The 57,671-nt window shown below is 71.9% G+C and carries 47 protein-coding genes and 1 tRNA gene (1 of these 48 running past the window's edge); 29 read left to right on the forward strand and 19 right to left on the reverse strand.

Going from position 1 to position 57,671, the window contains the following annotated elements; all coding sequences use genetic code 11:
• Positions 1–281: 281 nt before the first annotated feature.
• Positions 282–357: transfer RNA gene (locus ACH4ZA_RS21640), tRNA-Thr, on the forward strand.
• Positions 358–413: 56 nt separating this feature from the next.
• On the opposite strand, the gene ACH4ZA_RS21645 is transcribed toward ACH4ZA_RS21640, so the two are convergent.
• Positions 414–3,155 (reverse strand): SpoIIE family protein phosphatase, encoded by a 2,742-nt coding sequence (locus ACH4ZA_RS21645; protein WP_319277744.1) that lies wholly within the window; start codon positions 3,153–3,155, stop codon positions 414–416.
• Positions 3,156–3,530: 375 nt separating this feature from the next.
• Between ACH4ZA_RS21645 and ACH4ZA_RS21650 the strand changes: the two genes are divergently transcribed.
• The 9 genes from ACH4ZA_RS21650 (at position 3,531) to ACH4ZA_RS21690 (ending at position 18,053) form a co-directional block, all read left to right on the forward strand.
• Complete coding sequence (locus ACH4ZA_RS21650; RefSeq protein ID WP_319277742.1) at positions 3,531–8,993, forward strand: HAMP domain-containing protein; 5,463 nt, start codon at positions 3,531–3,533, stop codon at positions 8,991–8,993.
• 280 nt (positions 8,994–9,273) lie between these two features.
• Positions 9,274–9,960, forward strand: coding sequence for a response regulator (locus ACH4ZA_RS21655; protein WP_319277740.1), 687 nt, complete (start codon positions 9,274–9,276; stop codon positions 9,958–9,960).
• Between the two features lie 164 nt (positions 9,961–10,124).
• Positions 10,125–12,899, forward strand: a complete 2,775-nt coding sequence (locus ACH4ZA_RS21660) for a DNA translocase FtsK (RefSeq protein ID WP_398431001.1) — start codon at positions 10,125–10,127, stop codon at positions 12,897–12,899.
• 257 nt (positions 12,900–13,156) lie between these two features.
• Positions 13,157–13,993 (forward strand): RodZ domain-containing protein, encoded by an 837-nt coding sequence (locus tag ACH4ZA_RS21665; RefSeq protein ID WP_319277737.1) that lies wholly within the window; start codon positions 13,157–13,159, stop codon positions 13,991–13,993.
• Between the two features lie 100 nt (positions 13,994–14,093).
• A complete protein-coding gene (gene rimO, locus ACH4ZA_RS21670) occupies positions 14,094–15,563 on the forward strand; it encodes a 30S ribosomal protein S12 methylthiotransferase RimO (RefSeq protein ID WP_319277736.1) in 1,470 nt (489 codons plus the stop codon).
• Positions 15,560–16,348: a CDP-diacylglycerol--glycerol-3-phosphate 3-phosphatidyltransferase gene (pgsA, locus tag ACH4ZA_RS21675; protein ID WP_319277735.1), complete on the forward strand. Its 789-nt coding sequence runs from the start codon at positions 15,560–15,562 to the stop codon at positions 16,346–16,348. The genes rimO and pgsA overlap by 4 nt, the downstream gene beginning before the upstream one ends.
• Positions 16,345–16,890, forward strand: coding sequence for a CinA family protein (locus tag ACH4ZA_RS21680; RefSeq protein ID WP_398431004.1), 546 nt, complete (start codon positions 16,345–16,347; stop codon positions 16,888–16,890). The genes pgsA and ACH4ZA_RS21680 overlap by 4 nt, the downstream gene beginning before the upstream one ends.
• Before the next feature lie 109 nt (positions 16,891–16,999).
• The gene (locus ACH4ZA_RS21685; protein ID WP_057575292.1) at positions 17,000–17,380 is read left to right on the forward strand and encodes a helix-turn-helix domain-containing protein; all 381 of its coding nucleotides are present in this window, start codon (positions 17,000–17,002) and stop codon (positions 17,378–17,380) included.
• A gap of 202 nt (positions 17,381–17,582) precedes the next feature.
• Positions 17,583–18,053: a DNA starvation/stationary phase protection protein gene (locus ACH4ZA_RS21690; RefSeq protein WP_319277731.1), complete on the forward strand. Its 471-nt coding sequence runs from the start codon at positions 17,583–17,585 to the stop codon at positions 18,051–18,053.
• 967 nt (positions 18,054–19,020) lie between these two features.
• On the opposite strand, the gene ACH4ZA_RS21695 is transcribed toward ACH4ZA_RS21690, so the two are convergent.
• The 3 genes from ACH4ZA_RS21695 to ACH4ZA_RS21705 form a co-directional block, all read right to left on the reverse strand.
• Positions 19,021–19,785 (reverse strand): SDR family NAD(P)-dependent oxidoreductase, encoded by a 765-nt coding sequence (locus ACH4ZA_RS21695; RefSeq protein WP_398431007.1) that lies wholly within the window; start codon positions 19,783–19,785, stop codon positions 19,021–19,023.
• A gap of 58 nt (positions 19,786–19,843) precedes the next feature.
• Positions 19,844–20,692, reverse strand: a complete 849-nt coding sequence (locus ACH4ZA_RS21700) for a DNA-formamidopyrimidine glycosylase family protein (RefSeq protein WP_319277728.1) — start codon at positions 20,690–20,692, stop codon at positions 19,844–19,846.
• Positions 20,693–20,759: 67 nt separating this feature from the next.
• A complete protein-coding gene (locus tag ACH4ZA_RS21705; protein ID WP_398431009.1) occupies positions 20,760–25,679 on the reverse strand; it encodes an ATP-dependent helicase in 4,920 nt (1,639 codons plus the stop codon).
• 138 nt (positions 25,680–25,817) lie between these two features.
• Between ACH4ZA_RS21705 and ACH4ZA_RS21710 the strand changes: the two genes are divergently transcribed.
• From ACH4ZA_RS21710 to ACH4ZA_RS21720, 3 genes are read left to right on the forward strand one after another with little or no spacing between them, the layout of a single operon-like run.
• Positions 25,818–26,786, forward strand: a complete 969-nt coding sequence (locus ACH4ZA_RS21710) for an AraC family transcriptional regulator (protein WP_398431010.1) — start codon at positions 25,818–25,820, stop codon at positions 26,784–26,786.
• The gene (locus ACH4ZA_RS21715) at positions 26,687–27,430 is read left to right on the forward strand and encodes an AzlC family ABC transporter permease (RefSeq protein WP_398431013.1); all 744 of its coding nucleotides are present in this window, start codon (positions 26,687–26,689) and stop codon (positions 27,428–27,430) included. The genes ACH4ZA_RS21710 and ACH4ZA_RS21715 overlap by 100 nt, the downstream gene beginning before the upstream one ends.
• Entirely contained in the window at positions 27,427–27,735 is a 309-nt protein-coding gene (locus tag ACH4ZA_RS21720; RefSeq protein ID WP_319277720.1) for an AzlD domain-containing protein, read from the forward strand. The genes ACH4ZA_RS21715 and ACH4ZA_RS21720 overlap by 4 nt, the downstream gene beginning before the upstream one ends.
• A 164-nt stretch (positions 27,736–27,899) precedes the next feature.
• Here ACH4ZA_RS21720 and ACH4ZA_RS21725 read toward each other — a convergent pair whose 3' ends face one another.
• A complete protein-coding gene (locus ACH4ZA_RS21725) occupies positions 27,900–28,844 on the reverse strand; it encodes a hypothetical protein (RefSeq protein ID WP_319277718.1) in 945 nt (314 codons plus the stop codon).
• A gap of 79 nt (positions 28,845–28,923) precedes the next feature.
• Between ACH4ZA_RS21725 and ACH4ZA_RS21730 the strand changes: the two genes are divergently transcribed.
• Both ACH4ZA_RS21730 and ACH4ZA_RS21735 read left to right on the forward strand, forming a co-directional pair.
• On the forward strand, positions 28,924–29,118 hold the full coding sequence (locus ACH4ZA_RS21730; RefSeq protein WP_319277716.1) for a DUF3046 domain-containing protein: 195 nt from the start codon (positions 28,924–28,926) through the stop codon (positions 29,116–29,118).
• A 76-nt stretch (positions 29,119–29,194) separates the two neighbouring features.
• Positions 29,195–30,454, forward strand: coding sequence for an AI-2E family transporter (locus tag ACH4ZA_RS21735; protein ID WP_319277715.1), 1,260 nt, complete (start codon positions 29,195–29,197; stop codon positions 30,452–30,454).
• Between the two features lie 100 nt (positions 30,455–30,554).
• Here ACH4ZA_RS21735 and ACH4ZA_RS21740 read toward each other — a convergent pair whose 3' ends face one another.
• Complete coding sequence (locus ACH4ZA_RS21740) at positions 30,555–31,295, reverse strand: hypothetical protein (protein ID WP_398431143.1); 741 nt, start codon at positions 31,293–31,295, stop codon at positions 30,555–30,557.
• 605 nt (positions 31,296–31,900) lie between these two features.
• Here ACH4ZA_RS21740 and recA point away from each other — a divergent pair.
• Positions 31,901–33,028: a recombinase RecA gene (gene recA, locus ACH4ZA_RS21745; protein ID WP_319277713.1), complete on the forward strand. Its 1,128-nt coding sequence runs from the start codon at positions 31,901–31,903 to the stop codon at positions 33,026–33,028.
• 3 nt (positions 33,029–33,031) lie between these two features.
• Positions 33,032–33,778 carry a recombination regulator RecX gene (gene recX / locus ACH4ZA_RS21750; RefSeq protein ID WP_319277712.1) on the forward strand — a complete coding sequence of 249 codons (747 nt, stop codon included), beginning with the start codon at positions 33,032–33,034 and terminating at the stop codon, positions 33,776–33,778.
• A 211-nt stretch (positions 33,779–33,989) separates the two neighbouring features.
• Here recX and ACH4ZA_RS21755 read toward each other — a convergent pair whose 3' ends face one another.
• From ACH4ZA_RS21755 to ACH4ZA_RS21790, 8 genes are all read right to left on the reverse strand, one after another.
• Positions 33,990–34,418, reverse strand: a complete 429-nt coding sequence (locus ACH4ZA_RS21755) for a rhodanese-like domain-containing protein (protein ID WP_398431145.1) — start codon at positions 34,416–34,418, stop codon at positions 33,990–33,992.
• Between the two features lie 8 nt (positions 34,419–34,426).
• Positions 34,427–35,023, reverse strand: a complete 597-nt coding sequence (locus ACH4ZA_RS21760) for a cysteine dioxygenase (protein WP_398431018.1) — start codon at positions 35,021–35,023, stop codon at positions 34,427–34,429.
• Between the two features lie 93 nt (positions 35,024–35,116).
• The gene (locus ACH4ZA_RS21765; protein WP_398431020.1) at positions 35,117–35,335 is read right to left on the reverse strand and encodes a putative leader peptide; all 219 of its coding nucleotides are present in this window, start codon (positions 35,333–35,335) and stop codon (positions 35,117–35,119) included.
• A 129-nt stretch (positions 35,336–35,464) separates the two neighbouring features.
• Positions 35,465–37,090, reverse strand: a complete 1,626-nt coding sequence (locus ACH4ZA_RS21770; RefSeq protein WP_398431146.1) for an FAD-dependent monooxygenase — start codon at positions 37,088–37,090, stop codon at positions 35,465–35,467.
• 177 nt (positions 37,091–37,267) lie between these two features.
• On the reverse strand, positions 37,268–38,176 hold the full coding sequence (locus ACH4ZA_RS21775; RefSeq protein WP_319277708.1) for an amino acid ABC transporter permease: 909 nt from the start codon (positions 38,174–38,176) through the stop codon (positions 37,268–37,270).
• The gene (locus ACH4ZA_RS21780; protein ID WP_319277707.1) at positions 38,173–38,838 is read right to left on the reverse strand and encodes an amino acid ABC transporter permease; all 666 of its coding nucleotides are present in this window, start codon (positions 38,836–38,838) and stop codon (positions 38,173–38,175) included. The genes ACH4ZA_RS21775 and ACH4ZA_RS21780 overlap by 4 nt, the downstream gene beginning before the upstream one ends.
• A 111-nt stretch (positions 38,839–38,949) precedes the next feature.
• Complete coding sequence (locus ACH4ZA_RS21785) at positions 38,950–39,816, reverse strand: glutamate ABC transporter substrate-binding protein (RefSeq protein ID WP_398431022.1); 867 nt, start codon at positions 39,814–39,816, stop codon at positions 38,950–38,952.
• A gap of 76 nt (positions 39,817–39,892) precedes the next feature.
• Positions 39,893–40,669, reverse strand: coding sequence for an amino acid ABC transporter ATP-binding protein (locus tag ACH4ZA_RS21790; protein WP_319277703.1), 777 nt, complete (start codon positions 40,667–40,669; stop codon positions 39,893–39,895).
• A gap of 315 nt (positions 40,670–40,984) precedes the next feature.
• Between ACH4ZA_RS21790 and ACH4ZA_RS21795 the strand changes: the two genes are divergently transcribed.
• Complete coding sequence (locus tag ACH4ZA_RS21795; protein ID WP_398431024.1) at positions 40,985–41,671, forward strand: response regulator transcription factor; 687 nt, start codon at positions 40,985–40,987, stop codon at positions 41,669–41,671.
• Positions 41,672–41,684: 13 nt separating this feature from the next.
• Positions 41,685–43,094, forward strand: coding sequence for a sensor histidine kinase (locus ACH4ZA_RS21800; protein ID WP_398431026.1), 1,410 nt, complete (start codon positions 41,685–41,687; stop codon positions 43,092–43,094).
• Between the two features lie 10 nt (positions 43,095–43,104).
• Here the strand turns inward: ACH4ZA_RS21800 and ACH4ZA_RS21805 are convergent, their stop codons facing one another.
• Positions 43,105–44,103, reverse strand: coding sequence for a TAXI family TRAP transporter solute-binding subunit (locus ACH4ZA_RS21805; RefSeq protein ID WP_319277700.1), 999 nt, complete (start codon positions 44,101–44,103; stop codon positions 43,105–43,107).
• A 177-nt stretch (positions 44,104–44,280) separates the two neighbouring features.
• Between ACH4ZA_RS21805 and ACH4ZA_RS21810 the strand changes: the two genes are divergently transcribed.
• Positions 44,281–44,685: a MazG nucleotide pyrophosphohydrolase domain-containing protein gene (locus ACH4ZA_RS21810; protein ID WP_398431028.1), complete on the forward strand. Its 405-nt coding sequence runs from the start codon at positions 44,281–44,283 to the stop codon at positions 44,683–44,685.
• A 132-nt stretch (positions 44,686–44,817) separates the two neighbouring features.
• Here ACH4ZA_RS21810 and ACH4ZA_RS21815 read toward each other — a convergent pair whose 3' ends face one another.
• Positions 44,818–46,041 (reverse strand): cation:proton antiporter, encoded by a 1,224-nt coding sequence (locus tag ACH4ZA_RS21815; RefSeq protein WP_398431030.1) that lies wholly within the window; start codon positions 46,039–46,041, stop codon positions 44,818–44,820.
• A 4-nt stretch (positions 46,042–46,045) separates the two neighbouring features.
• Complete coding sequence (locus ACH4ZA_RS21820) at positions 46,046–46,531, reverse strand: cation:proton antiporter regulatory subunit (protein ID WP_398431032.1); 486 nt, start codon at positions 46,529–46,531, stop codon at positions 46,046–46,048.
• A gap of 385 nt (positions 46,532–46,916) precedes the next feature.
• Here ACH4ZA_RS21820 and ACH4ZA_RS21825 point away from each other — a divergent pair, with 385 nt between their 5' ends.
• From ACH4ZA_RS21825 to ACH4ZA_RS21840, 4 genes are all read left to right on the forward strand, one after another.
• On the forward strand, positions 46,917–48,035 hold the full coding sequence (locus ACH4ZA_RS21825; protein WP_398431148.1) for a histidine kinase: 1,119 nt from the start codon (positions 46,917–46,919) through the stop codon (positions 48,033–48,035).
• Positions 48,032–48,742, forward strand: a complete 711-nt coding sequence (locus tag ACH4ZA_RS21830; RefSeq protein ID WP_398431034.1) for a response regulator — start codon at positions 48,032–48,034, stop codon at positions 48,740–48,742. Before ACH4ZA_RS21825 ends, ACH4ZA_RS21830 begins: the two co-directional genes overlap by 4 nt.
• A 66-nt stretch (positions 48,743–48,808) precedes the next feature.
• Positions 48,809–50,338, forward strand: a complete 1,530-nt coding sequence (gene miaB / locus ACH4ZA_RS21835) for a tRNA (N6-isopentenyl adenosine(37)-C2)-methylthiotransferase MiaB (RefSeq protein ID WP_319277693.1) — start codon at positions 48,809–48,811, stop codon at positions 50,336–50,338.
• Between the two features lie 260 nt (positions 50,339–50,598).
• Positions 50,599–51,315, forward strand: coding sequence for a class III extradiol dioxygenase subunit B-like domain-containing protein (locus tag ACH4ZA_RS21840; protein WP_398431036.1), 717 nt, complete (start codon positions 50,599–50,601; stop codon positions 51,313–51,315).
• A gap of 97 nt (positions 51,316–51,412) precedes the next feature.
• Here ACH4ZA_RS21840 and ACH4ZA_RS21845 read toward each other — a convergent pair whose 3' ends face one another.
• Together ACH4ZA_RS21845 and ACH4ZA_RS21850 are read right to left on the reverse strand one after the other, a co-directional pair.
• Positions 51,413–51,682: an antitoxin gene (locus ACH4ZA_RS21845; protein ID WP_319277689.1), complete on the reverse strand. Its 270-nt coding sequence runs from the start codon at positions 51,680–51,682 to the stop codon at positions 51,413–51,415.
• A 23-nt stretch (positions 51,683–51,705) separates the two neighbouring features.
• Positions 51,706–52,125 (reverse strand): hypothetical protein, encoded by a 420-nt coding sequence (locus tag ACH4ZA_RS21850; protein WP_398431038.1) that lies wholly within the window; start codon positions 52,123–52,125, stop codon positions 51,706–51,708.
• A 183-nt stretch (positions 52,126–52,308) separates the two neighbouring features.
• Between ACH4ZA_RS21850 and miaA the strand changes: the two genes are divergently transcribed.
• The 5 genes from miaA to ACH4ZA_RS21875 form a co-directional block, all read left to right on the forward strand.
• On the forward strand, positions 52,309–53,247 hold the full coding sequence (gene miaA, locus ACH4ZA_RS21855) for a tRNA (adenosine(37)-N6)-dimethylallyltransferase MiaA (RefSeq protein ID WP_319277685.1): 939 nt from the start codon (positions 52,309–52,311) through the stop codon (positions 53,245–53,247).
• A 108-nt stretch (positions 53,248–53,355) separates the two neighbouring features.
• A complete protein-coding gene (locus ACH4ZA_RS21860; protein WP_319277749.1) occupies positions 53,356–53,865 on the forward strand; it encodes a hypothetical protein in 510 nt (169 codons plus the stop codon).
• 32 nt (positions 53,866–53,897) lie between these two features.
• Positions 53,898–54,767: a diaminopimelate epimerase gene (dapF, locus tag ACH4ZA_RS21865; RefSeq protein WP_319277683.1), complete on the forward strand. Its 870-nt coding sequence runs from the start codon at positions 53,898–53,900 to the stop codon at positions 54,765–54,767.
• A 300-nt stretch (positions 54,768–55,067) separates the two neighbouring features.
• The gene (locus tag ACH4ZA_RS21870) at positions 55,068–57,245 is read left to right on the forward strand and encodes a RelA/SpoT family protein (protein ID WP_398431041.1); all 2,178 of its coding nucleotides are present in this window, start codon (positions 55,068–55,070) and stop codon (positions 57,243–57,245) included.
• A gap of 89 nt (positions 57,246–57,334) precedes the next feature.
• A protein-coding gene (locus ACH4ZA_RS21875; protein WP_319277680.1) for a M1 family metallopeptidase crosses the window boundary here: on the forward strand, positions 57,335–57,671 show its start. Its footprint extends 1,175 nt past the window's final position; only the first 337 of its 1,512 coding nucleotides appear in the window; it begins with the start codon at positions 57,335–57,337; the stop codon falls past the right edge of the window.

The raw sequence follows: 57,671 nt of genomic DNA on the forward strand, positions 1-57,671 counted from the left end.
GTACTGCAGGGGGGACCCTGTGGGAGAGTAGGACACCGCCGAACAATCATTGCGAAAACCCCCGTGCCATTCGGCACGGGGGTTTTCTGCGTTCAAAGCGTGTCGAATCGGTCGGCGGCCGGCGTTTCGGATCCGGTCAGGCGCGAGACGTAGTCGAGCGGGCCTGACCGGTGACGGTCGACGGATCGCTTCAGGTACGCCTGTGAGCGAGTTTGAGAACAGCGGGTCCTTCGGGGTATGCTCTATTTCGTTGCCGCGAGGGAAACCTCGAGAAGTGACCAGCCCCCTTAGCTCAGTCGGCAGAGCGTCTCCATGGTAAGGAGAAGGTCAACGGTTCGATTCCGTTAGGGGGCTCCACAAAGAGAACGCCTCCACCCGTTCGGGTGGGGGCTTTTCTCATTGGTGGTCTTCTCTCATGCCACGCGCATGGCCAGGATCGCCATGTCGTCCGACGGGGCGTCGGACGCGAAGCGTTCCACCGCGCGCATGATGCGGGCGGCGACCGCGCCGGCCGTGAGACCGGTGCAGGTGGTGAGAACGTCGGCGAGGCCGTCGTCCCCCAGCATGCGGGTGCCCTCGCGGCGCTCGGTGACTCCGTCGGTGACGCAGAGCAGGACGTCGCCCGGGTCGAGGATGACGGTCTGCTCGTAGAGCTCCAGGTCCTCCATGACGCCCAGCAGCGGCTGGGGTTCGGCGGCCGGTTCGACCGTGCCGTCCTGGCGGAGCCGGAGGGGGAGCGGGTGGCCCGCGCAGACGACCTTCAACTCCGCGCTGCCGTCGTCGTGCGGGCGCATCTCGCCGTACAGGAGGGTCAGGAAGCGGCTGCGGGTGCCCTCGTCGAGGATGGCGGAGTTGAGACGCTCGAGGACGGCCGGACCGCTGAGGCCCTCCCTGGCCAGCAGGCGAAGGGCGTGCCGGGCGAGGCCGGTGACCGCCGCCGCGTTCGGGCCCGTGCCGCAGACGTCGCCGATGGCGAAGCCGTAGACGCCCTCGCGGATGGGAAAGACGTCGTAGAAGTCGCCGCCGACCTCGTTGCCCTCTCCGGCGGCCCGGTAGATGACCTCCACCTCGACGCCGTCGATCTTGGGGGTCTCCGGGGGGAGAAGGCTGCGCTGGAGGGCCTGGCTGATGGCCGTGCGCTCCGAATACAGGCGCGCGTTGTCGAGGGCGAGGGCCGCTCGGCGGCTCAGGTCCTCGGCGAGCTCCAGGATTTCCTGACGGAAGTGCTCGTCGGTGGGCTTGCCGAGGGTCAGCATGCCGATGACGCGGTTGCGGGCGACCAGGGGAAGGACGACGGTCTCGCCGCCGACCGCGGAGGCCGTGGCGAGGGTGGGGCCGATGCCCGAGGCCACCTGGTGGGTCGGGCCGCCGGTCAGGCCGAGGCTGCGCATGGAACTGCGCAGGGCCGCGTCGTGCGCCGCGGCGGCGGGGGCTCCCCACACGCGGGCGCCGGGCGTGGGGACCGGGTCGGGCGGGGCGATCTTCGAGAGCAACGACTTGATGCCGTCGATCAGCTCCTCGTCCTCGTGCAGGACGTAGGAGAGATACGGGTCGGAGGCCTGGTCGGCGATCGTGTAGACCGCGCACCACGTCGCCAACGTGGGCACGGTCATCTGGGCCATCAGGGCGAGGGTCTGGTCGCGGTCCAGGGTGCCGGCGAGGAGGTCGGACGCCTCGACGAGGAAGCTGAGGGAGCCTCGGCGAAGGCGCTCCAGCTCGCCGAGCCGGGCCGACTCCACGGCCAGCGCGATGCGGTCGGCCGCGAACTGCAGGCGCAGGGCCTCCTCGTTGGAGTAGCGGCCCTGTGTCTCGGCCGCCACCCCGAGGGAACCGGTCAGGCGGCCCTCGACCTTCAGCGGGACCGTGACGACCGAGCGCATGCCCGTGCCGTTCAGGAGGGGGACCGCGCCGGGGACGGCCAGGAGATCCTCGTGGACGGCCGGCATCCGGGCCGAGCCGTAGCGCCCCGGGCCGGCCTCGACGGGCACGCGCGCGAAGCGCTGGCGGGCGGAGGGCAGACCCGTGGAGGCGCGGACCTCCAGCTCGGTCTCGTCGTCGGTGGCAAGGAGGAGGAAGGCGGAGTCGCCGTCGAGCATGTCACGGGCGCGTTCGACCGTGCGCTGGAGGAGGCCGTCGAGATCGTCGGGGGCCGGTGAGCCGATGAACACCTCGAAAGGGTCGGTGCTCTGGCCGTCGGAAGAGGTGGTGTTGTCCGTGGACGGGACGCGCGAGGGGGTCTGCAGGACGGCGCGCTCGTGGTCCCGGACGAGGAGGCAGACCGTGGAGGGCTCGCCGTCGGTGTCCCGGACGCGCAGGTGGGAGGCGTAGACCGGGGTGACCCGGCCGTCCGCGCCGCGGATGCCGTAGCTGCCCTCCCAGCGGGAGAGCTGAAGCGCCTCGGCGATGCCGGTGCTGGTGCCCGGGGTGTGCGGCCAGGCGGCGAGGTCGGTGAGGGGCTTTCCGGTGACCTGGTCGGCGGGGTAGCCGAACAGTTCCTCGGCGTCCTCGTTCCAGGCGGAGACGACTCCGACGCGGTCGATCTGGACGACGGCGACGCGTACCCGGCTGTCGGCGAGGGGCAGGAGGTCGGCGGGGAGCGACGGGCCGGCAGTGCGGGTGCCCACCGGGCGGTCGGGCAGATCGAGTTGGAACCAGACCTGCTTGCGGGTGGGGGTGTACTCGACGCCCCAACGGGCGGCGATGGCCGCGCACAGCTGGAGGCCGCGGCCGCCCTCGCGGTCGGGACTGCCCATGGTCGCGGGGGAGCCCTGGAGGGGGATCTCACGCTCCGGGTACCGGTCGGCCACCTCGATGCGGACACCGTCGTCGCTGCGCAGGCACAGGACATCCGCGTGGGTGCCGGCGTGGACGACCGCGTTGGTCACCAGTTCGCTGGTGAGGACCACCGCGTCGTCGACGATGTCCGCGAAGCCCCACCCCTGGAGGGTGTCGCGGACGAAGGCGCGGGCGGTCGCCACGGATCGCCCCACGGGCTCGAAGCTGGCAGCCGCGCGCGCGGTGATCACAGAACTCCTCGGCCGGTCGTCGACGTGCAGGGCTCCCCGGCCGGACAGGTCGCCTCGCTGGTGCGGCGGACGCGTGCCTGAGGACCGGGGGTCCGGGGTCTGTCCCCCCGGGATCAGTCCGGTGGTCATGTGTGCGGCCGCCCCTCCGATGCCCGCTCGTGCTCGTGCCACCGCCCAGGCCGGCGGGACCGGCGTGGCTGGGAGGCCGCATGCAAGGTTACTTACCATCCCGGTCCCCGCGGATGCCGGTCGGCGCAGTTCCGCCCAGGGGTGTGCGGACGATGTGCGAAGCTGCCGAACTGTTATGGCCTGGTTCGGCAAGGGTGAAACACTGGGCAGGCTTGTTGTGAAGGTCCGGGCAGACTGGGTGTCTTCTGAGCACAGGGGGCAGTAGCTCCCGGGTCCCGCCTGGTTTGATCGGGCGGGGATACCCAGAAGTAACGGGCATGGCGAAAAGTAGCACCCAGGCACAGCGGTAACGGTCGACCCCTGCGGGAGGGACAAGTGGAGTCTGGCGCAGCGACGCGGGGCACTAAGACGCGCGCGAAAGGCGGACAGTCTCTGAGCAGGCCGCGTACACCACGCGGCGGGACCACTGTCGTGGACACGGCAGCTCTGAACCGTTTGCTGGTCGCTCTGGTGTCCATGCGGGAGGGCAATTTCCGCAAGCGGCTCACGGTTTCCGGCGACGGCGTGATGTCGGAGATCGCCGCGGTGTTCAACGAGGTGGCGGATCGCAATCTGCATCTCACGGGCGAGCTGTCGCGGGTGCGACGCATGGTGGGGCGTGAGGGGAAGCTCACCGAGCGGCTGGAGACGGGAGCCTGCGAGGGGTCCTGGGCGACGGCCGTCGACAACTCGAACGCGCTGGTCGACGACCTGGTCAGGCCGGTCTCCGAGGTCGGGCGGGTGCTGTCGGCGGTGGCCGAGGGCGATCTGTCGCCCCGCATGGAGCTCAGGACGCAGACCCCGGACGGGGCGGCCGGGCAGCCGTTGCGCGGGGAGTTCCTGAAGGTCGGGCGGACCGTCAACAACCTCGTCGACCAGCTGTCGACGTTCACCGACGAGGTCACGCGCGTGGCCAGCGAGGTGGGCACCGAGGGCAAGCTGGGCGGGCAGGCACAGGTGCGCGGCATGTCCGGTTCGTGGAAGGACCTCACGGAGTCCGTCAACACCATGGCGTACCGGCTGACTGCGCAGGTGCGGGACATCGCGCTGGTGACGACGGCGGTGGCCAAGGGTGATCTGTCACGGAAGGTGACGGTTCACGTCGAGGGCGAGATGCTCGAGCTGAAGAACACCGTCAACACGATGGTGGATCAGCTCTCCGCGTTCTCGGTCGAGGTGACGCGGGTCGCCCGCGAGGTGGGCACCGAGGGCATCCTCGGCGGCCAGGCGCAGGTGTCCGGTGTCGACGGTGTGTGGAAGGAACTCACCGATTCGGTGAACACCATGGCCGGGAACCTGACGGCCCAGGTGCGCGGGATCGCGGAGGTGACGACGGCGGTCGCCAACGGCGACCTGTCGCAGAAGGTGACGGTGTCGGCGCGCGGCGAGGTCGCGCAGCTCGCCGACACGATCAACCAGATGACCGAGACGCTGCGCACCTTCGCCGACGAGGTCACGCGTGTCGCCAACGAGGTGGGCGCCGCGGGGCAGCTGGGCGGCCAGGCGAACGTGCCGGGCGCGGCCGGCACCTGGAAGGACCTGACGGACTCCGTCAACACGGTCTTCCGCAACCTCACGACGCAGGTGCGGGACATCGCGGCGGTGACGACGGCCGTGGCCAGCGGTGATCTGTCGCAGAAGGTCACGGTGGACGTGGCCGGCGAGATGCTGGAGCTGAAGAACACCGTCAACGGGATGGTCGACCAGCTGTCGGCCTTCGGTGCAGAGGTCACGCGCGTGGCGCGCGAGATCGGTGTCGAGGGCGAGCTGGGCGGTCAGGCGCAGGTGTCGGGCGCGGCCGGCACCTGGAAGGACCTGACGGACTCCGTCAACACGGCGTTCAGGAATCTCACCGGACAGGTGAGGAACATCGCGCAGGTCACCACGGCGGTGGCCAACGGCGACCTTTCGCAGAAGGTCACCGTGGACGTGTCCGGCGAGATGGCGCAGCTGAAGAACACCGTGAACACCATGGTGGACCAGCTGTCGTCGTTCGCCGACCAGGTGACGCGCATGGCGCGGGACGTGGGCACCGAGGGCCGGCTGGGCGGTCAGGCGCGGGTGGACGGCGTCTCGGGCACCTGGAAGGAGCTCACGGACTCCGTGAACTCCATGGCGGGGAACCTGACCTCGCAGGTGCGCAACATCGCGCAGGTGACGACGGCGGTGGCGCGGGGCGACCTGTCGCAGAAGATCGACGTGGACGCGCGCGGGGAGATCCTCGAGCTGAAGAACACCATCAACACGATGGTGGACCAGCTGTCCGCGTTCGCCGACCAGGTGACCCGGGTCGCGCGTGACGTGGGTACCGAGGGCCGGCTGGGCGGTCAGGCGCAGGTGCCCGGCGTGGCGGGCGTGTGGCGGGACCTGACGGACTCGGTGAACGGCATGGCCGGGAACCTCACCGCACAGGTGCGCAACATCGCACAGGTGGCTACGGCGGTGGCCCGCGGAGACCTCTCCCAGAAGATCACCGTGGACGCGCGCGGGGAGATCCTGGAGCTGAAGAACACCCTGAACACGATGGTCGACCAGCTGTCGTCGTTCGCCCAGGAGGTCACGCGGGTGGCCCGTGAGGTGGGTACGGAGGGGCAGCTCGGCGGACAGGCCGAGGTGCAGGGCGTCTCCGGCACCTGGAAGGACCTCACGCAGTCGGTGAACTTCATGGCGAACAACCTGACCATCCAGGTGCGCCAGATCGCCGATGTCACGACCGCGGTCGCCAAGGGAGATCTGTCGAAGAAGATCACCGTCGACGCCAAGGGCGAGATCCTCGAGCTCGTCACCACCGTGAACACGATGGTCGATCAGCTGTCCTCGTTCGCGGAGCAGGTGACCCGGGTGGCCCGTGAGGTGGGCACCGAGGGCATCCTGGGCGGTCAGGCGTACGCCTCGGGCGTCACGGGCATCTGGAAGGACCTCACCGACAACGTCAACCTGATGGCCAAGAACCTGACCATGCAGGTGCGCAACATCTCCCAGGTCGCGGCGGCCGTCGCCAACGGCGACCTGACCCGCACGGTGACGATCGAGGCGCGCGGCGAGGTCCAGCAGCTCGCCGACACCTTCAACACCATGGTGAAGACGCTGAGTTCGTTCGCCGAGCAGGTCACCAAGGTGGCCCGTGAGGTGGGCACGGACGGCATCCTGGGCGGGCAGGCGCATGTGCCGGGTGTGGCGGGCACCTGGAAGGACCTCACCGACTCGGTGAACGGCATGGCGTCCAACCTGACCGGTCAGGTGCGCAACATCGCCATGGTCACGACGGCCATCGCCAAGGGCGACCTGACGAAGAAGATCGACATCGACGCGCGCGGGGAGATCCTCGAGCTGAAGACGACCATCAACACGATGGTCGACCAGCTGTCGTCGTTCGCCGAGGAGGTCACCCGCGTCGCCCGCGAGGTGGGCACCGAGGGGCAGCTGGGCGGTCAGGCACGCGTGCGTGACGTCGACGGCACCTGGCGAGACCTGACCGAGTCGGTGAACGAGATGGCCGGGAACCTGACCCGGCAGGTGCGGGCCATCGCGCGCGTGGCGACGGCGGTGACGCGCGGCGACCTGAACCTGAAGATCGACGTGGACGCGTCCGGGGAGATCCAGGAGCTCCAGGACTACATCAACAAGATGATCGCCAACCTGCGTGACACCACGATCGCGAACAAGGAGCAGGACTGGCTCAAGGGCAACCTCGCGCGCGTGTCCGCCCTGATGCAGGGCCGGCGCGACCTCCAGGACGTGGCCTCGCTGATCATGAGCGAGCTGCCGCCCCTGGTGGCCGCGCAGCACGGCGCGTTCTTCCTGGCGATGCCGCCGGCGGACGGCGACGCCGACCTGTACGAGCTGCGGATGCTGGGCTCGTACGGCTACTCGATGGGATCGATGCCGTCGTCGTTCCGGCCGGGCGAGGCGCTGGTGGGGACGGCGGCCGAGGAGAAGCGCACGATCCTCGTCGCGAACGCCCCGAGCGGCTACCTGAAGATCTCCTCGGGGCTCGGCGAGGCGCCGCCCGCGCAGGTGATCGTGCTGCCGGTGCTGTTCGAGGGGCAGGTGCTCGGCGTGATCGAGCTGGCGTCGTTCACGCCGTTCACGCAGATCCAGAAGGACTTCCTCAACCAGCTCGCCGAGATGATCGCGACCAGCGTCAACACGATCTCCGTCAACACCAAGACGGAGCAGCTGCTGAAGCAGTCCCAGGAGCTGACCGAGCAACTGCGCGAGCGGTCGGCCGAGTTGGAACAGCGGCAGAAGGCGCTGCAGGCGTCCAACGCGGAACTGGAGGAGAAGGCCGAGTTGCTGGCCCGGCAGAACCGCGACATCGAGGTGAAGAACACCGAGATCGAGGAGGCGCGCCAGGTCCTGGAGGAGCGTGCCGAGCAGCTCGCGGTGTCGATGCGCTACAAGAGCGAGTTCCTGGCGAACATGTCGCACGAGCTGCGCACGCCGCTGAACTCGCTGCTGATCCTCGCCAAGCTGCTCGCCGACAACGCGGACACCAACCTCACGCCCAAGCAGGTCGAGTTCGCCGAGACGATCCACGGGGCCGGTTCGGACCTGCTGCAGCTGATCAACGACATCCTCGACCTGTCGAAGGTCGAGGCGGGCAAGATGGACGTCTCGCCGACGCGGATCGCGCTCGTCCAGCTGGTGGACTACGTGGAGGCCACCTTCCGTCCGCTGACCGCCGAGAAGGGGCTCGACCTGTCGGTGCGGGTGTCGCCGGAGCTGCCGGCCACGCTGCACACCGACGAGCAGCGGCTTCTGCAGGTGCTGCGCAACCTGCTGTCCAACGCGGTGAAGTTCACCGACTCGGGGTCGGTCGAGCTGGTCATCCGGCCGGCCGGGGCGGAGGTGCCGGTGGCGATCCGCGAGCAGCTGCTCGAAGCGGGTTCGCTGACCGACGCGGACGCGCCGCTGATCGCGTTCTCGGTGACCGACACCGGCATCGGGATCGCTGCCAGCAAGATGCGGGTGATCTTCGAGGCGTTCAAGCAGGCGGACGGCACCACCAGCCGCAAGTACGGCGGTACCGGCCTCGGGCTGTCGATCTCGCGGGAGATCGCGCAGCTGCTCGGCGGCGAGATTCACGCGCAGAGCGAGACGGGCCGCGGATCGACGTTCACGCTGTACCTGCCGCTGCATCCGAGCGAGCTGCCGCCGCAGGGCTACCAGCAGATCGTGCCCGCACTGGAGGCCGGCGACCTGGTGGCCTCCGAGAACGGGGCGGTCGAGCCGTCGGAGCTGTCCGGGACGGAGATCCGGATGCCGGCCGAGGTGAAGTCGTACCAGGACGCGCAGAACGGCCCGGCGGCCCTCTTCCGGCGTCGCCGCCGCATGGTGAGCGGTGAGCAGGTCGGCAGGCCGGAGCAGTGGCCCTCCCGCGGACAGCAGACGGGGACGCAGACGCGTCCGGGCATCCGGTTCGGCGGTGAGAAGGTGCTGATCGTCGACGACGACATCCGCAACGTGTTCGCGCTGACCAGCGTCCTGGAGCAGCACGGCCTGTCGGTGCTGTACGCGGAGAACGGACGGGAGGGCATCGAGGTCCTGGAACAGCACGACGACGTGGCGGTCGTCCTGATGGACATCATGATGCCCGAGATGGACGGCTATGCGACGACGAGTGCGATCCGTCGGATGCCCCAGTTCTCGGGTCTGCCGATCATCGCGCTGACGGCGAAGGCGATGAAGGGGGACCGGGAGAAGGCGATCGAGTCCGGCGCCTCCGACTACGTGACGAAGCCCGTCGACCCCGATCACCTGTTGACCGTGATGGAGCAGTGGATGCGGGGCGAGTGACGGGGGCGCCCGGCGTGATCGGCGCCTCCCGCGCGCCGGGAACTCTCGGGGGTCGTCCACCGTTGTTGACTCAGGGTGGCCGATGCCGTGTAGCGGGGCGGAATTCGGGGAACCTTCTGGTCTTCTGCTGCGTTCCTGCTACGTGCACAGTGACATCACGGTGACAGGGTGTGGCGACGGTCGGGGTGCGGCTACCATGACCGGCACAAGGAAGGGCGGCGCAACGGAGTCGTCCCCAGGGGCGGCGCCCGGTGCACTGCCGGGGCGAGGAGGGCGGGCCATGGTGCAGAAGGCCAAGATCCTCCTGGTCGATGACCGGCCGGAGAATCTGCTGGCGCTGGAGGCGATCCTCTCGGCGCTCGATCAGACGCTGGTGCGGGCATCGTCCGGGGAAGAAGCGCTCAAGGCACTGCTGACGGACGACTTCGCGGTCATTCTGCTGGACGTCCAGATGCCGGGAATGGACGGTTTCGAGACGGCCGCGCACATCAAGCGGCGGGAGCGGACCCGGGACATCCCGATCATCTTCCTCACCGCGATCAACCACGGGCCGCACCACACCTTCCGCGGTTACGCGGCGGGCGCGGTGGACTACATCTCCAAGCCGTTCGACCCGTGGGTGCTGCGCGCGAAGGTCTCGGTGTTCGTCGAGCTGTACATGAAGAACTGTCAGCTGCGTGAGCAGGCAGCTCTGCTGCGGCTGCAGTTGGAGGGCGGTGGCGGCAAGGCCGCCGCGGGCGGGGCCAAGGAGGCGGCCGGTCTGCTCGCCGAGCTGTCCGCGCGGCTCGCGGCCGTCGAGGAGCAGGCGGAGGCGCTGTCCAAGCAGCTCGACGACGAGTCGGCCGACGCGGCGGCGGTGGCCACGGCCGCCCATCTGGAGCGCAAACTCACGGGCCTGCGCCGGGCGCTGGACGCCCTGGAGCCGGGCGCCGGCAGCGGTACGGCCTCCGTGTCGTCGCAGAACTGAACGGAACTGACGCGTACGGCGCACGAAGTCGTGCATGACAACGCGTCAGTTCCCTCTTTCCGCACAGCGGGCGCGTCAGCTCGGGGTGTCGGCGAAGGCGACACGAACGGGTGAAGCAGTGGGCACGCGTGTCCCTTGCGGTCTCCACCGGTAACCTCACCTCCATGGCCCCACGTCCTTCCGCAGCCAAGAAGCAGCCCGCCAAGAAGGCGGCGGCTCCCGCGAAGGCTGTGGCGAAGCAGGCCGCCGCGAAGAAGGTCGCCGCGAAGAAGGTCGCCGCGAAGAAGACGCCGGCGAAGAAGCCGCCCGCCAGGAAGGCAGCGGCGAGGAAGCCCGCGCCCGCGCCGGCGCCCAATCCCACCGGGGGCGTCTACCGGCTCGTCCGCGCCGTCTGGCTCGGGCTGGCGCACGCCGTGGGCGCGGTGTTCCGCGGCATAGGGAACGGCGCGAAGAACCTCGACCCGGCCCACCGCAAGGACGGCGTCGCGCTGCTGCTGCTCGGCCTCGCCCTGATCGTCGCCGCGGGCACCTGGGCGGATCTGCGCGGCCCCGTCGGGGACCTCGTCGAGATCCTGGTGACCGGCTCGTTCGGCAGGCTCGACCTGCTCGTGCCGATACTGCTGGCGGTCATCGCCGTGCGCTTCATCCGGCACCCGGAGAAGCCGGAGGCCAACGGCCGCATCGTGATCGGGCTGTCCGCGCTCGTCGTCGGCGTGCTCGGGCAGGTCCACATCGCCTGCGGAGCGCCCGCGCGCAGCGCCGGCATGCAGGCCATAAGGGACGCGGGCGGTCTCATCGGCTGGGGCGCGGCGACGCCGCTGACCTATGCCATGGGCGAGGTGCTCGCCGTGCCGCTGCTGGTGCTGCTCACGGTCTTCGGGCTGCTCGTCGTCACAGCGACCCCCGTCAACGCGATCCCGCAGCGGCTGCGGCAGCTCGGGGTGCGGCTGGGCGTGCTGCACGATCCCGAGACGTACGAGTACGACGAGTTCTCGGACGACGAGCGCTACGACGAGCAGTGGCGCGAGGCGCTGCCGGGCCGCCCCCGGCGGCGCTCGGGCCCGCCCGAGGCGTACGACCCCGACAGCGCGGAGCAGGACGCCCTCGCGCAGCGGCGCGGCCGGCCCCGGCGCTCGGCGGTGCCGCAACCGGCCATGGACCGGCAGCCGGACGCCGTGGACATCGCGGCGGCCGCCGCGGCCGACCTGGACGGCGCCGTTCTGCACGGGATGCCGCCCTCGCGGATCGTCGCCGACCTCACCCAGGGCGTGAGTGTGGGCGACCGGGAGCCGACGACGCCGACACCCGTGCCGACGCCGGGCGCCGCGCCCGTCCCCGCGCCGGCGTCGCGCCCCAAGCAGGAGAAGCTCAAGACCGACGGGACCGTACCGGACCTCACCAAGTCGGCTCCCGAACACTCGCGCGAGCTGCCGCCGCGCGCCGAGCAGCTCCAGCTCTCCGGCGACATCACCTACGCCCTGCCCTCCCTCGACCTCCTGGAGCGCGGCGGCCCCGGCAAGGCCCGCAGCGCGGCCAACGACGCCGTCGTCGCATCGCTGACGAACGTCTTCACCGAGTTCAAGGTCGACGCCGCCGTCACCGGCTTCACCCGCGGCCCGACGGTCACCCGCTACGAGGTCGAGCTCGGCCCCGCCGTGAAGGTGGAGCGGATCACCGCCCTCGCCAAGAACATCGCCTACGCCGTCGCCAGCCCCGACGTGCGGATCATCAGCCCCATCCCCGGCAAGTCCGCGGTCGGCATCGAGATCCCGAACACCGACCGCGAGATGGTCAACCTGGGCGACGTGCTGCGCCTGGCCGAGTCCGCCGAGGACGACGACCCGATGCTGGTCGCCTTCGGAAAGGACGTCGAAGGCGGTTACGTCATGCACTCGCTGGCGAAGATGCCGCACATCCTGGTCGCCGGCGCCACCGGCTCCGGCAAGTCGTCATGCATCAACTGTCTGATCACCTCGGTCATGATGCGGGCGACCCCCGAGGACGTCCGGATGATCCTCGTCGACCCCAAGCGTGTGGAGCTGACGGCCTACGAGGGCATCCCGCACCTGATCACGCCGATCATCACCAACCCGAAGAGGGCCGCCGAGGCGCTGCAGTGGGTCGTCCGCGAGATGGACCTGCGCTACGACGACCTCGCCGCGTACGGCTACCGGCACATCGACGACTTCAACCGTGCCGTGCGCGAGGGGAGCGTCAAGTCGCCCGAGGGCAGTGAGCGCGAGCTCCAGCCGTACCCCTACCTGCTGGTGATCGTCGACGAGCTCGCCGACCTGATGATGGTCGCGCCGCGGGACGTGGAGGACTCCATCGTGCGCATCACGCAGCTCGCGCGCGCGGCGGGAATCCACCTCGTGCTGGCCACGCAGCGCCCGTCGGTCGACGTCGTCACCGGTCTGATCAAGGCGAACGTGCCGTCGCGGCTCGCGTTCGCCACGTCCTCGCTCGCCGACTCGCGGGTCATCCTCGACCAGCCGGGCGCCGAGAAGCTGATCGGCAAGGGCGACGGACTGTTCCTGCCGATGGGCGCGAACAAGCCCACCCGTATGCAGGGCGCCTTCGTGACCGAGGCCGAGGTCGCGACCGTCGTCCAGCACTGCAAGGACCAGATGGCCCCGGTCTTCCGGGACGACGTCACCGTGGGCACGAAACAGAAGAAGGAGATCGACGAGGACATCGGCGACGACCTGGACCTGCTGTGCCAGGCGGCCGAACTGGTCGTCTCCACCCAGTTCGGATCGACGTCCATGCTCCAGCGCAAGCTGCGGGTCGGCTTCGCCAAGGCGGGCCGGCTGATGGACCTCATGGAGTCGCGGAACATCGTCGGGCCGAGTGAGGGATCCAAGGCGCGTGACGTTCTGGTGAAGCCGGACGAGTTGGACGGCGTCCTCGCGGTGATCCGAGGGCAGTCTGAGGGGTAGACGTCAGTCGAGGGAACGGGCGCCGGCCGTGACTCACCCGTTAGAAAACGCTGAGCAACCGTTTCCCTTTGCCGTACGTCCAGTTGAGCGAGAGACAGGTTGCGGTACCCCGCCGGGGCCCGTGACCGGCCCGTTATCGATGTGTCCGGACCATACCGATGGCGTACAAAGTCCTACCGTCCGGTTGCCCCTCACTTCGGCACCCCCCCTAGACTGAACCTCCAGCACAGGTGGCTACACGCTCGAAAGGCGCCCCCGTGTCCATCGGCAACTCCCCTGAAGACGAGCGTCCGTTCGAAGACCCGTCCGAGGAAGCCCCCTTCTCCATCGGTCGTGCCCTGCAGCAGGCGCGCATCGCGGCCGGGCTGACCGTCGACGACGTCAGCACGGCCACCCGGGTGCGCATCGCCATCGTGCACGCCATCGAGGCCGACGACTTCACCCCCTGCGGCGGGGACGTCTACGCGCGCGGGCACATCCGGACCGTGGCCCGGGCCGTCCACCTGGATCCGGTCCCCCTGATCGACCGCTACGACGCCACCCACGGCGGCCGCCCCGCGCCTACCCCCGCCGCGCCCATGTTCGAAGCGGAACGCATCCGCCCCGAGCGCCGCGGACCCAACTGGACCGCTGCCATGGTCGCCGCGATCGTCGCGGTCGTCGGCTTCGTCGGCTTCACCGCCTTCCAGGGCGGCGACGAGGGGTCGCAGGACCAGGTCGCCGACGGCGCGACGCCCACGACCGGCAAGACCGCCTCGCCCACGCCGAAGACCGAGAAGCCCGTCGACGAGAAGCCGGAACCCTCCGACAGCGCCATCGCCGCGGCGCCGCAGGACAAGGTGACCGTCCAGGTCGTCGCCGCCGACGGACGCAGCTGGGTCTCCGTCAAGGACCACACGGGCCGTCTGCTCTTCGACGACCTGCTCAAGAAGGGCGCCTCCCGGACCTTCCAGGACAGCCAGAAGATCAATCTCATCCTCGGCGACGCCGGCGCCGTCGATCTGTACGTCAACGGCAAGAAGCTGAACGACGACTTCCAGCCGGGCGCGGTGGAGCGGCTGACGTACACCAAGGGCGACCCGCAGGTCGGATGAGCGGGCGTTTCCCGGTGCGGCGGGGGCGTACGACGGGGTCGGCGAAGATCGTCAACCCCGTCGACGTCCGCTGTCGGCAGGACAAAGTAGTCTTGAGCCCATGCCTGAACGCCGTACCGTCGCACTCGTCACTCTTGGCTGCGCCCGCAACGAGGTGGACTCGGAGGAGCTCGCAGGCCGTTTGGAGGCGGACGGCTGGCAGCTCGTAGAGGACGCCGAGGACGCGGACGTCGCCGTCGTCAACACCTGCGGCTTCGTCGACGCCGCCAAGAAGGACTCCGTCGACGCCCTCCTCGAGGCCAACGACCTCAAGGGGCACGGCAGAACCCGAGCCGTCGTGGCGGTGGGCTGCATGGCCGAGCGGTACGGCAAGGAGCTCGCCGAGGCCCTTCCCGAAGCCGACGGCGTGCTCGGTTTCGACGACTACACCGACATCTCCGACCGCCTCCAGACCATTCTGAACGGCGGCATCCACGCCTCCCACACCCCGCGTGACCGGCGCAAACTGCTGCCGATCAGCCCGGCCGAGCGCCAGTCGGCGACCGATGTCGCGCTGCCCGGCCACGGTGCGCCGACCGACCTGCCCGAGGGCCTCGCCCCGCAGTCCGGCCCCCGCGCCCCCCTGCGCCGACGGCTGGACGGCGCTCCGGTCGCCTCCGTCAAGCTCGCCTCCGGCTGCGACCGGCGCTGCTCCTTCTGCGCCATCCCGTCCTTCCGCGGCTCCTTCATCTCGCGCCGGCCGAGCGACGTGCTGAACGAGACGCGGTGGCTGGCCGAGCAGGGTGTGAAGGAGGTCATGCTGGTCTCCGAGAACAACACCTCCTACGGCAAGGACCTCGGCGACATCCGCCTGCTGGAGTCGTTGCTGCCCGAGCTCGCCGAGGTCGACGGCCTGGAGCGGGTGCGTGTCAGCTACCTCCAGCCCGCCGAGATGCGGCCCGGCCTGATCGACGTGCTGACCTCGACGCCGAAGATCGCGCCCTACTTCGACCTGTCCTTCCAGCACTCCGCGCCCGGCGTGCTGCGCGCGATGCGCCGCTTCGGCGACACCGACCGCTTCCTGGAGCTCCTGGACACCATCCGCGGCAAGGCGCCCCAGGCAGGCGTGCGCTCCAACTTCATCGTGGGCTTCCCCGGCGAGTCGGAGGCCGACCTGGCGGAGCTGGAGCGCTTCCTGGAGGGGGCACGGCTCGACGCGATCGGCGTCTTCGGCTACTCCGACGAGGACGGCACCGAGGCCGCGACGTACGACGGCAAGCTCGACGTGGACGTCGTCGCCGAGCGGCTCGCCCGGGTCTCCCGGCTGGCCGAGGAGCTCGTCTCCCAGCGCGCCGAGGAACGGCTCGGCGAGACCGTCCACGTGCTCGTGGAGTCGATCGACGACGAGGGCGTGCACGGCCGTGCCGAGCACCAGGCGCCGGAGACCGACGGCCAGGTGCGGCTCACGTCGGGCGAAGGCCTGGGCATCGGTCGTATGGTCGAGGCGAAGGTGATCGGCACGGAAGGCGTCGACCTGGTGGCCGAGCCCCTGCAGGGCTCGTTCGGGTGTAGTGAGGAGGCGGGCAGATGACGGGTGTTCCGGCATCGGCCGCAGGCGGCTCCTCGCACGCGTCGGCCGCCGCGCAGCCCGCCGCCGCGCCGGCCACGGAGAGCGAGCAGGCCACGGTGACGGCCCTGGGCCCCACCGCCGCGGACGTCGCCGCGCTCGCCGACCCGGAGGGCGACGCACGGCCGCCGCGGGGCGCGAAGCTCGCGGCAGCCGCCGTCAACCAGGCCAGCGTGTGGAACATCGCCAATCTCCTGACGATGCTCCGGCTGATCCTGGTGCCCGGCTTCGTCGCGCTGATGCTGGCCGACGGCGGCTACGACCCGGCGTGGCGCTCGTTCGCCTGGGCCGCCTTCGCCGTCGCCATGATCACCGATCTGTTCGACGGGCATCTGGCCCGCACGTACAACCTCGTCACCGACTTCGGGAAGATCGCCGACCCCATCGCCGACAAGGCGATCATGGGAGCGGCGCTGATCTGCCTCTCCTCGCTCGGCGACCTGCCGTGGTGGGTGACGATCGTGATCCTCGGCAGGGAACTCGGGATCACCCTGATGCGTTTCGTGGTCATCCGCTACGGCGTCATCCCGGCCAGCCGTGGCGGGAAGCTGAAGACGCTCGTCCAGGGCATCGCAGTCGGGATGTACGTCCTGGCGCTGACGGGATGGCTGGCGACCCTGAGGTGGTGGGTGATGGCCGCGGCGGTCGTCCTGACCGTGGTGACCGGGCTCGACTACGTGAGACAGGCCGTCGTGCTGCGCCGGGCGGGCATCGCCGAGCGCGCCGCGGCCAAGGAGACGCAGGAGTGAGTTCCCCGGCCGCCGAAGTGGTGCGACTACTCACAGCGACGGGCGGCACGCTCGCCGTGGCCGAGTCGCTGACCGGCGGCCTGGTCGCGGCGGAGGTCACATCGGTCCCCGGCGCGTCCCGGGTCTTCCGCGGCTCGGTGACGGCGTACGCCACCGAGCTCAAGCACCGGCTGCTCGGCGTCGACGCCGGCCTGCTGGCGGCGCGGGGAGCGGTGGACGCCCAGGTCGCGGCGCAGATGGCGGCCGGCGTGCGCAAGGCGCTGGGCGCCGACTGGGGTCTGGCGACCACCGGCGTGGCCGGCCCGGACGCCCAGGACGGACGGCCCGTGGGGACGGTCTTCGTGGCCGTGGACGGACCGTTCGGCCCGGAACCCGGTTCTGCCGCTGGCGGAAAAGTGGAGGCCCTGCGGTTGAACGGCGACCGGGCGGAAATTCGTAGAGAGAGTGTACGGAGCGTACTCGCACTGCTCCTGAGCGAGCTTGCGGGCGAACAGACCGGGAACGAGCGGGCACAGGATACGGAACAGAACGGGGGGTTTTGATGTTTGCAGCCCTGAGTGAACACGACATCGCTCCCCGCACGGCCGCAGCGCGAGGCGGTACGGTGGGGCGTGAAGGATGCGGCTACGCGGTCCGAGGAGGGAGCCACCGATGATTCTGCTCCGTCGCCTGCTGGGTGACGTGCTGCGTCGGCAGCGCCAGCGCCAGGGCCGTACTCTGCGCGAAGTCTCCTCGTCCGCCCGAGTCTCACTCGGCTATCTCTCCGAGGTGGAGCGGGGGCAGAAGGAGGCATCTTCCGAGCTGCTCTCCGCCATCTGCGACGCGCTGGACGTACGGATGTCCGAGCTCATGCGGGAAGTGAGCGACGAGCTCGCCCTCGCGGAGCTGGCACAGTCTGCAGCGGCCACCCCCAGTCAGCCTGTGCCCACGTCGGTTCGTCCGATGCTGGGTTCCGTGTCGGTGACCGGTGTGCCTCCGGAGCGGGTGACCATCAAGGCGCCCGCCGAGGCGGTGGACGTGGTCGCCGCGTGAGACGCACGTGCGTCGGCCTGTGAGCCGGCGCGGGCACGTGCGCAGGTACGTGCACTGGCAAGTGTGAGGCCCCGGCCGGGGCTTCTCCGGGAGATCCGGAGGAGGTGCGGTCGGGGTTTTCGCGTCCCGGGTCCGTTTGCCGGAGCCGGTGGTCGAGGTCATCGTGGAGGGGCACTGCGGGGGCCGATCACCGGAGGTACGGATGTACGTCGTGAAGAGTCCCCTGTCCGACGCCGACCTGAAAGTCGTCTCGCAGGCGCTCCAGGGCGCGCTGGTCGATCTGGTCGATCTGTCGCTGGTCGCGAAACAGGTCCACTGGAACGTCGTCGGGCCGCGTTTCCGGTCCGTGCACCTGCAGCTCGACGAGGTCGTGGACGTCGCCCGCGCCCACTCCGACACCGTGGCGGAGCGCGCGTCCGCGCTGGGCGTCTCGCCGGACGGACGCGCGGCGACCGTGGCCTCCGGCAGTGGGATCGACGCGGTGGCCGAGGGCTGGGTCAAGGACTCCGACGCGATCGGGACGCTGGTCGCCGCACTGGGGGCGGTGATCACCCGGATGCGGGAACGGGTGGCGGCCACCGGCGACGCCGACCCGGTGAGCCAGGACATCTTCATCGGGATCACCGCCGATCTCGAGAAGCATCACTGGATGTTCCAGGCGGAGAACGCGTGAGGCCGCGGCCCTGCCGGATCGTACGGCGGGGCCTGCGGGCCGGGCGGGCGGGCCGGGCGTGATGCCCCGGGGCGTTCGGCCGGGGTCGGGCGGTGGGCGGTCACGGGTGGGCGGTGGGCGGTCACGGGTGGTTCTGCCGGTTTCGGGCGGCGGACTTGCACGGGTGGTGCCGGCCGTCCGGCGGCGCGCGGCTGCGGGCCGTGCGAGCGGTCCGGTGGCGTGCTGCTCCGGGTGCCTCGCCCGGGTCACGGGGCGTGGATGCGGCGTGGCGGACTGCGTGGTGCGCCGGTGTGCCATGCGTGCGCCCTGCCCGGCGCGGGGACGCGCGGTTAGCGTCGTCGTCCCGGGGCGTGGCCGCGGCGTGGACGTCGGCGCGGTCCGCCCCTCTCACGGGCTGCGGCGGGGCGGGCATGGGCCGGGCGGCAAGGGGCCCGGGGGGAGGGAGGCGTTCCGTGTGCGGGAGCGCACCGGGTGGGACTCGGGCCGACGGGAGCTGATGGCGCTGTGACGAGGCGGATAGCCGGGGGCGGTCGGGGACGGGGAGGGGTGCGTGGGCGGGTGGCCGTCGCCGGCCTGGGTCTGGGTGCGGGGGCTCTGTGGTGGTGGGCTGTGGTGAGGCTCGCGGTGGCGCCGGACGCCGGTGTGCTGGAGGGCACGGTCGCGGCCGGCGGCTGGGGGCTGAGCCTGCTTCCCGTGCACTGTGCGGCCAAGGCGCGGGCCGTGGGCGTGGTCGCCGACGGGCGGTGGCGGAGCGCGTGGCGGGGGGCCGGACGCCCCTGCGCGCCCGGGGGCTGCGGGGATCCGGGACGGGCCGACGGGGGGGCGGGGCGACGAGGGAGGGGGTCCCGGGGAGGGGACCACGGGTGCGGGCGGCCGCGTGCGGAGGGACTGACGTGTAGGGGCCATGTCGGTCGGACGGCGGTGGGTACGGAGGTACGGCCCGGCGGTGGTCCGGCGACGCCGTCGGCTACCAGGGCATGGCCACGCCGCCGTTCGGGCGGAGGATCTGGCCCGTCGTGAACGCCGACGCGTCCGAGGCCAGATGCAGGACGGCGTGGGCGATGTCCTCCGGTTCACCGACCCGGCCCAGCGGTGACATCCGGGACATGAGCGCCTCCGTGTGCGCCTGTGCGCCGGTGTCGCGGCGATCGGTCATCGGGGTGCGGATCCAGCCCGGGGCGACGGCGTTGACGCGGATTCCGTGCCGGCCCACCTCGGTCGCCAGGGTCTTCGTCAGCTGGACGACGGCAGCCTTGGCGGCGCCGTAGCAGAGCAGTCCGGGGCCGCCGGTGTCGACGGCGCCGGACGCCATGGTGACGATGCTGCCGCCCGCACCGCCTGCCATCATCAGCCGGGCCGCCTCCTGGCACGCGTACAGCACGCCCTTGAAGTTGACGGCCAGAACGCGGTCGAGGTCCTCGTCGCGGGTCTCCAGGACCGGACTGCTGTGCATGATCCCGGCGACCGCCGCCATGACGTCGAGGCGTTCGCACGACTGAACGGCCTGCCGCACCTGGACCCGGTCCGTGACGTCGAGATGGTGGGTGTGGGCGGCGCCGCCCTGCGCCTTGATCAGCGTCGCCGTCTCGTGCAGGCCCTGGGCGTCCCGGTCCGCTCCGTGCACGGTGGCGCCCGCCTGGGCCAGCAGAACGGCACAGGCGCGGCCGATTCCGCTGGCGGCGCCGGTGACGAATGCGATGCGTCCGGTGAGGTCGTACGCCTTCACGGCCATGAAAGGACGGTACGAGGATTTCTGACGGTCCGTCAATCAGTCGTCGCCCACTCGACGTTCACCGCGTGGTGTGGGGACGGGGGCGGGTGTGCCGCGCCGGCGGGGACCCGGGAGCCGGGACCGGGCCCGTCTGGCAGACGGGGCACCAGTACGTGGGGCGCTCCCGGGAGCCGTCGCCCTGGTCGGCCACCCGGATCGGGGCGCCGCAGCGAAGACAGGGGCGGAAGGCGCGGCCGTAGACGAAGAGGTCCTGCCCGCGGCGACCTGTCGTGTTGCGGTTCGGGCGGTCGCGGTTGGCCTCCAGGAGCTTCTTCGCCAGGGCGGGGAGCTTCGCGGCGCGATCGGCGGGGAGTGTGCCGACCGGCAGCCACGGCGTGGCGCCGAGGAGGAAACAGAGCTCGCTTTTGAACACGTTCCCGATGCCGGCGAGATTGCGTTGGTCGAGGAGGGCTTCGCCGAGGGCGCGGGCCGGGTCGGCGAGGAGGTTGGCGAGGGCCTGGTCCGGGTCCCAGTCGGGGCCCAGCAGGTCGGGACCGAGGTGGCCGACGGCCCGCTCCTCCTCGCCGGTGCGCAGCAGCTCGAGAACGGGCAGGCGGTAGCCGACGGCCGTGCGGTCATGGGTGCCGAGAACGGCCCGGATCTGGTGCTCCGGGCCGCCGGTCCAGCGCCGGCCGTTCGGGTACACCTTCCACGAGCCGTCCATCCGCAGATGTGAGTGCAGTGTCAGGCCGCCTTCGACCCGGGTGAGGAGGTGTTTGCCGCGCGCGGTGACGCCGAGGACGGCGCGGCCGGTGAGGTCGGAGGTGGCGAACCTGGGGACGCGCAGATCGGACCGGGTCAGCACCTTGCCCGCGAGGGCGTCGTGCAGTCGCCTCGCGGTCTGCCGGACGGTGTCACCTTCGGGCATGCGTCAAGGGTGCCACGGGGGAGACGGGCGGGCCCGGGGGTGCGGGGCCGGTCGTGGACGGTCGTCGTCATGCGCGCAGCCGCAGGCCTCGTGGGGTCGCGATGAAGCCCGCCCCTTCCAGCAGGGCGCCGATGGGCGAGGTGAGGGCCGAGCCGCCGTTGACGCGCTCCACCGTGACCGTGCCGAGGGCGCCCGCGCGCGCGGCCTCGGCGAGCGCCTGCGCGGCGGCGTGCAGCCGAGGGTCGTCGGCGGGTGCCTCCGCACGGTCCGGGGCGGAGGGCCAGGCCAGCAGGGACTTGCCGCCGCGCTCCATGTACAGCGTCAGCTCACCGTCGACGAGGACCACCAGGGAGCCGGCCTTGCGGCCGGGCTTGTGTCCGGCGCCGTTCGGCGGCTCGGGCCAGCCGAGAGCGGCGCCGTAGGCGTTGGCCGGGTCGGCGGCGGCGAGGACGACGGCGCGGGAGGCGGGGGAGGTGTCGCGGCCGCCGTGGCCGGACCTGCCGGGGAAGTCCGCGGCGTTCGCGAACGCGCTGCCTCCGCGGGGTCCGCCCGTGCCGGGGGAGGCGAGGTCCCGGGGCGAGACGTACTCGTCCGTGGAGGCCGGGCCCCTGCGCGGGGTGCGGGGGGAGGAGAAGGAGGTGCGGTCGCCCGCCGTGTCCCACGCGTCGTCGGCCGGGAGGTCGTCGGGGAAGACGAAGTCGTCCTGGGCGTGCGCGGCCCGGTTCGGGCCGGTCAGGGGCTCGCCGCGGTCGCGGGCGCTGGCCACCGCGCGCAGGCGGTCCACGGCGCCGTCCATGGCGAACTGGGCGGCGCCGAGGCCTTCGACGACGTATCCGCGGCGGGCCTGGCCGCTCTCCTCGAAGACGGACAGGATGCGGTACGTCGCGGAGAAGCCGCCCTCGACGCCCTCGGCCGCGACCGCTCCGCGTGTCACCACGCCGTGCCGGTCGAGGAGCGTGCGGGCGAGTGCGTGGGCGCGGACCGTGGGGTCGGGCTCGTGGGCGGGCAGGAGGGACCAGCGGCCGGCGACGGTCGGGGGGCCGCCGCGGGAGGCGGGGCGGGCCCCGGCCGTCAGCGAGCCGTAGCGGCCGCGCGGGACCGCGCGCTTGGCGCGGTGGGCCGTGGACCCGGCCGTGCGGCCCGAGCCCAGCAGGGATCGCATCGGGGTCAGCGTGTCGTTCGTGAGCCGGCCGGACCATGCCAGGTCCCAGACGGCGTCGGCGAGTTGGGGATCCGTGACGTCGGGGTGGGTGGTGGCGCGGACCCGGTCGGCGATCTGCCGGAAGAACAGGCCGTAGCCCGCGGAGAGCGCGTCCAGCACGGACTGGTGCAGCGCCGTCAGCTCCAGCGGGTGGGGCGGGGGGAGCAGCAGGGGCGCGGCGTCCGCCACGTACAGCGAGACCCAGCCGTCCTTCCCGGGGAGGGCGCCCGCTCCGGCCCAGACCACCTCACCCGTCGCGGTGAGCTCGTCGAGCATCGCGGGGGAGTAGTCGCGCACCCGGGACGGCAGGACGAGCTTCTCCAAGGCCGAGGCGGGCACCGACGCACCCTGCAACTGCTCGATCGCACGCACCAGCCCGTCGACGCCGCGCAGCGAGTGGCCCCGGCCGATGTGCTGCCACTGGGGCAGGAACTGGGCGAGCGCGGGCGGCGACACCGGTTCCAGTTCGTGGCGCAGGGCGGCCAGGGAACGGCGGCGCAGCCGACGCAGGACCGTCGCGTCGCACCACTCCTGGCCGATGCCCGCCGGGTGGAACTCGCCCTGGACGACGCGCCCGCCCGCCGCGAGCCGGTGGAGGGCCCCCTCGGTGACCGCCGCGCCCAGGCCGAAGCGGGCGGCGGCGCCGGCGGAGGTGAAGGGGCCGTGGGTGCGGGCGTAGCGCGCGAGGATGTCGCCGAGGGGGTCCTTCACGGGTTCCGTGAAGGCCTCAGGCACGCCGACCGGCAGTGCGGTGCCGAGGGCGTCGCGCAGGCGTCCCGCGTCCTCGATCGCGGCCCAGTGATCGGCTCCGGCGACGCGGACGCGGATGGCACGGCGGGAGGCGGCCAGATCCTGCGCCCACTGCGGTTCGGCGCCCCGCTCGGCCAGCTCGGCGTCGGTGAGCGGGCCGAGGAGGCGCAGCAGGTCCGCCACCCCCTCGGCGTCCTTCGCCCGCCGGTCCTCGGTGAGCCACTGGAGTTCCTGTTCCAGTTCCGTGAGGACGTCCGCGTCGAGCAGTTCGCGCAGTTCCGCCTGGCCGAGCAGTTCGGCCAGCAGGCGTGAGTCCAGCGAGAGGGCCGCGGCGCGGCGCTCGGCCAGCGGGGAGTCCCCTTCGTAGAGGAACTGGGCGACGTAGCCGAAGAGCAGGGAGCGGGCGAAGGGGGACGGCTCCGCCGTGGTGACCTCGACCAGGCGCACCTTGCGCGACTCCAGGTCGCCCATCAGCTCCACGAGGCCGGGGACGTCGAACACGTCCTGGAGGCACTCGCGGATCGCTTCGAGCACGATCGGGAAGGAGCCGAACTCGCTCGCCACCTGCAGCAGTTGCGCGGCTCGCTGACGCTGCTGCCACAGCGGTGTGCGCCTGCCCGGGTTGCGGCGCGGCAGCAGCAGCGCGCGGGCGGCGCATTCGCGGAAGCGCGCCGCGAACAGGGCCGAGCCGCCGACCTGGTCGGTGACGATCTGGTCGACCTCGCCCTTGTCGAAGACGACGTCCGCCGCGCCGACCGGGGCCTGTTCGGCGTCGTACTCCGCGCCGGCCTTCAGCGGCTCCTGGTCGAGGAGGTCGAGGCCCATCAGATCGGCGTCGGGCAGCCGCAGCACGATCCCGTCGTCGGCGTGCATCACCTGGGCGTCCATGCCGTACCGCTCGGAGAGCTTCGCTCCCAGCGCGAGCGCCCATGGGGCGTGCACCTGGGCGCCGAAGGGTGAGTGGACGACGACGCGCCAGTCCCCCAGCTCGTCGCGGAAGCGTTCCACGACGATCGTGCGGTCGTCGGGGATGTGGCCACAGGCCTCGCGCTGCTCGTCCAGGTAGGAGAGCACGTTGTCGGCCGCCCACGCGTCGAGGCCCGCGGTGAGCAGGCGCAGCCGGGCGTCCGTCTTGGAGAGCGAGCCGACCTCGCGCAGGAACGCGCCCACCGCGCGGCCGAGTTCCAGCGGCCGGCCCAGCTGGTCGCCCTTCCAGAACGGCAGACGGCCCGGGACGCCGGGGGCGGGAGAGACCAGGACCCGGTCGCGGGTGATGTCCTCGATGCGCCAGGAACTGGTGCCGAGCGTGAACACGTCGCCCACGCGCGACTCGTAGACCATCTCCTCGTCGAGTTCGCCGACCCGGCCGCCGCCCTTCTTGGGGTCGGAACCCGCCAGGAAGACGCCGAACAGACCCCGGTCGGGGATCGTGCCCCCGGAGGTGACGGCGAGGCGCTGGGCTCCCGGGCGGCCGGTGACCGTCCCGGCGACCCGGTCCCACACCACGCGCGGGCGCAGCTCGGCGAACGCGTCGGAGGGGTAGCGGCCGGCCAGCATGTCGAGGACGGCCGTGAACGCGGACTCCGGGAGCGCCGCGAAGGGAGCGGCACGGCGGACCAGGGCCAGCAGGTCGTCCACCTGCCAGGTGTCGAGGGCCGTCATGGCGACGAGCTGCTGCGCCAGGACGTCCAACGGGTTGGCGGGCACGCGCAGCGACTCGATCGAGCCCGTGCGCATCCGCTCGGTCACCACGGCCGCCTGGACGAGGTCGCCGCGGTACTTCGGGAAGACCACGCCGGTGGACACTGCGCCCACCTGGTGCCCGGCACGTCCGACGCGCTGGAGACCGGAAGCCACCGAGGGCGGCGACTCCACCTGCACCACGAGGTCCACCGCGCCCATGTCGATGCCGAGCTCGAGACTGGAGGTCGCCACCACGGCCGGCAGCCGGCCCGCCTTGAGGTCCTCCTCGACGAGGGCGCGCTGCTCCTTGGAGACCGAGCCGTGGTGGGCGCGCGCGATGACGCCCGGCGCTCCCTGGGCCGCGCCGGAGCCGCCCATCAGCTGGGCGGGCGAGTGATGCTCCCCGAGGGGCTCGCCGGTGGCGCGCTCGTAGGCGATCTCGTTGAGCCGGTTGCACAGGCGCTCGGCCAGCCGGCGCGAGTTGGCGAAGACGATGGTCGATCGGTGGGCCTGGACGAGGTCGGTGATCCGCTCCTCGACATGCGGCCAGATCGAGGGGCGTTCGGCCCCTTCGGCGCCCTCGGCGACCGGGGAGCCGCCCAGCTCGCCCAGATCCTCCACCGGGACGACGACCGAGAGGTCGAACTCCTTGCCGGACTTCGGCTGGACGATCTCCACCTTGCGGTGCGGGGAAAGATAGCGGGCCACCTCGTCGACCGGACGGACCGTGGCGGACAGGCCGATGCGGCGGGCGGGCCTGGGCAGCAGCTCGTCCAGCCGCTCCAGGGAGAGGGCGAGGTGCGCGCCGCGCTTGGTCCCGGCCACCGCGTGCACCTCGTCCAGGATCACCGACTCGATGCCGGTCAGAGCGTCGCGGGTGGCCGACGTGAGCATCAGGAACAGCGACTCCGGCGTCGTGATCAGGATGTCCGGAGGGCGGGTGGACAACGCACGGCGCTCGGCGGGCGGGGTGTCGCCGGAGCGGATGCCGACCTTGATCTCGGGCTCGGCCAGGCCCAGACGCACGGACTCCTGACGGATGCCGGTCAGCGGACTGCGCAGGTTGCGCTCCACGTCGACCGCGAGGGCCTTGAGCGGGGAGACGTAGAGGACCCGGCACCGCTTCTTCGGATCGGCGGGCGGGGGCGTCGAGGCCAGCTGGTCGAGGGCGGCCAGGAACGCGGCCAGCGTCTTGCCGGAACCCGTCGGAGCCACCACCAGCACGTCGGAGCCCTCGCCGATGGCTCGCCACGCGCCGGCCTGGGCCGCGGTGGGCGCGGAGAACGCCCCCGTGAACCAGCCGCGGGTCGCGGGGGAGAAGCCGTCGAGGGCCCGGTGTGCGGAGCTGACCATGCGTCCATCCTGCACCCGTCCACTGACAATGCCCCTGAGCTGCGAGAACACGCTGCGTAAACGGCCGTGCGGGAGCGGCCGCCGACCCCGCTCCCCGGCCCGTCGGCGTCCGGGAGGCGCGTCGCGGACAATGGTCGGGTGGCGAGTTCGGGTTCCGGAGAGCGGGCGCGGCACTGGCAGTACCCGCAGCTGCCCGGTGTCGACCTCCTGCGGGCCCGGTATGTCCGCAAGACGTTCGTGCGGCACACCCACGAGCACTTCGTGATCGCCGCCATCGCCGACGGCGTGGAGATCTTCCAGCACAGCGGCTCCGACCAGCACGCGGGAGCCGGGACCCTCGCCCTGGTCAACCCCGACACCCCGCACACCGGACGGGCCGGGGTGCCGGAGGGGTGGCGGTACGGCGCGGTCTATCCGTCACCCGGCCTGGTGGCCGAGATCGCGGCCGAGACGACGAGCCTGCGCGGCGCCCCGGGCTTCGTCAGTCCCGTGCTCGACGACCCGTACGCCGTCCGGCTCGTCCACCAGGTGCTGCGTGCCGCCGAGGAGGGCAACGCGCTGGCCGCCGACACGCTGCTGCGGGTGGCCGTCACACGACTGCTGCGGCTCAACGGCGGGCCGCTGCCGCAACGGGAGACGCGGTCCGCCGGGGCACGGATCGCCGCACGCGCGCGAGGGGTGCTGGAGGAACGGCTGGCCGACCCGCCGACGCTGGAGCGGCTGGCCGCGGACCTGGGAACCAGCCCGTTCGCCCTTCTGCGGGCCTTCAGGGACGCGTACGGACTCCCGCCCCACGCCTGGCTCACCGACGCCCGCGTGCGTCGGGCGCGACGGCTGCTGGACGCGGGGACGACGCCGGCCGAGGCGGCCGTCACGGTGGGATTCACCGACCAGCCCCACCTCAACCGCCACTTCGCGCGCATCGTGGGAGTCCCCCCTGGGGCGTACCAGCGCGAGCGCAAGAACGTACAAGACCCGACGGTGCCGCTGCTCGTACCGTCCTGGTCGTGGCAGACCAGACAGCTTTCACGGACATACGGGCCGACGACGGGGGAAAGCCCGACGCCGCCGTCGTACGGGACTCCCTCGGGGTCGGCATCGCCGTAGGACTCTCCGGGTTCGCCTTCGGGGTGACCTCGGCGGGCAGCGGGCTCTCGGTGTGGCAGACCTGCGCGCTCAGCCTCCTGGTGTTCACCGGCGCGTCGCAGTTCGCGCTGGTCGGGGCGCTGGCGGCGGGCGGCAACCCGCTGACCGCGGCCGCCGGCGCCTTCTTCCTGGGGGTGCGCAACGCGTTCTACGGCCTGCGCCTGTCGCAGTTGCTGGCTCTCCCGCGCGCGGTGCGCCCGTTCGCCGCCCACTGGGTGATCGACGAGACGACCGCGGTCTCGCTGGCGCAGCCGGGGCGACGCGCGGCGCGCCTGGGATTCGCGGTCACGGGGCTGACCCTGTACGTCCTGTGGAACCTCACCACGCTGTTGGGCGCCCTGGGCGCCGAGGCCGTCGGCGACACCGACGCGTGGGGTCTGGACGCGGCCGGCCCGGCCGTCTTCCTGGCGCTGCTCGCGCCCATGCTGAGGACCGCGGCCGAGCGGACCGTCGCCGTGGTCGCGGTGCTCCTCGGCCTGGGACTGCTGCCCGTCCTGCCCGCCGGAGTGCCCGTTCTGGCGGCCGCGCTCGCCGTGCCGGTCGTCCTGTACATCGAGGGCCGGCACACAGCCGGTCGCCGCGACACGGAGGAGGAGAGGCGTTGAACACCTGGATCGCGATCGCCGCGACGGCACTCGGCTGCTACGCCGTCAAACTCGCCGGACTGCTCGTCCCCGCGGGCGCGCTCGAACGACCGCTGGTCAGGCGTTCCGCCGCACTGCTCCCCGTGGCGCTGCTGGCTGCCCTCACGGCCCAGCAGACCTTCGCGGACGGCCATGCGCTCGTGCTGGACGCCCGGGCCGCGGGACTGGCCGCGGCGGCCGTCGCCGTCGTGCTGCGGGCCCCCTTCCTGGTCGTCGTCGCGGCAGCCGTGGCGGTCACGGCGGGGGTGCGTGCCCTGGGCGGCTGAGGGGGCGGGGGCCGTGCACGGCCTGAACGGCGTACGCGGTGGAGGAAGCCGGGAACGGGCCCGCACGTGCCGCGCGGCGGGCGTGCGGGAGGAGCGGCGACGGTGAGGACCGGCGCAGGCGAGGTCCCGGTCGCGCGGAGGCCGCCGACCGAGGCCGTCTCCGGTCAGCCGATGGCGCGGCCGTAGGCCCGCAGGGTGCGCAGCGCCTCGATCGTCACCATGGGGCGCGCCTCCAGCGCGGTGCCGGGCGCCCAACGACGCCAGCGGACGGGCCAGCCGCCGTCCTCCTCCTGCGCGCCGCCCAGGTGGTCCAAGGAGCGCTCCATCTCGTCGTCGGTGAACCACGCGCGCGCGAGGGAGCCCGGCGTCCGGGCGAAGTCGTACGGGAAGTGATGCTCGCCGGGGCCGTAGCCGGCCGCGACCGGGTAGGCGTCGAGACGGTCCGGCTCCAGTACGACGATCCGTTGGTCCCGCACCAGGCGGCCCAGACGGTCGGCGGCCGACTGCGCGCGCGAGCGGTCGGGAACGGCGTCAAGGAAGGCCACCGCGGCCTGGATCTCGTACGGATGCGACCGCTCCAGGGAGTCCACCGCCTGCCAGCAGAAGTCCGTGGCCCGGAACAGCCAGGCGTGCCACACGTCGTTGCGGTGCAGCAGCCCCACCACCGGCCCGGTGGCCAGCAGGTCGCTGGGCGGGTCGTCCACGATCGGGATGAACGGAGCCGCCGGGTAGCCGCGCTGGCTGGGGAGGATCGCCGGCAGCGCGCCGTCACCGGTGGACACGGACGTCAGGTAGTCGCACGTCCGCTCCACCCGCCTGCCGCCGAGACGCCCGACGGAGTCCAGCACCCGCAGGGCGTGCGCGGTGTGCAGGGGCTGGCTGACGGGGCCCCGCAGATCGGGTTCCAGCGCGTGGCCGTATCCGCCGTCCTCGTTGCGGTAGGCGTCGAGGGCGGTCTCGACGGGGTCGGCGGCGCCGTGCAGGAAGGCGTGAGCGAAGACGCGCTGCTCCAGCACGCGCGCGGTGAGCCAGACGAAGTGCTCGGCGCGGAAGAGCGGGGAGTGCGCCGGGGGCGTCGGGGGGAGTGGGGATGCTCCGGTTTCGGCCATGCGTCAGACCGTAGGGCGGAAAGCGGTCTCGACAGGCGCTCACGCAAAGGGACGCCCCCGAGGGCGGGATACTGGTGTCATGCGGTTGACGGTCTTCTGGCAGCGGATGGACGAGCACTTCGGCACGGGGTACGCCGAGACCTTCGCGCGCGATCACGTGATGACGGAACTCGGCGGACGCACCGTGCACGAGGCGCTGGCGGAGGGCTGGGCGGCCAAGGACGTGTGGCGCGTGGTCTGCGCGGTGATGAGCGTTCCTCGGGAGATGCACTGATCGCGAGATGCGCTGATACGTCGAGAAGACCGCAGGCTGCGGTCCGATTGTCGGTGGCGTAGGCGAGACTTGGTCCGTGGCACCCACTGACGAGCCCGGGCAGACGGCCCGGAACGCACCCCCGCACGACACGACGCCGCCCGCCGGACCTCCTCCGGCCGACGGCGGCGCCGCGCGGGGCGCGCGCATGCCGCGCTGGCTGCCGCGCGCCATGGTGCTCGCGCTCGCCCTCGTCGCGGCGTTCCAACTCGGCACGTGGGCGTTCCACCAGCTCATCGGCCTGCTGCTCAACGTGCTCATCGCGTTCTTCCTCGCCCTCGCCGTGGAGCCCGCCGTCAGCCGGATGGCCGCCCGCGGGATGCGCAGGGGGTTCGCCACCTTTCTGGTCTTCTTCGGCCTGCTGATCGTGGTCGCCGGGTTCTTCACCCTGCTCGGCTCGATGCTCGCCGGACAGATCATCAAGATGATCGAGGGCTTCCCGGAGTACCTGGACTCCGTGATCCACTGGATCAACACCACGTTCCACACCGAACTCAGGCGCGTGGACATCCAGGAGGGGCTGCTCCACTCCGACTGGCTGCGCAAGTACGCGCAGAACAGCGCGGCCGGCGTCCTGGACGTCTCCACGCAGGTCCTCGGCGGTCTGTTCCAGTTGCTGACGATCGCCCTGTTCTCGTTCTACTTCGCCGCCGACGGACCGCGTCTGCGCCGGGCCCTGTGCTCCGTCCTGCCGCCCGCCAAGCAGGCCGAGGTGCTGCGCGCCTGGGAGATCGCCGTCGACAAGACCGGCGGTTACCTCTACTCCCGCGGGCTGATGGCGCTGATCTCCGGTGTGGCGCACTATGTGCTGCTGCAGGCCCTCGGCATCCCGTACGCCCCCGTGCTCGCCGTCTGGGTGGGCGTGGTCTCGCAGTTCATCCCCACCATCGGCACCTATCTGGCGGGCGCCCTGCCGATGTTGATCGCCTTCACGGTCTCGCCGCTGTACGCGCTGTGGGTGCTGATCTTCGTCGTGGTGTACCAGCAGTTCGAGAACTACATGCTGCAGCCCAAGCTGACCTCGAAGACCGTCGACATCCACCCTGCCGTCGCCTTCGGCTCCGTCATCGCGGGCACCGCACTCCTGGGCGCGATAGGCGCGCTGATCTCCATCCCGGCGGTGGCCACGCTGCAGGCGTTCCTGGGCGCGTACGTGAAGCGGTACGACGTCACCGACGATCCCCGCGTGCACGGCCACCGGGGGCGCGGCGAGGGGCCCGGGCCGCTCGCGCGCGTGCAGCAGCTGTGGAACCGTTCGCACCGCGGCAGGGGCGGCTCGCGGGACGGGTCCGGCTGACGAGGCGGCGCCGGGGGCGCCGGGGCAGCAGGGTTCGGCGGGCAGCCGCGTCGGCAGCCGCAGGGCTTCGGCGACCGCAGTGCCTCGGCAGCGGAGCGCCTCAGTAGGCGAGGACGGCCCACACCGCGGCCGCGACGACGGCAGCCGCGTAACAGGCCACCGCCGCCGCGGTGATCCGCCACCGCGCTTTCTCGCTCCAGGACGTGCGGGACGACATCAGCCAGGCCAACGCGGGAAGCACCAGGACGGCGTGCAGGCTGACCCCGTGCAGCGGCTTGAGCGGGGCGATGGAGTGATAGGCCGCCTCCTGGTGGCCGGTGCGGGTGAGCACGACTCCGCGCGCGATCATCACCGCCCCCGAGGCGAGCGCGACCAGCAGGATCGCGAAGCCGGAACGCACCGCGAGAGCCATCCCGGCCGGCCCTGTCGGCCGGCGCCGGAAGGACGCCACGGCGAACACGGTGAGCAGCGCGACGAGAACGCCGCCGCCGACCGCGAGCGTCATGGACACGGCCGTGTCGAAGGGCGTCTCCATGTCCAGGTGCGACGGCACCTTCCGCCAGGCCTGGAGGGTGATCCCCCCGACCTCGACGACGCAGTCGGCGGCGAACGCCCCGAGCAGCGCGGTGCGCACCCGTGAGCTCATCCGCAGGAACGACGTCACCCTGACGACGGCCCAGAGCGTCACACCGAAGGAAAGTCCGAAGGTCACCGGTTTGCGCCAGGAGACGGGGCCGTTCCATGGGCCGCCGTCGACGGCGAACACCGCCAGGTGCACGAGACCGGAGGCCACGAGGGCCAGCGCGGTCACCCCGTAGACGACCCCGGCCGTGGCTCCCACCCCGGCTCCGACCTCGCCGCCGGTTCCGGTCCAGGTCCCGGCTCCCTCCCTGGTCCCCGGCTCGGTCCCGCCGTCGGTTCCGGCGTCGGTCCCGTCCCTGGTTCCGGCGTCGGTCCCGCCCGCGGTGCCCTCGCGACGCTGGGTGGTCGTCTGCTGCTCGTCCATGTGCCGAGCGTCCCGGCTGTGCCGGTACGCCGTCGTCGTCCCGCCGAAGGCACCCGTGGTACGCCCGGGGGAGTAGCAGGCGGCGAAGCCGGTGGGAAGGGCGGGCCGCAGCGCGGGGGCCGACAGCCGGCAGGAGCGAGGGGCCAGACGGTCGGGCTGTGGCGCGGAGTGCCGGCAACAGGTCGCGCCGGGCCGGGCTCGCGGCTTCTCGGGCTTGTGGTGGCAGCCTCGGGAGTGCCGCGTGGTGCGCTTGACACGAAAATCGAACATCCATTCTTATGGAGGCTCCGGCGGCTCTCGCGGCGGGTCATATGTCCCGTTCAGGGCCGATAAGCGCCTGAGTTATCCACAGGCCGGACCGGCGTCGAGGCGCATTGTCAGTGGCAGGCGTTAGCGTCTTTGACGTGAAGCGATCGACTCAAGCAAACCGGGTGGAACCCATGGCAGGAACCGACCGCGAGAAGGCGTTGGACGCCGCACTCGCACAGATTGAACGGCAGTTCGGCAAGGGCGCGGTGATGCGCCTGGGCGAGCGCCCGAACGAGCCCATCGAGGTCATCCCGACCGGGTCGACCGCACTCGACGTCGCCCTCGGCGTCGGCGGGCTGCCGCGTGGCCGCGTGGTGGAGGTGTACGGGCCGGAGTCCTCCGGTAAGACGACGCTGACGCTGCACGCGGTGGCGAACGCGCAGAAGGCCGGCGGCCAGGTCGCGTTCGTGGACGCGGAGCACGCCCTCGACCCCGAGTACGCGAAGAAGCTCGGCGTCGACATCGACAACCTGATCCTCTCCCAGCCGGACAACGGCGAGCAGGCTCTGGAGATCGTGGACATGCTGGTCCGCTCCGGCGCCCTCGACCTGATCGTCATCGACTCCGTCGCCGCGCTCGTCCCGCGCGCGGAGATCGAGGGCGAGATGGGCGACAGCCACGTCGGTCTGCAGGCCCGTCTGATGAGCCAGGCGCTGCGCAAGATCACCAGCGCGCTCAACCAGTCCAAGACCACCGCCATCTTCATCAACCAGCTCCGCGAGAAGATCGGCGTCATGTTCGGCTCCCCGGAGACCACCACCGGTGGCCGGGCGCTGAAGTTCTACGCCTCGGTGCGACTCGACATCCGCCGCATCGAGACGCTGAAGGACGGCACGGACGCGGTGGGCAACCGCACCCGCGTCAAGGTCGTCAAGAACAAGGTCGCGCCACCCTTCAAGCAGGCCGAGTTCGACATCCTCTACGGGCAGGGCATCAGCCGCGAGGGCGGCCTGATCGACATGGGCGTGGAGCACGGCTTCGTCCGCAAGGCGGGCGCCTGGTACACGTACGAGGGCGACCAGCTGGGCCAGGGCAAGGAGAACGCACGCAACTTCCTCAAGGACAACCCCGATCTGGCGAACGAGATCGAGAGGAAGATCAAGGAGAAGCTGGGCGTGGGCGTGCGCCCGGACGAGTCCGCCGCCGAGGCCGGCACGGACACGGCGGCGACCGCGGGCGCGTCCGCGGACGACGCCAAGGCGGTCCCGGCTCCCGCAGCCAAGGCCGCCAAGCCCAAGGCCGCCGCTGCCAAGAGCTGATCCGTGACACGACGAACGGACTGGGCCGAGTACGTCCACCCCGACGCCCCTCGGGGGGCGGGCAACGGGGGCGACGGCGGCCTGTTCCAGGACGGCGACGACCGGCCGGGCAGCGGCCGGGCAGGGGGCGGCGGTGACGAGGGCAGTCCACGCGGCGGGCGTGGGCGCCGTCGACACCGCTCCGGGAAGCCGTCCACCGAGGACGGAGGTGCTTCTTCCTCGTCGAGGGCCGAGAAGGGGCAGCCTTCGGGGGACCCGGCTGAGCGGGCACGGGCGATCTGCCTGCGCCTGCTCACCGGGACCCCGCGCACGCGAAAGCAGCTCGCCGACGCCCTGCACAAGAGGGAGATCCCCGACGAGGTGGCGGAGGAGGTGCTCTCGCGGTTCGAGGAGGTCGGACTGATCAACGACGGCGCCTTCGCGGACGCCTGGGTGGAGTCCCGCCACCACGGCCGAGGACTGGCCCGGCGCGCGCTCGCTCAGGAGCTGCGGACCAAGGGCGTCGACCCGGAGCTGATCGAAGAGGCCGTGGGCCGGCTCGACTCCGAGCAGGAGGAGGACACGGCGCGCGAACTCGTCGCCCGCAAGCTGCGCGCGACCCGCGGTCTCGACCGCGACAGACGGCTGCGCCGCCTCGCAGGGATGCTCGCGCGCAAGGGCTACTCCGAGGGCCTGGCCCTGCGGGTGGTCCGGCAGGCGCTGGAGGAAGAGGGCGAGGACACGGAGTCGCTGGGGAACGAGGAGTTCTGAGCGCGACGGCCACCCGTGTGCGTGCGGCGGCAGTCGCGACGGCGGTCCGGCGGCCGGGGCTGACAGCCTGCCCCGTCCTTCGTCGGACGGGGGCGGCTGCTCGTCGGCCCTCGTACAGCACAGGAACGCCCAGCGGCCCGGTGGGCTGAGCCTCTTCCTCGTCGCGCCCCCGCCCACCGCTCGGAGCCGGCCCCAGCGCTCGCCGGTGTGACTACGGCGTCACGGGGAGGCCCGCGGCCTTCCACGCCTGGAAGCCGCCGACGAGATCGGTCGCCCGGTGCAGTCCCAGCCGGTGCAGGGAAGCGGCGGCCAGACTCGAGGCGTACCCCTCGTTGCAGATCACGATCGCCCGCACGTCATGGCTCGTGGCCTCGGGGAGACGATGACTGCCCTGGGGGTCGAGACGCCATTCCAGTTCGTTGCGCTCGACGACCAGTGCGCCGGGGATCAGCCCGTCCCGCTCCCGCAGCGCCGCGTACCGGATGTCGACGAGGAGCGCCTCGCCCACGCGGGCGGCATCGAACGCCTCCCGGGCCTCCACACGCGCGTACCCGGCACGCACACGCTCGAGCAACTCGTCGATGCCCGTCGGCTGTTCGTCGTGTCGCTCGTCGTCGTGCCGTTGCTCCTGGGCGGTGATCGCGTCGCTCACTGCCAGTCCTCCGGACTCTCGACCTGCTCCAGCCGCAGCACCTGCCCGGTACGGCTGTAGCGGCGGATGCGGGGCAGGGGCGGGTAGTAGGCGTGGACGGAGACGGCGTGCTCCTCGGCGGACTCGTTGAGGACCTCGTGGACGTGGTGACGGCCGAAGGACCGGCCTCGGCCGGCCGGCAAGGCGCGCGACCGGTCCACGCCGTCGGTCAGCTCCAGGGTCCGCCAGCCGTCGGTGGGCAGCCGGGCGGCGAGGGAGTACTCCTTGAGCGTGCCCCGAGCGGTCAGGAACGCGCCCACCGAGTCGGCGTGGTCGTGCCAGCCGGTGCCGCTGCCCGGCGGCCAGCCGATCAGCCAGGCCTCACTGCCGCCGGGTCCCTCCAGACGCACCCAGGTGCGGCCCTCCGGATCGAGGGGGAGCGAGGCGATCAGCGCCTCGTCCGCGGCCGTACGCCGGACGAAGTCGAGGAGGTCCGCCTGCGTGGGCGCGGCGACGGAGGCGGGCGAGGCGGGGGCGTCGGGGGTGTGAGGGGAGACGTACGCGGGGGATGAAGCGGAGCGGGCTGAAGAAGTGAGGGAAGGAGAGACAGACACGGAAACCATCCTGGGAACGTTCGCGGGAGCGCGGGCCGCACAGGGGGTGCGGGGGCGCATCGGCGGCGCGCGCCGTGGGGAAGGGGTGCGAGTTCAGCAGGACGGACGACACACGCAGCCCGCATAGCGGACGAGGTCCATATGGACCCTCCGCCACAGGCGCACATCGGTGTCGGTCACGATCCGGAGTACAGCATGCCGGTGCACCGCGGTCAACTCACCGTCACCCTGTGGACCGCACGGTGACGACAGTGCGGGCGGAGCCGCCCAGGCCGCGCCGCCGTCACGTCGCAACAGGGGCCCTGCGCTCACGTCACGATCGGGCCCCCGCCAGACTGCCCGGAAGCCCGGAAGCCCGGAAGCCCGGAAGCCCGGAAGCCCGGAAGCCCGGAAGCCCGGAAGCCCGGAAGCCCGGAAGCCCGGAAGCCCGGAAGCCCGGTGTCACGTCGCCGCGGAGCCTGCCGTCGCTCCCGCGGCGGACGTCTCCTCGGCCGTCCGCGCCGGGCCGCCCACGGCTGCCTCCGCCGCGGCGTACAGGTCGGCCGCGCGCACCCCGTTGAGCGCGGTGACGAGATGCCCGTCCGGACGGATCAGCAGGACCGTATGCGCGGCCGCGCCCGGATAGCTCTCGGCGACCAGCAGCTCGGCGGGGCACGGCAGGGCCGTCACAGCGGCGGCCAGCCGGGGCATGATGCCGGCGCCGACCCAGTGCCGGCGCTCCCAGACACCGGTGCCCGGTGCGATCAGCAGGACCAGCAGGGCGCCCCGGCCGAGCCGGTCCCGCAGCCGGACGAACGAGCCGTCCTCCGCGGTCACCCGGACGTCCTCGACGGGCGCCCCCGGGGGCGTGTCCACCGGTGCCTCGGCCTCCAGGTGCCGGGGCGCGAGCGGGGAGCCGGCGTACGTCCCCGGCGCGCCCAGCGGGCCGCGTCCCAGGTGACCGTCGGTGAGCAGCGCGTCGTGACCGCGGGCGGCGCCGGGGACGTACGCCCTGATGCCCCCGCCGCCGCGCAACAGCGGGAGTGCCTGGTCGGCGGCCCGCAGCCGGGCGGCGACGACCGCACGGCGCTCGGTCTGGTAGCTGTCGAGCAGGGCCTCGTGCGGGCCGTGGTGCCAGGCCAGGGCCAGCTTCCAGGCGAGGTTGTCGGCGTCCCGCAGGCCCTCGTCCAGGCCTTGGGCGCCGAGCGTGCCGAGCAGGTGGGCGGCGTCCCCCGCGAGGAAGACCCGGCCCACGCGCCAGCGGCGGGCCAGCCGGTGGTGCACGGTGTGCACACCGGTGTCGAGCAGCTCGTACGAGGGTGTGGAGCCGCCGCTCCAGCCCGCCAGGGTCTCGCGGACGTAGGCCACCAGCGCCTCGGGCGTGACCAGGTCCTTGCCGGGCGGCAGCAGCCAGTCGAGCCGCCAGACGCCGTCCGGCAGCGGACGGCCCGTGACCTCTGCGGCGGGGGGACCGGAGGTCCGCCACGGCGGGGTCCGGTGAAGCAACGCCTCGCCGTCCCACGGAAGTTCCGCGCGCAGTGCGGCCACGGCGTGTCGCTCCACCGCCGTACGGCCGGGGAAGCGGATGTCGAGGAGCTTGCGGACGGTGGAGCGGGGGCCGTCGCAGCCGATCAGGTAGCTGCCCCGCCACCAGGTGCCCTGTGGGCCGCGGGTGTGTGCGGTGACCCCGCCGGCCTCCTGTTCGACGGTGTCCAGACGGCTGTCCACCGCGATCTTCGCCAGCCGTTCGCCGGCGAGGGCCGCGCGCAGGAACCCGGTGAGCACGTGCTGGGCGATGTGCAGCGGCGCGGGCTCGGCGTCGTCGTCGAACGCGATCTCCTGCGTCACTTGCTTGCGCCGCATCGACCGCCATCCGGACCAGCGCACCCCGGCGTCGGCGAGGGACGCTCCGGTCAGTCGCTCCAGGAGGGCGGCGGTGTCCTCACGCAGCACGACGGTGCGCGCGAGCCGGTGCTCGTCCTTGCCGGGGCCCTCGTCGAGGACCACGGACGGCACCTGCTGACGCGCCAGCGCCAGGGCGAGCGTGAGCCCCACCGGCCCCGCTCCGACGATGATCACCGGGTCCACGGCGCGGCGCTCCCTGCCTTCGACGGTGTCCTCGCGGGCTTGAGTGAACAACAGGTTGGAGCAGGGTGCACGATCACAGAACGTATGCAACCCATTGTCGTTGTTTGCGTCAAGCGACGAAAGGCAGTGGCGCGCACGCCACTGCCTTTCCTGTCGGTCACGTCAGTTGAGCGTGCGTCAGATGGTGCCGCCCGCGCCGGTCCCGAAGGTACCGCCCACCGCAGCCGGATTGAGCTCCTCCATGTCCTCCGCGCCGAGCACCGCGCCCGTGCTGCGCTTGCTGCGCCGCAGGTAGCGCTCCAGCCAGCTCGCGAAGCTGGTCAGGATGAAGTTCAGCACGATGAACATGATGGCGACGACGATGAAGCTCGGGATCACGTTGGCGTAGTTGGCCGCGAGCGTGCCACGCGAGTTGAGCAGTTCGGGGAAGCTGAGCATCACGCCGCCCAGCGCGGTGTCCTTCACGATGACCACGAGCTGGCTGACGATGGCCGGCAGCATCGCGGTGACCGCCTGCGGAAGCAGGATGCTGCTCATCGTCTGGCCCTTGCGCAGGCCGATGGCGTACGCGGCCTCGGTCTGCCCCCTGGGCAGGGAGAGGATGCCGGCTCGGACGACCTCGGCCAGGACGGCGGCGTTGTAGAGCACCAGACCGGTGACGACGGCGTAGAGGGGGCGGTCCTCGCTGCTGACGTCCGTGTAGCGGGAGTAGAACTCGTTGGCGAACAGCATCAGCAGCAGTACCGGGATAGCCCGGAAGAACTCCACCACCGTGCCGGCCACGCCGCGTACCCAACGGTGGTCGGAAAGGCGGGCGATGCCGAAGACCGCGCCCAGCGGAAGGGCGATGACCATGGCGAGCGCCGCGGCCTTCAGCGTGTTGGCGAGGCCGGGAAGGAGGTACGTGGTCCAGGCCTCCGACGTGGTGAAGGGCTTCCACAACGCGGAGTCGAGCTGGCCCTTGTCGTCCATCTTCTGCCACATCCACCACAGGAGGAGGGCGAGCAGGACGGCGAACACCACCGAGAAGAGGAGGTTGCGCCGCTTGGCGCGGGGGCCGGGAGTGTCGTACAGGACCGAGCTCATCGCTTCACCGCCAGTCGCTTGCTGAGCCAGCCCAGGATGAGGCCGGTCGGCAGGGTCAGAACCACGAACCCGAACGCGAAGACCGCGCCGATGAGCAGCACCTGCGCCTCGTTCTCGATCATCGTCTTCATCAGGAGGGCGGCCTCGGCGACGCCGATGGCGGCCGCCACCGTGGTGTTCTTGGTCAGTGCGATCAGGACGTTGGCCAGCGGTCCGATGACCGAGCGGAAGGCCTGCGGAAGGACGACGAGCGTCAGGGTCTGACTGAAGCTCAGCCCGATGGCCCGGGCCGCCTCCGCCTGACCGATCGGCACGGTGTTGATGCCGGAGCGGATCGACTCGCAGACGAACGCCGCGGTGTAGCCGGCCAGGCTGAGTACGGCCAGCCGGAAGCCCTGGATGTCGAAGTCGTCGCTGCCCATGGTCATGCCGAAGATGTCGGCGAGCCCGAGCGAGCTGAAAAGGACGATGACCGTCAGGGGGATGTTCCGGACGATGTTGACGTAGACGGTGCCGAACCCGCGCATCAGCGGAACCGGGCTCACCCGCATCGCGGCCAGCAGGGTGCCCCAGACCAGAGCGCCCACGGCGGAGACGGCGGTGAGCTTCACCGTCATCCAGAACGCCCCTAGGACGTCGTAACCATCAAGAAAGTCGAACACGATCTCCCGCGCTTCCGGCTGGGTGGCGTATGGGAAGGGCGCGGTGTGCCGCCGCCGGGATCGCGACGGGCGGCGGCACACCGCGGGAACCCCGCTGTGGCTGAGGTGGAGTTACGAGGCGTTCGGGACGATGACGCCGATCTTCGGGGCCTGCTCGTTCTTGTAGTCCGCCGGGCCGAAGTTGGCGTCCACGGCCTTCTGCCACGAACCGTCGCTGACCATCTGCTCCAGCGCCTTGTTGATCTTGTCGACGGTCGCGGTGTCGCCCTTCTTGACGCCGATGCCGTAGTTCTCGTTGCTGAGCTTCAGGCCCGCGAGCTTGAACTTGCCCTTGTACTGGTCCTGGGACGCGAAGCCCGCGAGGATCGAGTCGTCGGTGGTGACCGCGTCCACGGCGCCGCTCTGCAGGCCGGCGATGCACTCGGAGTAGGAACTGACCTGCTTGAGCTTCGCGTCCGGGGCGATCGTCTTCTTGACGTTCTGCGCCGACGTCGACCCGGTCACGGAACACAGCTTCTTGCCGTTGAGGTCCGTGCCCTTGGAGATGTCCGAGTCCGACTTGATCAGCAGGTCCTGGTGGGCCAGCAGGTACGGGCCCGCGAAGTCGACCTTCTTCTTGCGCTCGTCGTTGATCGAGTAGGTGGCCGCGATGAACTTCACGTCACCGCGCGCGAGGGCGTTCTCGCGGTCGGCGCTCTTGGTCTCGACGAACTCGATCTGGTCCGGCTTGTAGCCGAGCTGCTTGGCGACGTACGTGGCGACGTCCACGTCGAAGCCGGCGAAGGACCCGTCGGGCTTCTTCAGGCCGAGGCCGGGCTGGTCGTACTTGATGCCGACCTTGATCTTGCCGCCGCCACCGCTGCCCGCGCTGGCGCTGCTGCTCGTGTCGTCGTCCTTGCTGTCGCCGCCGCACGCGGTGGCGGTCAGGGCGAGGACGAGGGCTGCGGCCGAGGCGGCGGTGACCTTGCGAAGCTTCATGGTGACTTCCTTTTGAGAAGAGTGGTGAAGTTACTGCGGGCGGTGCGGACGGTGCGGGGTCCGTCGGTGTGGCGGGTCAGTGGTGCAGGATCTTCGACAGGAAGTCCTTGGCCCGGTCGCTGCGCGGATTGCTGAAGAACTGGTCGGGCGCAGCCTCTTCGACGATGCGTCCGTCCGCCATGAACACCACGCGGTTTGCAGCCGATCGTGCGAAACCCATCTCATGGGTGACGACGATCATGGTCATGCCGTCCCGGGCCAGCTGCTGCATGACTTCGAGGACCTCGTTGATCATCTCGGGGTCGAGGGCCGACGTCGGCTCGTCGAAGAGCATGACCTTCGGGTCCATCGCCAGCGCCCGCGCGATGGCGACGCGCTGCTGCTGGCCGCCCGAGAGCTGCGCGGGGTACTTGTCGGCCTGGGTGCCCACGCCGACCCGGTCGAGCAGGGCGCGGGCCTTCTCCGCGGCCTGCGCCTTGTCGGCCTTGCGGACCTTGATCTGGCCGAGCATCACGTTCTCGAGCACCGTCTTGTGCGCGAACAGGTTGAACGACTGGAACACCATGCCGACGTCGGCGCGCAGCCGGGCCAGCGCCTTGCCCTCCTGGGGCAGCGGCTTTCCGTCGATCGTGATCTCGCCGTCGTCGATCGTCTCCAGGCGGTTGATCGTGCGGCACAGCGTCGACTTGCCCGACCCGGAGGGGCCGATGACCACGACGACCTCCCCGCGGGTGATCGTCAGGTCGATGTCCTGGAGAACGTGCAACGCGCCGAAGTGCTTGTTGACGCTCTTCAGGACGACCAGGTCACCGCTCGCGACCGCGTCCTCCTTGGTCACCGATACTTCGGTCATCGCTTCGGGGCTCCGTCCTCCTCGGTTTCGGAGGACAGTAGTGACCCGCGCCGACCAGCGTCATTACATCTGAGGGGAATCTGAGCATCACGATCCGATAGCAATCGGACACATGTCGTAGCACTTGCGACCTGCGCGCGTATCGGCCGAGTAACGGTAGCCGCGCGCAACCGGAACTCGCTTGACTGCGTCGTCGTCCATCGGCGTGACTGCCATGATGCACGCACGCGTGTGCCGCCGTTTTCCGGAGCGGGAGAACCGAACACCCGTTGCGGTGAGTCAGACCGTATGCCCGATGAACCGGAGGAGGCCGGGATGAGACTGCTTCTCGTCGAGGACGACAACCATGTCGCCGCCGCCCTGTCCGCGGTCCTCAAGCGGCACGGTTTCGACGTCACCCACGCGCGCAGCGGCGAGGAGGCGCTGCAGGCGCTCGTCCCGGAGGGGCCCGGCTTCGGCGTCGTCCTGCTCGACCTGGGTCTTCCGGACCAGGACGGCTACGAGGTGTGCGGCAAGATCCGCAAGCGCACCGCCACGCCGGTGATCATGGTCACCGCCCGCTCCGACGTGCGCTCCCGCATCCACGGCCTCAACCTGGGCGCCGACGACTACGTGGTGAAGCCGTACGACACCGGGGAACTGCTCGCCCGTATCCACGCCGTGAGCCGGCGCACCGTCCACGAGGACGCGGCCGCCGAGGGGGAGAGCGCGCTGCGTCTGGGCCCCGTGCAGATCGAGCTGCCCACCCGGCGCGTCACGGTGGACGGTACGGCCGTCCAGCTGACCCGCAAGGAGTTCGACCTGCTCGCGCTGCTCGCGCAGCGGCCCGGAGTGGTCTTCCGGCGGGAGCAGATCATCAGCGAGGTGTGGCGCACCAGCTGGGAGGGGACCGGGCGCACCCTGGAGGTGCACGTGGCCTCGCTGCGCGCCAAGCTGCGCATGCCCGCGCTGATCGAGACGGTGCGCGGAGTCGGCTACCGGCTCGTCGCCCCGGCCGCTTGAGCGGGGACCGCTGTTGCGTACGCGTCTTCTGCCGCTCCTCATCGTCCTGATGGCGGCCGTGCTGCTCGCCCTCGGGGTGCCGCTGGCCATCAGCGTGGCGGGCGCCGAGCAGCAGCGGGTGGTGGTCGACCGCATCGACGACACCGCGCGTTTCGCGGCGCTCGCCCAGTTCGTCACCGTCTCCTCGGGCGCGGACGACCCGACGTCGGCGTCCACGAACGAGCGACGCGAGACGCTCAGCCGGGAACTCGCCAGCTACTACGACGTCTACGGCATTCGCGCCGGGGTCTTCTACAGCACCGACACCCCCATGGCTCATGCCCCGCGCGACTGGTACCTGCCCGCATCGGGCGAGGTGCGGGACGCGTTCGAGGAGGCGTCGCTCAGCCGTCGCAGCCACGACCCCCGGCAGGTGTGGCCCTGGCAGCGCAACCGGCTCGTCGTGGCGTCACCGGTCATCCGGGACGGCGACGTCGTCGCGGTCGTCGTCACCGACTCGCCCACCGGGCCGATGCGGTCGCGGATCCTGCACGGCTGGCTGGTGATCGCCGCCGGAGAGGCCGCCGCGATGCTGCTGGCCATCGGCGCCGCCCTGCGGCTGACCGGCTGGGTGCTGCGGCCGGTGCGCATCCTGGACGCCACCACGCACGAGATCGCGAGCGGCCGTCTGAAGTCCCGGGTCGCGGTGGCCGGCGGGCCGCCGGAACTCAGGAGACTGGCCGGCGCGTTCAACGAGATGGCGGACAACGTCGAGGACGTGCTGGAGCAGCAGCGCGCCTTCGTCGCCGACGCCTCGCACCAGTTGCGCAACCCGCTCGCCGCCCTGCTGCTCCGCATCGAACTGCTGGGCTACGAGCTCCCCGAGGGCAACGAGGAGATCGCCTCCGTCCAGCACGAGGGCAGACGCCTCGCCCAGGTCCTGGACGACCTGCTGGACCTGGCCCTCGCCGAGCACGCCGAGGCCGACCTGCGGGTCACCGACATCGGCGCCCTGGCCGCCGAACGCGTCGCCGCCTGGGCGCCCACCGCCAAGGCCAAGGGGGTCCGGCTGGTGGGCGACTGCCCGCCCACCACGGCCTGGGCCGACCCGGTGACGCTGTCCAGCGCACTGGACGCGGTGATCGACAACGCGGTGAAGTTCACCCCCGAGGGCGAGAGCGTCGAGGTCACGGTCACCGTCGACGGCGGGACCTCCTCCGTCGTCGTGACCGACAACGGGCCGGGGCTGACCGACGAGGAGCTCACGCGCGTGGGCGACCGCTTCTGGCGCAGCGGCCGTCACCAGAACATCAAGGGCTCGGGGCTCGGCCTGTCCATCTCCCGCGCCCTGCTCGCAGCTGGCGGCGGCTCCCTGTCGTACGCCCGCCACGAGCCGAGCGGACTGACGGCGACCGTGTCGGTGCCGCGGTCGCCGACGTCGTAGCGGTCCGCTCCTACGGCTTGACGGAGCGGTAGTAGCGCCGGGCGCCGGCGTGCAGCGTGAGCGGATCGGTGTAGATGGCGGTGCGCAGGTCGACCAGCTGTGCGGAGTGCACGTGCGCGCCGATGAGATCCCGGCTCCTGATGACGGTACGGGTCACCCACTCGGTGAGCCGGGGGTCCACGTCGGTACGAGTGATCAGCAGGTTGGACACGGCGATCGTCGCCACGGTGGAGCCGTTCTGGATGGTGGGGTAGGCCGACTCGGGCATGTTCGTCGCCCGGTAGTAGCCCGTGGAGTCGTCCTGGTCGTGCATCTTGGCGACGAGTTCGGGGCTGATCGGCACGAACCGGAAGGTGAAACCGTCGGCCAGTTTCTCCAGCCCGGCCGTCGGCACCCCTCCCGACCAGAAGAACGCGTCGATCTTTCCCTGCCTGAGCTGCTCGGGGCCGGTGTCGATGCCCCGCTCCACCGCCTTGATGTCCTTGGCCGGGTCCAGGCCCGCCGCCTTGAGGACCCGCTCCGCGATCAGCCGCACGCCGGACCGGGGCAGGCCCGTCGCCACCGTCCTGCCCCGCAGGTCGGCGATGGACCGGATGTCCGAGTCACGGGCCACCACGAGCTGGACGTAGTCGTCGTACAGCCGGGCCACCCCACGCAGCCGCGCGGCCGGGCCGGGATGCTGCGTCTCGTACGTCTGCACCGCGTCCGCCGCGGCGATGGCGAAGTCGGCCTCGCCCGCCGCCACGCGCGCGACGTTCTCCGGCGACCCGTTGCTCGTCGACAGCTTCACGTCCAGGTGGGGCATGTCCTTGGCGAGGGCGGTGCGCAGCTGGCTGCCGTACGCGTAGTAGACGCCGCTCGTCGTGCCCGTGTTGAGGGTGATCGAACCGCTCGGCGGCTCCTCGCCCAGCGGCAGCAGCCACCACAGCAGCAGCCCGAGGACGACGACGCCGGCGGCCGTGCCCTGCAAGGCACGGCGCCTGCCGATGCGGGAGAACGACGGGGACATGAGCGCGATCCTGCCAGCCGGAGCGCGGTGCTGGCCAGGGCGGGGCTCACGGCGCAGGCGAGGGCCGGACCGACGGACGGGAGTGACGGAGGGGAGTGAGGGACGGCAGTGACGAAATCAGGGAGGCACGGACGGGACCGACGGACGGGTGTCGGTGGTCGTCGGTACAGTCCGGGCATGAGTTCCTCGCCCGCCGATCTGGTCCGTGAGTTCCACCACGCCTTCGGGCTCGACGCCCGCAGCACCCCGACGCAGGTGTCTCCAGGGCTGGCCGCCCAGCGCCGGGAGCTGCTCGCCGAGGAGGCGGCGGAGGTCGCCGAGGTGTCGGTGGGCGGCCCGCTGGACCGGCTGGCGCACGAGCTCGCCGACGTCGTCTACGTCGCCTACGGCACGGCCCTGGTGCACGGGATCGACCTCGACGCGGTGCTCGCCGAGGTCCACCGCTCCAACATGACCAAGCTGGGCCCCGACGGCAGGATCGCCCGCCGCGCCGACGGCAAGGTCCTCAAAGGCGAGCACTACGAGGCGCCGGACGTGTCCGCGGTCCTGCGCCGCCAGGGGTGGACCGACGGCGCGGAGTGAGGCGCGGGGCGCCGAGTCGGGGTGGCGGGAGGGGGCGGGACCGGGGGCGGCGCCGGGTGGCGCGTCCCGTTTCGCGAGCGAGTCGGTACCGCGCCCCCGCCTGCCGGCATCCCGGCGCCCTCGCCTCCCCCCTCAGTCACCCACCCGGGTCTGCTGCCGCGGCTCGGGCACGTGCGCCGGCGCGCTCTCGGCGCCGGACCGTCCGCGCCGGGCCCAGCGGGTCGCCAGGGGCTCCGTGAAACGGGCGGTGAGGGGTCCCACGACGACCAGGATCAGGACGTACGCCGTCGCCAGCGGGCCGAGCGACGGCTCGATTCCCGCCGTGACCGCAAGACCGGCGATGACGATCGAGAACTCCCCGCGCGCCACCAGCGCACCGCCCGCCCGCCACCGTCCCCTGACCGAGATCCCGGCGCGCCGGGCCGCCCAGTACCCCGTGGCGATCTTCGTGGCCGCGGTAACGACCGCCAGGGCGAGCGCCGGAGCGAGAACGGGAGGGATGCTCGCCGGATCGGTGTGCAGGCCGAAGAACACGAAGAAGACGGCGGCGAACAGGTCGCGCAGCGGGCTGAGCAGGGTGTGCGCGCCCTCGGCGGCCTCCCCGGAGAGCGCGATGCCCACCAGGAACGCCCCCACCGCCGCCGACACCTGCAACTGTTGCGCCACTCCGGCGACCAGGATCGTCAGCCCCAGCACCACCAGGAGCAGCTTCTCCGGGTCGTCACTGGACACGAAACGGGAGATGACGCGCCCGTAGCGCACCGCGGCGAAGAGCACGAGGCCCGCGACGCCCAGCGCGATCGCCAGGGTCACGCTGCCCGCCGCCAGCCCCGCCCCGGCCACCAGGGCGGTGACGATCGGCAGGTAGACGGCCATGGCCAGGTCCTCCAGGACCAGCACGCTGAGGATCACCGGCGTTTCCCGGTTGCCGACCCGGCCCAGGTCGCCGAGCACCTTGGCGATCACTCCGGACGACGAGATCCAGGTGACGCCCGCCAGCACCACGGCCGCCACCGGCCCCCAGCCGAGCAGCAGCGCGGCGACCGCGCCCGGCACGGCGTTGAGCGCGCAGTCGACGAGACCGGAGGGATAGTGGGCTTTGAGGTTGGAGACCAGATCGCTCGCCGTGTACTCCAGGCCGAGCATCAGCAGCAACAGGATCACGCCGATCTCGGCGCCGGTGGCGACGAACTCCTCGCTCGCGCCGAGCGGCAGCAGCCCGCCCTCGCCGAAGGCCAGACCCGCCAGCAGGTAGAGCGGGATCGGGGAGAACCGGAAGCGGGCCGCGAACCGGCCGAGCAGGCCGAGCCCGAGGATGATGGAACCGAACTCGATCAGCAGGACTGCGGAGTGCACTCGCTCACTCCCGCCCGAGTATGGCCGCGGCCGCGTCCACACCCTCGCGGGTGCCGATGACGATGAGGGTGTCGCCTCCCGCGAGACGGAAGTCGGGTGCCGGGGACGGAATGGCCTCGGCCCGCCGCAGCACCGCCACGATCGAGGCGCCGGTCTCGGTGCGCATGCGGGTGTCGCCCAGCAGCCGCCCGTTCCAGCGCGAGGTCGCCGCCACCTCCACACGCTCGGCGACCAGCCCCAGATCCGTCGTGTACAGCAGGCTCGCGCTGTGGTGGGACGGCATCAGCGCGTCGATCAGCGAGGCGGCCTCGGCGGTGGTCAACCGCACTGACTGGGCGCAGGAGTCGGGGTCGTCGGTCCGGTACACGTTGACGGTGCGGGCACCGTCCCTGTGCGCCACGACCGACAGGTGGCGCAGCTCCCGCGTCACGAGGTCGTACTGGACTCCGATTCCTGGCAGCGGAGTCGTCCGAAGGCGTGGAGCAGGCACGTTTCTTCCCTTGGTCGATCGTTTCGCCGGCCGCCGCGGCCGCCGCTGGTACTCGCCGGTCTTCGCCGGTCTTCGCCGGACGCCCCCGGACGTCACCGAGCGCTCACGTGACGTCCGTGCCGTCCGCGACGTGTCCCGATGTCCCTACGGCCCGGTGCCCTGCGGGTGCCCGGGCCGCCATGCTGCCATTCCCCCGTACGGTGACGACATGGGTGTCGTGACGGATGGACAGGGCCGCGAGCACACGGCGAGGCTGGCCACGGCGGCGCCCTGGAACACCGACCGGGACGGCGGCCGACGCGACCACCGGGGCGACCACCGGGGCGACCGAGGCGCGACCGGAGGAGCCGACGCCGGTCGAGCGGCCAGAGGAGGAACCGCGCACATGTCCCTGTTCCGGCGGATCTTCGTTCTCGACGCAGGGGCCCTGGTCGTGGCCGCCTCGCTGCTCCTGGGCCCGGTCACGGTGTCCACGCCCATACTCCCGGGCGAGGTCCTCGTCGTGGTCGCCGGCCTGGCGGCGCTGCTGACCGTCAACGCGGTCGTCCTGCGCATCGGTCTGGCCCCGCTGGCCCGCCTCGGCCGGTCCATGGCCGACGTCGACCTGCTGCACCCCGGAGCCCGCGCCGAGGTCGCGGGGCCGGTGGAGACAGCCCAGCTGATCACCACGTACAACGCCATGCTGGACCGCCTGGAGGCCGAGCGTGCGGCCAGCGCGGCCGGCGCCCTGTCGGCCCAGGAGCGTGAGCGTCACCGCGTCGCCCGGGAACTGCACGACGAGGTCGGCCAGACCCTGACCGCCGTGCTGCTCCAGCTGAAACGCGTCGCTGACCGGGCTCCCGTGGAACTGCGCGAGGAGCTGGGCCAGGCGCAGGAGGCCACCCGAGCCGGTCTCGACGAGATCCGCCGCATCGCCCGCCGGCTGCGGCCCGGCGTCCTCGACGAGCTCGGCCTGCTCAGCGCGCTGCGCTCACTCGCCGGCGAGTTCACCGCACACGGACTGACGGTGCGCCACGATCTGCGCCCGGGCATCCCCCCACTGACCGAGGAGACGGAACTCGTGCTCTACCGGGTGGCGCAGGAAGCGCTCACCAACACCGCGCGGCACTCCGGCGCCGACCGCGCCGACCTCCGCGTGCGCCCGGTCCCCGACGGCGTCGAGCTCCTGGTACGGGACAACGGCACGGGCCTGGGCGCGACGGCCGGGGAGGGCGCCGGGATCCGCGGGATGCGTGAGCGGTCCCTGCTGATCGGCGCGAGCCTCACCGTCTCGTCGCCGGCGAACGGCGCGGGCGGCGGTGGCGCGAGGGGCGGCGGCACGGGCGGCACCGGCGGCGGTACCGACGTACGGCTGCGGGCGGCGGCGGACACAGGCCGGGGGGAGCTCGCCGGCCGCAAGGGAACCGTCGAACCCCCGGTGCCCGCCGAGCAGGCGGAGCCGGTGAGCCCGGCGGCCCCGGCCCGCCCGACGGGAACCCCGACGCCTTTGGGAGGCCGCCGATGACGGACGGCGCCCCGCCCACGACCCCGACGACCGGACCTGTCGCGGCGGTCCCGCACACGCGCGTGCTGCTGGCCGACGACCACACCCTCGTGCGCAGGGGAGTACGGCTCATCCTGGACGGCGAGCCCGATCTCACCGTGGTCGCCGAGGCCGGCGACGGGGCGGAGGCGGTCGAGCGGGCCCGCGCGGGGGACGTCGACCTCGCCGTCCTCGACGTGGCGATGCCCCGGATGACAGGTCTGCAGGCGGCCCGCGAACTCTCCCGGCGCCTCCCGGACCTGCCCATCCTCATCCTGACGATGTACGACAACGAGCAGTACTTCTTCGAGGCACTCAAGGCGGGCGCCGGCGGGTACGTCCTCAAGTCGGTCGCCGACCGGGACCTGGTCGAGGCGTGCCGGGCGGTCGTGCGCGACGAGCCGTTCATCTACCCGGGCGCGGAGCGGGCCCTCGTCCGCTCCTACCTGGACCGGCTGCACCGCGGCGACGGCGTGGCCGGCCTGCCCGAGCGGCACATCACCGAGCGCGAGGAGGAGATCCTCAAGCTCGTCGCGGAGGGGCACACCTCCCGGGAGATCGGCGCCCTGCTGTTCATCAGCGCCAAGACGGTCGAGCGGCACCGGGCCAACCTGCTGCAGAAGCTCGGCATGCGCGACCGGCTGGAGCTGACCCGCTACGCGATCCGCGCCGGCCTCGTCGACCCCTGAGGCGTCGTCGATCGTCCCTCACATCACGGGGGACGGGCGTTCTCCGGGACCGCCTACCCTTGACGCATGACCAGCAGCAGTGACCGGAGCCTCGCCGTGGACGCGCCCGCACCCAAGAGCTACGAAATCCGCACTTACGGGTGCCAGATGAACGTCCATGACTCCGAGCGATTGTCCGGACTGCTCGAAGAGGCCGGGTACGTGCGCGCCCCCCAGGGGTCGGACGGCGACGCGGACGTCGTCGTCTTCAACACCTGCGCGGTGCGGGAGAACGCCGACAACCGGCTCTACGGCAACCTCGGCCGGCTCGCGCCGCGCAAGGCGAGCCGGCCCGGCATGCAGATCGCGGTCGGCGGCTGCCTGGCGCAGAAGGACCGCGACACCATCGTGAAGAAGGCGCCCTGGGTGGACGTCGTCTTCGGCACGCACAACATCGGCAAGCTCCCGGTGCTGCTGGAACGCGCGCGCGTGCAGGAAGAGGCGCAGGTCGAGATCGCCGAGTCGCTGGAGGCGTTCCCCTCCACGCTGCCCACGCGGCGCGAGAGCGCCTACGCGGCCTGGGTGTCCATCTCGGTCGGCTGCAACAACACCTGCACCTTCTGCATCGTCCCGGCGCTGCGCGGCAAGGAGAAGGACCGGCGCACCGGCGACATCCTCGCCGAGATCGAGGCGCTGGTCGGCGAGGGCGTCAGCGAGATCACCCTGCTCGGCCAGAACGTCAACGCCTACGGCTCGGACATCGGCGACCGCGAGGCCTTCAGCAAGCTGCTGCGCGCGTGCGGAGCGATCGAGGGTCTGGAGCGCGTCCGCTTCACCTCCCCGCATCCGCGCGACTTCACCGACGACGTCATCGCCGCGATGGCCGAGACGCCGAACGTGATGCCGCAGCTGCACATGCCGCTGCAGTCCGGCTCGGACACGGTCCTGAAGGCGATGCGTCGCTCCTACCGGCAGGAGCGCTACCTCGGGATCATCGAGAAGGTGCGTGCCGCCATCCCGCACGCCGCGATCACCACCGACATCATCGTGGGCTTCCCCGGCGAGACCGAGGAGGACTTCGAGCAGACGCTGCACGCGGTGCGCGAGGCACGCTTCGCGCAGGCGTTCACCTTCCAGTACTCCAAGCGCCCCGGCACGCCGGCCGCGACGATGGAGGACCAGATCCCCAAGGAGGTCGTGCAGGCGCGCTACGAGCGTCTCGTGGCCCTCCAGGAGGAGATCTCCTGGGAGGAGAACAAGAAGCAGGTCGGCCGCACCCTGGAGCTGATGGTCGCCGAGGGCGAGGGCCGCAAGGACGGCGCCACCCACCGCCTCTCCGGCCGCGCCCCCGACAACCGCCTGGTCCACTTCACCAAGCCGGAGCAGGAGGTCCGCCCCGGCGACGTCGTCACCGTGGAGATCACCTACGCCGCCCCGCACCACCTTCTCGCCGAGGGCGCCGTCCTCGACGTGCGCCGCACGCGCGCGGGAGACGCCTGGGAGAAGCGCACCGCCGAGAAGGCGGCCAAGCCGGCGGGCGTGATGCTGGGTCTGCCGAAGATCGGCGCCCCGGAGCCGGTGCCGGCGGCCGCGGCGCCCGGCTGCGGCTGCGACTGACGGAACGATCCGGCCCGGGAGCGGCGGGCGTGAACCGGCGCTCGGACGGCGGGCACGGACCGGTGATCCGGGCGGTGGGCACGCACCGGTACTGCCGGGCGGTGGGCACGAACCGGTGCTGCCGGGCGGTGGGCACGAACCGGTGCTGCCGGGCGCGCGAGCGTCGACCTGGTCCGCCCCGCCGACCTCGGGGGCGCGGTCGGGGACGTCGCTCAGGGAGGACCGGCGCAGGATCCCCCCTCGGGGTTACCCTGCCGATCATGCTTGTCGCTGCCGCAGTCTGCCCCTGCCCGCCGCTCCTGGTGCCCGAGGTCGCCGCGGGCGCCGCGCCCGAGCTGGACCCCGTGCGCACCGCCTGCTCCGACGCGCTCTCCGTGCTGGCGGCCGCCCGCGCGGACCGGCTCGTGGTCGTCGGGCCCGCCGAGCAGCCGGGGCGGGGCCCCCATCCCGAGGGCGCCCGGGGCTCGTTCCGGGGTTTCGGAGTGGATCTCGCCGTCCGGCTGGGCCGCGGCGGCGCGGACACGCCCTCCGGAGGTGAGCTGCCGCCGTCCCTCGCCGTGGCGGCCTGGCTGCTCGAGCGGGCCGGCTGGTCGGGCGCTCCCGTGGAGGGTCTGGGCGTGGGCGAGTCGCTCGCGGCCGAACGGTGCGTCGAGGCCGGCCGGCAGATCGGCGGCGCGGCTGGGCGGGTGGCGCTCCTGGTGATGGGCGACGGCAGTGCGTGCCGGACGCTGAAAGCCCCGGGCTACCTCGACGAGCGCGCGGCGCCCTTCGACGACGCGGTCGCCCGGGCGCTCGGCGCGGCCGACGTCGAGGCCCTGAAGGCGCTGGACGCCCCGCTGGCCCACGAGCTCAAGGCGGCGGGTCGCGCCCCCTGGCAGGTGCTGGCAGGCGCCGCCGAGGGCGCGCAGCCGTCCGGGGCCCTGCTGTACGACGACGCGCCCTACGGCGTGGGGTACATGGTCGCGACCTGGTCGTAGCCGCGCGGCCACGACGTCCCGGCACACGGCGGCGGACGGCCGCGAGCGCGTTCGCCGCGCGGCCGTCCGCCGTCCGCCGGTTCGGCGCGGATGCCGCTCAGGAGGCCGGCGGGGGCGTGTTCGGCGGCGTGAAGGTGTCGCCGCCCCCCGCGGAGCCGTCCTTGTGCGCGAGCCGGTCCATGGCGCCCTTGGCCTTGTCGGTGCCCGTGTGGATCCTGTCGCTGTACTTGCCCTTGGTCTTCTCGTCGACGACGTGCGCGGCCTTGTCGATGCCGTGCTGGACCTTGTCCCCGTGCTGGAGCGCGAGGTCCGAGACCTTGCCTCTGGCCGGGGTGAGCTTGGCCTTCAAACTGTCCATAAGACCCATGGGTCACCTTCCTCGCGGGTTCCTCATGTGCGGGCGCCGTCGTCCGCCGCGCTGTCGGCGGCCTCCTCGGCGGACTGCTGCCGGGGGATTCCGACGCCTTCGCCGACGCCTTCGTCGGCGGCTGTCTCCGCCTCGCCCTCCGCTTCCGGCCCGGTCCTCGCCCCGGCCCTCGGCTCCGCCGTCGCCTCGGTCTCCGTCCTGGGCTCGGCGCCGACGGGGGAGCCCGCGGCCCCGGCCGCCTCGGCGGGGACGTCCCGATCCTCGGTCCCGGCGGGCTTCTGTACCGGTGAGGCCTCGGCCGCCTGCTCCGTCTCGTCGACGGTCGTCGCCTCTCCCGCCGCCTCCTGCGTCGCCGCCGTCGTCGCGGCTTCCTCCGTCGCCGCTTCGTCCACCGCTTCGCCCGAGGCCTTGAGCCTTCCGAAAAGTCGTGCCAAAACGCCCATATCTACACTCCATACGGTACTCGTGAGGGTGACATCCCGCGTCGGCCGGTGCGTCCGTTCGCGCCACCGGAGGCCGCCGCTCCCGCCGAGGCGACGGGAATCCCGCAACGGGGAACGACACCGCACCGGCCCCGTCACGTAACTCGTTCGAGGGCGGGCGCGGAGGTTTGCGAGACTGGTGCCGTGAGCAGCGCACCCCCCGCCCCCCGCGTCATCGCCGTCGTCGGACCGACTGCGGCCGGAAAGTCCGATCTGGGCGTCTTTCTGGCCCAGCGACTCGGCGGCGAGGTCGTCAACGCCGACTCCATGCAGCTCTACCGAGGGATGGACATCGGTACCGCCAAACTGACGGCCGAGGAGCGTGGCGGCGTCCCGCACCACCTCCTGGACGTCTGGGACGTCACGGTCACCGCCTCCGTCGCCGAATACCAGCGGATGGCGCGGGAGCGCATCGACGCCCTGCTCGCCGAGGGCAGGTGGCCGATCCTGGTCGGCGGCTCCGGCCTGTACGTACGCGGCGCCGTCGACAACCTGGAGTTCCCGGGCACCGACCCCGAGGTCCGCGCCCGGCTGGAGGAGGAGCTCACGCTGCGCGGTTCGGGGGCCCTGCACGCCCGGCTGGCCGCGGCCGACCCAGAGGCCGCGCAGGCGATCCTGCCCGGCAACGGCCGCCGTATCGTCCGGGCGCTCGAGGTGATCGAGATCACCGGCAAGCCCTTCACCGCCAATCTGCCCGGCCATGACTCGGTCTACGACACCGTCCAGATCGGCGTGGACGTGGCGCGCCCGGAACTCGACGAGCGCATCGCCCGCCGCGTCGACCGCATGTGGGACGCGGGACTCGTCGACGAGGTCCGCGCGCTGGAGGCCCAGGGCCTGCGGGAGGGCCGTACGGCCTCACGCGCGCTCGGCTATCAGCAGGTCCTCACGGCCCTGAGCGGAGAGTGCACGCAGGACGAGGCGCGCGCGGAGACCGTGCGTGCCACCAAGCGTTTCGCACGCCGTCAGGATTCGTGGTTCAGGCGCGATCCGCGGGTGCACTGGCTGAGTGGGGCTGCGGCTGATCTCGCGGAACTTCCGGAGTCCGCACTGGCGTTCGTGGAGCGACCGGTCACAGCCTGATCACGTCATTGCATCGGGACGCCCAGGCCGTCATCCAGGCCTCCCGCGCCGTGCCATCATCAAGCTTCGATCGACCAAGTGGAGTCCGAGTTGGGAGGGCGCGTGGCGATGGAGGCCGGCCCTCGCGACACCGCACACGGCACGGAACACCTCACCACCGAGCGTGGTGAACCGGAGCCGGAGGAAGGCCGTCTGAGCCCGGACGGGCCGGACGACGACGACACCCAGGGCGGTGTGACCGACGACGGTCCCGAGCCCGAGGAGATGTTCGCGAGCGGTCCCGAGGTCGAGGTCGAGCTGCGCCCGCAGCGAAGGCTGCGGATCTGGCAGCTCGCGCCCATCGTGGCCCTGGCCGCCGTCGGCTCCCTGATGTTCGCCTTCCCGCTCGCCTTCGACTTCGGCGACAGCGGCGCCATGATCGCCATGCTCGGGCTGCTGATCTGCTTCTGCGCGGCCGGATGGGGCATGACGGCCGCTCGCCGCGTCGGTTACACGTGGCCCGGGCTGCCCGCGCGCGGCTCCGGTCGCAGACCCGACTGGCGGGTCGCCCTCTCCTACGTCGTGATGATCGCGGCGGTGGTGGCGCTGGCCGTCTGGCGGGTCGCCAGGCTGCGCTGAGCCCGCCGCGCGCCACGCCGTACGATCGAGGAATGAGCACCCGGATCGCCTTCCTCAAGGGCCACGGGACCGAGAACGACTTCGTGATCGTCCCGGACCCCGAGAACGCCGTAGACCTCTCCCCGGCCCACGTCGCCGTCCTGTGCGACCGCCGCGCGGGCATCGGGGGCGACGGGGTGCTGCACGTCGTGCGGTCCGCGGCGCACCCCGAGGCCCGGCACATGGCCGCCGAGGCGGAATGGTTCATGGACTACCGCAACGGCGACGGCTCCGTCGCCGAGATGTGCGGCAACGGCGTCCGCGTCTTCGCGCGCTACCTCCAGTACGCCGGACTCGTCACCGAGGGGGATCTCGCGGTCGCCACGCGCGGGGGCGTGAAGCGCGTGCACCTCGCCAAGGACGGCGACGTCACGGTCGGCATGGGCCGGGCCCGCCTGCCCGAGGGCGACGTCACGGTGACGGTCGGCGAGCGGAGCTGGCCCGCGCGCAACGTGAACATGGGCAACCCGCACGCCGTCGCCTTCGTGGACGACCTCGCACACGCGGGCTCCCTGCTCTCCCCGCCGCCCTTCAGCCCCGCCGCCGCGTACCCGGACGGGGTCAACGTCGAGTTCGTCGTGGACCGGGGCCCGCGGCATGTCGCTCTGCGCGTGCACGAGCGCGGCTCCGGCGAGACCCGCTCGTGCGGCACGGGCGCGTGCGCCGTCGCCGTGGCCGCCGCGCGCCGGGACGGCGCCGACCCCGCGGCCACCGGAACCCCCGTCACCTACACGGTCGACCTTCCGGGCGGACGCCTGGTGATCACCGAGCGCCCCGACGGCGAGATCGAGATGACCGGGCCGGCCGTGATCGTCGCCACAGGGGAGATCGATTCCGAATGGCTGGAAACCGCCGTTCGCTGACCCCGTCGAGGTTTCGGATCGGAGGCGGGGCGCGTCCCGGAGGGGCCAGGGGAACGTCCTGGCCCCGATCGCGGGGTTCGAATCCGTTATCGGGTCCAGCTCTGGTGGCTCGAAACCGTAAACCTGGAATCCGTCGCTCGAATGGGTGATCCGTTTCACGCTCGGCGAGAGGCGGTCGGTCGCGCGTGATGGGCTCGGTAGCATCAAGCACCGGCCCGGACGGGGGACCGTTCAACCAGTCCCCTGAGCCGTGTCCGCCCTGGACACCCCGTCCGCCGGTCCACGCAGCCGGAGGTGCCCATGAGTGCGGAGGCCACGAACCCTGCGACCCCAGGCCCGGTAACCCCGGCCACGCCCCGCAGGCGCAGCCTTCCCCGGATCGACCTGCGCCGCCTGGGCCGGGCCGCGCTGCTCGGCCCCGCCTCCCGCGGCCGGCTGCCCGACGCGATCAGCCATGTCGTCGAGGTCCATCGCGCGCACCACCCCGACGCCGACCTCGAACCCCTGCGCCGGGCCTATGTGCTCGCCGAGTCCTCGCACCGCGGGCAGATGCGCAAAAGCGGCGAGCCCTACATCACCCACCCCCTCGCGGTGACGCTCATCCTCGCCGAACTCGGCGCGGAGACCACCGCCTTGACGGCCTCGCTGCTGCACGACACCGTCGAGGACACCGATGTGACGCTCGATCAGGTGGGCGAGGAGTTCGGCGCCGAGGTGCGCTATCTCGTCGACGGCGTCACGAAGTTGGAGAAGGTCGACTACGGCGCCGCCGCCGAACCCGAGACGTTCCGCAAGATGCTCGTCGCCACCGGCAACGACGTCCGCGTGATGTCGATCAAACTCGCCGACCGGCTGCACAACATGCGCACCCTCGGCGTGATGCGCCCCGAGAAGCAGGCGCGCATCGCCAAGGTGACCCGCGACGTCCTCATCCCGCTCGCCGAACGCCTCGGCGTCCAGGCGCTCAAGACGGAGCTGGAGGACCTCGTCTTCGCGATCCTGCACCCGGAGGAGTACGCGCACACCCGTGAGCTGATCGCGGGCAACGCGGCGCAGGAGAGCGACCCGCTGGCCGAGTTCTCCGACGTGATGCGCACGGTGCTGCGCGAGGCCGGGATCCAGGCCGAAGTCCTCATCCGGCCACGGCACTTCGTCTCCGTCCACCGCGTCTCCCGCAAACGCGGCCGGCTGCGGGGCTGCGACTTCGGCCGACTGCTGGTGCTGGTGAACGAGGACGCCGACTGCTACGCCGTGCTGGGCGAACTGCACACCTGTATGACGCCGGTCGTCTCGGAGTTCAAGGACTTCATCGCCGTACCCAAGTTCAACCTGTACCAGTCGCTGCACACCGCCGTGGCCCGCGAGGACGGCCAGGTCGCGGAGGTCCTCATCCGCACGCACCAGATGCACAAGGTCGCCGAGGCCGGCGTCATCGCGCTGGGCAACCCCTACACCTCCTCCGCGGACGAACAGAGCGGCCCGGGCGCCCCCGCGGACGAGGAGCGCGTGGACCCCACCCGGCCCGGCTGGCTCTCCCGCCTCCTGGACTGGCAGGAGGCGGCGCCCGACCCCGACACCTTCTGGTCGACCCTGCGCGAGGACCTCGCCCAGGACCGCGAGATCACCGTCTACCGGCCCGACGGCGGCGCGCTCGGTCTGCCCGAGGGAGCCACCTGCGTGGACGCCGCCTACGCCCAGTACGGCGAGGACGCCCACGCCTGCATCGGCGCCCGGGTGAACGGCCGCCTGGCGACCCTCAGCACCGTCCTGCGGGACGGCGACACGGTCCAGCTCCTGATGGGCCAGGACCCCGCCTCGGAGCCCTCCCGGGAGTGGCTGGACCACGCCCACACCCCCGCCGCGCGGATCGCCATCCAGCGCTGGCTGACGACGCACCCGGCGCCCGCCGAGGACGCCGCCGCCGAATCCGCCGCAGGCCCCGAAGAGACCGCACAGCCCGTCCGGTCCGCGGCCGACGCCGCCCCGGCGGACCCGTCCGCCCCGAGCCCCGGAGCCGCGATCACCGTCGACGACCGGCCCGACGCGAACGTCCGGCTCGCCGGATGCTGCACGCCCGTGCCGCTCGACGAGGTCACCGGCTTCTCGGTGCGCGGGGGAGTGGTGACCGTGCACCGCGCCGAGTGCGCCGCCGTGGCGCGCATGGCCGCCGCGGGGCGCGAGGAGGTCGCCGTGCGCTGGGGCGACACCACCGGATGCCGGGTCACCCTGGTCGCCGAGTCGTTCGGCCGCCCCCACCTGCTCGCCGACCTCACCGAGGCCATGGCGCTCGAGGGCGCCGAGATCGTCTCCGCCACCGTCGAACCGCCGAGCCAGCAGCGGGTACGTCACACCTACACCGTCCAGCTGCCCGACGCGGCCCACCTGCCCGCCCTGCTGCGCGCCATGCGCAACGTGCCCGGCGTGTACGACGTGGGACGCGCGCAGCACCACGCGGCGGCCTCCTCCGGGACGAGGTAGCCGCCGCCACGCGCGCGTGAGCCACCCGTTCGGGTGGGCCGGGCGCGCGTCGCCGACGCGGCGCCCCCGCCCACTGGTAGCCGTGGTGCATGCTGCTCACCCCCCGCGCCCGGCTGAAGTCCGCGCTGCTCGCCTCGGCCGTGTCCGTCTGCCTCGTCGCCGCGAGCGCCCCGGCGGCCCCGCTCGGCGTCGGCGACCGTCTCTTCCCGAACCTCGGCAACCCCGGCTACGACGTCGCGTCGTACGACCTGTCCTTCACCTACTCCGGCGCCAACGACAAGCCGCTCCAGGCCGTCACCGTCATCAACGCCTGGACCACCGCCGCCCTGGACCGGATCAACCTCGACTTCGCGCACGGCAAGGTCGACTCGGTCGAGGTGGACGGCAGGCCGGCCGCCTTCACCGGCGTGGACGACGACCTGGTGA

Origin of the sequence: Streptomyces sp. NPDC020597 (assembly GCF_044335095.1) — a bacterium.
In the GTDB taxonomy this organism is placed as follows: Bacteria; Actinomycetota; Actinomycetes; order Streptomycetales; family Streptomycetaceae; genus Streptomyces.

What these genes read in the sequence shown, in the direction of transcription:
- ACH4ZA_RS21645 (WP_319277744.1), bottom strand. Translation starts at nt 3,155, where the DNA reads ATGACCACCGGACTGATCCCGGGGGGACAGACCCCGGACCCCCGGTCC.
- ACH4ZA_RS21870 (WP_398431041.1), top strand. Translation starts at nt 55,068, where the DNA reads ATGAGTGCGGAGGCCACGAACCCTGCGACCCCAGGCCCGGTAACCCCG.
- ACH4ZA_RS21805 (WP_319277700.1), bottom strand. Translation starts at nt 44,103, where the DNA reads ATGTCCCCGTCGTTCTCCCGCATCGGCAGGCGCCGTGCCTTGCAGGGC.
- miaB (WP_319277693.1), top strand. Translation starts at nt 48,809, where the DNA reads ATGACCAGCAGCAGTGACCGGAGCCTCGCCGTGGACGCGCCCGCACCC.
- ACH4ZA_RS21690 (WP_319277731.1), top strand. Translation starts at nt 17,583, where the DNA reads ATGTACGTCGTGAAGAGTCCCCTGTCCGACGCCGACCTGAAAGTCGTC.
- rimO (WP_319277736.1), top strand. Translation starts at nt 14,094, where the DNA reads ATGCCTGAACGCCGTACCGTCGCACTCGTCACTCTTGGCTGCGCCCGC.
- ACH4ZA_RS21700 (WP_319277728.1), bottom strand. Translation starts at nt 20,692, where the DNA reads ATGCCCGAAGGTGACACCGTCCGGCAGACCGCGAGGCGACTGCACGAC.
- ACH4ZA_RS21845 (WP_319277689.1), bottom strand. Translation starts at nt 51,682, where the DNA reads ATGGGTCTTATGGACAGTTTGAAGGCCAAGCTCACCCCGGCCAGAGGC.
- ACH4ZA_RS21775 (WP_319277708.1), bottom strand. Translation starts at nt 38,176, where the DNA reads ATGAGCTCGGTCCTGTACGACACTCCCGGCCCCCGCGCCAAGCGGCGC.
- ACH4ZA_RS21840 (WP_398431036.1), top strand. Translation starts at nt 50,599, where the DNA reads ATGCTTGTCGCTGCCGCAGTCTGCCCCTGCCCGCCGCTCCTGGTGCCC.
- ACH4ZA_RS21660 (WP_398431001.1), top strand. Translation starts at nt 10,125, where the DNA reads ATGGCCCCACGTCCTTCCGCAGCCAAGAAGCAGCCCGCCAAGAAGGCG.
- ACH4ZA_RS21730 (WP_319277716.1), top strand. Translation starts at nt 28,924, where the DNA reads ATGCGGTTGACGGTCTTCTGGCAGCGGATGGACGAGCACTTCGGCACG.
- dapF (WP_319277683.1), top strand. Translation starts at nt 53,898, where the DNA reads ATGAGCACCCGGATCGCCTTCCTCAAGGGCCACGGGACCGAGAACGAC.
- pgsA (WP_319277735.1), top strand. Translation starts at nt 15,560, where the DNA reads ATGACGGGTGTTCCGGCATCGGCCGCAGGCGGCTCCTCGCACGCGTCG.
- ACH4ZA_RS21655 (WP_319277740.1), top strand. Translation starts at nt 9,274, where the DNA reads ATGGTGCAGAAGGCCAAGATCCTCCTGGTCGATGACCGGCCGGAGAAT.
- ACH4ZA_RS21785 (WP_398431022.1), bottom strand. Translation starts at nt 39,816, where the DNA reads ATGAAGCTTCGCAAGGTCACCGCCGCCTCGGCCGCAGCCCTCGTCCTC.
- ACH4ZA_RS21705 (WP_398431009.1), bottom strand. Translation starts at nt 25,679, where the DNA reads ATGGTCAGCTCCGCACACCGGGCCCTCGACGGCTTCTCCCCCGCGACC.
- ACH4ZA_RS21830 (WP_398431034.1), top strand. Translation starts at nt 48,032, where the DNA reads ATGACGGACGGCGCCCCGCCCACGACCCCGACGACCGGACCTGTCGCG.
- ACH4ZA_RS21685 (WP_057575292.1), top strand. Translation starts at nt 17,000, where the DNA reads ATGATTCTGCTCCGTCGCCTGCTGGGTGACGTGCTGCGTCGGCAGCGC.
- ACH4ZA_RS21725 (WP_319277718.1), bottom strand. Translation starts at nt 28,844, where the DNA reads ATGGCCGAAACCGGAGCATCCCCACTCCCCCCGACGCCCCCGGCGCAC.
- ACH4ZA_RS21795 (WP_398431024.1), top strand. Translation starts at nt 40,985, where the DNA reads ATGAGACTGCTTCTCGTCGAGGACGACAACCATGTCGCCGCCGCCCTG.
- ACH4ZA_RS21790 (WP_319277703.1), bottom strand. Translation starts at nt 40,669, where the DNA reads ATGACCGAAGTATCGGTGACCAAGGAGGACGCGGTCGCGAGCGGTGAC.
- recA (WP_319277713.1), top strand. Translation starts at nt 31,901, where the DNA reads ATGGCAGGAACCGACCGCGAGAAGGCGTTGGACGCCGCACTCGCACAG.
- ACH4ZA_RS21850 (WP_398431038.1), bottom strand. Translation starts at nt 52,125, where the DNA reads ATGGGCGTTTTGGCACGACTTTTCGGAAGGCTCAAGGCCTCGGGCGAA.
- ACH4ZA_RS21825 (WP_398431148.1), top strand. Translation starts at nt 46,917, where the DNA reads ATGTCCCTGTTCCGGCGGATCTTCGTTCTCGACGCAGGGGCCCTGGTC.
- ACH4ZA_RS21860 (WP_319277749.1), top strand. Translation starts at nt 53,356, where the DNA reads ATGGAGGCCGGCCCTCGCGACACCGCACACGGCACGGAACACCTCACC.
- ACH4ZA_RS21810 (WP_398431028.1), top strand. Translation starts at nt 44,281, where the DNA reads ATGAGTTCCTCGCCCGCCGATCTGGTCCGTGAGTTCCACCACGCCTTC.
- ACH4ZA_RS21695 (WP_398431007.1), bottom strand. Translation starts at nt 19,785, where the DNA reads ATGGCCGTGAAGGCGTACGACCTCACCGGACGCATCGCATTCGTCACC.